This is a genomic window from Nocardioides sp. Root151, from assembly GCF_001427925.1.
In the GTDB taxonomy this organism is placed as follows: Bacteria; Actinomycetota; Actinomycetes; order Propionibacteriales; family Nocardioidaceae; genus Nocardioides.
This window is the reverse complement of record NZ_LMGG01000007.1, coordinates 338,599-394,766: the sequence shown is the minus strand read 5'-3', so window position 1 is coordinate 394,766 and position 56,168 is coordinate 338,599. Positions and strand designations below refer to the sequence as shown.

Here is a 56,168-nt window from a genome sequence, read left to right as displayed (position 1 = left end):
GGTCACGGAACCGATGCAAGCCCCGCCCCTGATCAATTTCGACACCTCGGCATAACCGCAGGTCAGAGCCGAAACGGCGCCGCGACACGGCTGTCTGGACCACTCGAGTCACAGGCGTCACAGCTGGTGGAGGCCGGTCCGTCACTGCAGGAAATCACGCGGATTCCGCCGAATTCCCTTCAGCGTTGCCCTGACCTCCACTCCGCAGCACCGCTCCGACCGCACATCTGGGCCCACACGAGCTGGGAACACCGGTCCAGCCCCGCGACCACAGGATCCGCGCCAGTGCCGCCGCCAGTCGACACGGGGTCAGCACCTGACGCCATCGCGCGCGGACGGTGACCCGCTGATCCGTGAGCGCGTCAATGTCGCGGTCGAGATCGTTCCACCCGTCGTCGCTCCACTCGTGCCCGAGACGTCCGTCGAGCTCGACGAGCACGCCGTACTCCGGGTAGTCGACGTCGCGGAACACGACTCCCGACGTACGTCGCTCCCGGCCTTGACGTTTCGCCGTCGGCAGTCGGTGGCGACGCTCCACGTCGACCAGGTAGCGGTGCTCGAGCACGGACCATGCCCCAGTCGCGATGTCGGCCAGCAGGCGCCTCAGGAACTTCCGGTGCCTCAGCCTGGGCCGCCCCTCGAGGGCGTCGATCAGACGCCCGGGCGTCGTACGGCGCGACTGGACCGAGTCCGAGAGGACAGCGACGGCGCCGGTCTCGTCGGGAGCGCGGGCGGCGACGTCAAGCACGGCGTGCTCCACCCTGACTCGCGGTGGGCTCTTTGCCATCAGCGCCGCATCCTCGAAGCCGACGATGCGGTGCAGCCTGATGCCGGGCTTCCGATCCGGGGAGCGGGTGGCGTCGACCGCGACCTCGATGGGCGGACCTTGTGGCCAGGGCTGGCCGCTCGAGCCGCCCGGGGCAGGCACGCCCGGCGCACCGGGCGGCACCCGCGCCAGGAACCGCGGCACCCTCAACCCGTGGGCGATCAACGCCGACTCCCCCGCCAACGCTGCCGGCCAGTGGTAGAGGACTGCGACCCATGCGCATTGCTCCCACGAGAGCGGACCGTTGTGGTTGACGTAGACACCGTCCAGCACACGGAACCAGTCCCGGCGCCGCACCATGCGAGTGAGGTCGTTGTCGGTGCCTCCGCGGGCGATCACCTGACGACGCGAGATCACCCCTGACTGCACCTGCACCAGGTGGCCCCACTCTGCAGCTTCCATCCGTCGAGCGTTCCCGGACCGACCGTGCCCGGCAACCGGCTGTCGGGCTGCCTGTGGACAGAGCTCGACGCCGCACGTCGATCACTGCAGGGAATCACGCGGATCCCGCCGATTTCCCTTCAGCGACCGACGTGGTCCCGAGCACATCTGTCGCGAACCGGTCACCTGCAGTTGGCACGCCTGTCAGAATGGCCCGCGTGGGTGCAGCAGGAAAGCGCGCGGGATCACGGCGGGGGCCAAAGAAACGGTCACTCCCGAACAAACGCGTGCTCCTGCTCAGCCTCGCGATCACGCTCTGCGTCGTCGCGTGGGGCTATCTGGTCTACGCCGCCATCGACTTCGGCTCCGAAGCGCGCGGTGGAGAGTCGCAGGCCTGGGCCTTCCTCGGACTGGCCTGCCTGGGCGCTGCGGCGTGCCTGTTCACCGGCATGATCCTGGTCGGGCGCCTGCTCCGTGCGGCCGGCATCGTCAGCGACCCGGCTCCGATCGCCGACGAACCGACCATCACGTCGTACGTCGACCTGCCGCCACGCATCTCTCCCGGCGGGCTGACCGACGAGGACACGGCGCAGCTGCCGACGATTCCGGCACCTCGCCACCAGGGCGGCAAGCGCGCCGCTCGCTGAGCAGGTGGTCGGCAGAGCAGCTGCCGGAGGACCAGCACCCGCCGCAGCGACAGAACTTAGTTAGGTTAACCTAACTTCATGGTCCCGCCGTCGTCCTCGCCTTCCCCGACAACGGCCTGGGGCCTCCTTCTGCGCGGGCTCCGCCGCAACAAGGGCCGCCTGGCCGCCGGGTTCGCCCTGCTCAGCCTGTGGCAGCTGTGCGAGACCCTGGTCCCGGTGATGATCGGCGTGATCATCGACCGCGCCGTGGCCACCTCGAGTGTCCGCGGCCTCGTCGTCACCGGCGCAGGCCTGGTCGTCCTGTTCGCCGTGCTCAGCTACGCCTATCGCTTCGGCGCCCGCATCGCCTTCGCCGTGGTGCAACGGGAGATGCACGAGATCCGGGTCGAGATCGCACGCCATGCCCTGAACCCGCGCGGAGCCCGCAGCAAGCTGCTGCCCGGCGAGACCCTGTCGCTGGCCACCGCCGACGCCGAGATGGTCGGCTTCATGCTGCGCTCGGTCGGGTTCACGATCGCGGCGACCCTGTCGGTCATCGTGGCCGCCGTGCTGCTGTTCAGCATCGACCTGGTGCTCGGGCTGGTGGTCGTGATCGGCGTTCCCCTGGTCCTGGCGCTGACCCAGGTCGTCACGCCGGCGATCTCACGACGCACCGAGCACCAGCAGGAGACGATCGCCGAGGCGACCGGCGTGGCCACCGACCTGATCCGCGGCCTGCGCGTGCTCAAGGGCATCGGAGCCGAGTCCGTCGCCGGCTCGCGCTATCGAACGCTCAGCCAGAAGGCGCGTACGGCGAGCATCGCCAGCACGTCGACGTACGGCCTGATGTCTGGCCTGACCGCCGGCCTGAGCGGACTCTTCCTCGCGGTGGTCGCCCTGGTCGCCGGGCACCGGGCGCTGTCGGGCGACATCACGATCGGTGAGCTCGTCGCCGTCGTCGGGCTGACGCAGTACCTCGCCGAACCGCTCGGCATGCTCGGCGACATCAGCGCCCACACAGCACGCGCCCACGCGTCGGCACGGCGCATCGTGACCTACCTGCAGACCCCACCGCTGGTCGCGGCCGGCGACGCGACCCCGTTGCCCGGCGGTGACCTGGTGCTGCGCGGGGTTCGTGGTGAGGGCCTGGACGGCCTCGACCTCGCGTCGCGCCCCGGCGAGATCCTCGGCCTGGCCGTGGAGGACCCGATCACAGCCGGCGAGCTCGTGCGCCTGTTGGCCGGTGACGTCACCGCGAAGGAGGGCGAGGTGTCGCTCGACGGTGTCGCGCTCTCCGAGCTGGCCATCACCTCCCGGCGATCGCGGATGCTGGTCAGCCCGCACCACGTCGACCTCTTCGAGGGAACCCTGCGCAGCAACGTGGATCCGCTCGACCGCCTCGACGACGACTCCTTGGCGGCCCTGCTCGCGGCCTCGTCGGCGTCCGACGTCGTGGCGCTCTCGCCGGAGGACGTCGACCAGCCGGTCAGCGTCGACGGCAGCACGTGGTCGGGCGGGCAACGCCAACGTGTCGCGCTGGCGCGGGCCCTCGCCGTCGACGTACCGCTGCTGGTGCTGCACGACCCGACCACGGCGGTCGACGCGGTCACCGAGCACCGCATCGCCGCAGGCATCCGCGAGGCGCGCGGCACCGACCGGCGTACGACGTGGCTGATCACCAGCAGCCCCGCACTCCTGGCCCAGGCCGACCGCGTGGTGCTCGTGCGCGAGGGCCGAGTCGTCGCCGAGGGAACCCACCACGACCTCGCCGGGAACCCGGCCTACGCGGAGCTGGTGCTGCGATGAGCCGCGACATCCTGCCCATTGCCGACCGTCGGGAGACCTCACGCCTCGCGTGGCAGCTCATGCGCCACCACCCGGTCGCCCTGGCCCTGGCCACGGCCTCGTTCGCGGTCGCCGGACTGGCCGCACTCGTCGCACCCTGGATGCTCGGCCAGATCGTCGACGCGGTCCGCGAGGACGCCCCGGGATCCGACATCAACCGCTACGCCGTGACCATTGCCGCCGCTGCCGTCCTGGGCGCGGTCGCCACGTGGGCATCGGTGTCGTTCCTGGCCCGCGCGGGCGAACCGGCGCTGGCCGAGCTGCGCGAAGAAGTGCTCGACAAGGCACTCGGCCTCGACTCTGCGCGGGTGGAGGCGGCCGGCACGGGCGACCTGCTCTCGCGCGTCGGTGACGACGCCCGGGCCGTGGCGAACTCGCTGACCGACATCATCCCGACCCTGGTCAACTCGCTGGTGCTGGTCGGCTTCACTGCGGTCGGACTGTTCGCCCTCGACTGGCGACTCGGGCTCGCCGGCCTGGCGACCATCCCGTTCTACGTGATGGGGCTGCGGTGGTACCTCCCGCGTTCCGGCCCGTTCTACGCCCGCGAACGCGTCGCGCAGGGCGAGCGCGCCCAGGCGCTGGTCAGTGGGCTCCAGGGGGCGCCGACCCTGCGCGCCTACGCCCTGGAAGACGCGCACGTCGACGAGATCACCAAGCGCTCCGACGACGCGCGCGAGATCACCGTGACCGTGTTCGCGCTCCTGACCCGCTTCTTCGCCCGGTCGAACCGCGCCGAGCTGATCGGCCTGTGCCTGGTGCTCGGCACCGGCTTCTGGCTGGTCCGGGCCGACGAGGTCACCGTCGGAGCGGTGACCGCTGCCGCGCTCTACTTCCACCGGCTGTTCAACCCGATCGGCGCGCTGCTGTTCATCTTCGACGAGGTGCAGTCCACGGGCGCCTCGCTGGCCCGACTGGCCGGCGTCTCGCTGATGCAGCCACCGCCCACGGGCTCGGCCGTGCCACCCGCGTCGCCCGGCCCGCTCGAGCTGCTCGCGGTCTGCCACGAGTACGTCGAGGGCCGGCCGGTCCTCTCCGAGGTGACGCTGACCATCGCGCCGGGTGAACGGGTCGCGCTCGTCGGCGCCACCGGAGCCGGCAAGACCACCCTCGGTGCGATTGCCGCCGGCGTACTTCCCGCCGGGGCGGGCGCCGTCTCCCTCGCCGGTGTTCCGTACGGCGACCTCGCGCCCGACGCCCTTCGTTCGAAGGTGTCGCTGATCAGCCAGGACGTCCACGTCTTCTCCGGCACCGTGCGCGAGGCGGTCACCCTGGTCGACGCGTCCGCGGGTGACGAGGCGGTGCGTTCGGCACTGGCCGCCGTCTCCGCACTGGGCTGGGTCGACGCCATGCCCGACGGACTCGACACGGTCGTCGGCGACGGCGGACACCCGCTCACCCCTGCGCAGGCCCAGCAGCTGGCGCTGGCCCGGATCGTGTTGGCCGACCCCTGGTTCGTCGTACTCGACGAGGCCACGGCTGAGGCCGGCTCCGCCGGCGCGCGAGACCTTGAGCGGGCCGCACTGGCGGTGACCGAGGGGCGCGGCGCGTTGGTCGTGGCGCACCGGCTCACCCAGTCGGAGTCCGCGGACCGGGTGCTGGTGCTGCACGAGGGCCGGGTCGTCGAATCCGGATCGCACCCAGAGCTGCTGGCTGCCGCGGGAAGGTACGCCGAGCTCTGGGCGGCCTGGTCCGGGGAGTGAGTTCGTGGAATCCGCTCACCCGATGGTGGCCGGTGACCTAGCCTTGTCCGGGCGCCGGGAGGGTGTCGTCGAACCGTGAGGGGTCCCCACATGTCTGTCCGCACGAGCATTGCCCGCACCTGTGTCCTGGCCGTGGTGATCTCCGGCGTCGTCGGTGTCGTGGGGTCCGCGTCGGCTGCCGTGGTGCAGACGCCGTCCTCGAACCTCGCCAGCGGCGACTTCGACGACCTGCCCACCGAGGCGACCTGCACGGTGACCCAGGCTGGTTCAACTGACTCGTCAGACACCGGAACACTGACCCTGACCCAGGAGCAAGGCACGTCACCGATCCTCGGATTGCCGGTACTCAAGGTCACCGCGCGGGTGAACATCTCTGTCGCCAAGCACAAAGACATCGCAGTAGTTCTGAAGAACTCGAGCAAAGCAATTACCCTCTCGAGTTCTGGATTCCTCGGTCTGGGCGGCGGCGACCCCAATTTTACAAATACCGTGTTCGACGATGCAGCAGCAACCAGTATCGACAACGCAGCCTCCCCCCGCACCGGCACTTACAGGCCGAGCGTTCCCCTGAGCGGATTCAACAACTCAGAGACGAACGGCACATGGACGCTCACCTCGAAGAAGGACTCCCTCGCTGGCACGGCGGGCACCATCAGCTCATGGTCACTGACAATCACCTACGACTGCGACTTCGATGACGACACCAGGGCGAACGAGGACGACAATTGTCCCGAGGTCGACAACTACGACCAACGCAACACCGACGGCGACAAGCTGGGTGACGTGTGCGACCCCGACATGGACGGCGACGGCGTGGCCAACGGCGACGACAACTGCCCCAGCAACGCCAACGCCACCCAGCGCGACATGAACCACAACGGCATGGGCGACCCGTGCGACCCCGACGCCGACTCCGACGGCTACGAGAAGGGCGACGCCTGCCCGCTGGCCGCCGCCTACAACGACACCGGCTGCCCGCCGTTGGCCCGCACCGGGACGATCGCCTACGGCGTCCGCGTGAAGCAGTTCAAGGGAGTGCTGCGCTCGCCGGTCAACGCCTGCGTCTCGCGCAAGGTGGTCGAGCTCCGGCGCGTGATGGGGCCGGGTCGTTCGGCGCGAGTGGGCCTGGCCCGCACGTCCACCCGAGGCGTCTGGACGCTGCCCCGCGCCAGGCGCAAGCCCGGCAAGTTCTACGCGCTGATCAAGCCGACATTCCTCACCCAGGGACTGTGCCGGCAGGCCCAGTCGAAGGTGATCCGGGTCCGCTGACGGGTTCCCTGACCCGCCCCGCGACACGTCGAACATTTGTTCGGCCGCTCTCTTGATTCGTTCGAACACATGCTCTACCGTCGTACATGTGTTCGATCGAACGTCTGATCGATCCTCCGCTCCGGAAGTCCGTTGTCGGTGGTCGTCTGTAGACATTCGTCTGACACAGACCACCCCCTTCCCCCGGAGGTCCCGATGAGCACGATGACCCTGAGCCCCGCCATCCAGACGCCGATGCGCCCTGCGCAGCACGGCGCCCGCAACCAGGTCCGCCTCACGCAGCGCGGCCGGCTGGTCGTCTTCGTCGCGGCGATGCTTTTCGTGCTCGCCGCCGCGGTCTTCCTCGGCACCTCGTCGATGGCCACCAACCACGCCGGCGTCGACCAGCCAACCCGCGCAGTGACGGTCCAGCCCGGCGACACGCTCTGGGCGATCGCCGCCGACGTGGCCGACGACGGCGAGGTGCGCGACATGGTGCACACCATCAAGCAGCTCAACGCGCTCGACTCCTCGATGCTGGTCGCCGGCCAGCAGATCTACGTCCCGCTCGACTGAGCCAGGACGCCACTGAAATTTCCGCAGGTCGCCTCGACCCCGGCCTGCGGATGGGGAAGACAAAGGGCGGGACTCCACCACGGAGGCCCGCCCTTTGCGCTCCCCGAACTCCCGAGACCCGACCCGAGAAACTGCTCGAAAACCTTTGCGACACGTTCGAACAGGTGTTTGAAGCCGTCGGGTTTTGGGGCTACGTTGAAAACCCACCAGGAACAGCACTGCGGAAGGCACCCCGATGGCATCGAAGGACAACGTCGCCGAGTTCCCCGACGGCCCCCCGGACGCAACGGGCCTCACCCCCCGCCAGCAGCGCATCCTGAACACGATCCGTGATTCCCTCGAGCGACGCGGCTACCCGCCGAGCATGCGCGAGATCGGCGAGGTGGTCGGGTTGACCAGCTCGTCCTCGGTCTCCCACCAGCTCAAGGTGCTCGAGGCCAAGGGCTTCATCAAGCGCGACCCCAACCGTCCTCGTGCCCTCGAGGTGTTCCTGCCCGAGGTGCTCGCCGCGCGCCGTTCGATCAGCGCGGCAGACGAGTCGCACATCGACGAGACCGGCATCGGTGACGCCATGCCGGCCGCCACCTACGTGCCGATGGTGGGCCGCATCGCCGCTGGTGGCCCGATCCTGGCCGAGGAGCGGGTCGAGGAGATCTTCCCGCTGCCCAAGACCCTGGTGGGCGAGGGCACCCTGTTCATGCTCGAGGTCTCCGGCGACTCGATGATCGACGCCGCCATCTGCAGCGGCGACTACGTCGTGGTCCGCCAGGAGCAGACCGCACGCAACGGCGAGATCGTGGCCGCTCTCATCGACGGCGAGGCCACCGTCAAGACCCTGCAGCGCAAGGACGGCCAGGTCTGGCTGATGCCGCACAACGACGCCTACGACCCGATCGACGGCACCAACGCCTCGATCCTCGGCATCGTCACCGCGGTCCTGCGCCGCGTCTGAACCAGCCACCACAAAGGCGTCGTACGTCGACCGCGCGGTCGTCGTACGACGCCTTTCGTGATTTCGTCGCACACCGCACGTTTCGTGACATAAAGTGTCCGCGGTTCCGGTCTCGGGACATCCAGATCGGCGGAGCTCTCCGCCACGTTTGTGTTCGGGGGAACCATGCGCGCACCACGCCTCTTCGCCACCCTTCTCGCCGCCAGTGTCGTGGGCAGCGGTCTCGTCGGCCTGGCCGGCGCCCCCGCCCAGGCGGAAGACCTGAACGCCACCCTGATCACGCCCACCACGGGTGACCAGGTCAGCGGCGACCTCTCGATCGAGGTGGCCCTGACCGGCACTGACAACGCCATGGTCACCTTCCGCTCCGGGGCCCAGACCAGGAAGCAGATGATCGCCGACTACACGAACGGTGATCCGGTCGACGGCGTGGCTCGCTGGACCCTGCCGAGCTTCGGCCTCGACGCCGGAACGGTCATCACGGTCGCCCCCTGTGGCACGAGCACACCGTCCACCTGCCTGAGCACGCCGACCGACACTGCCACCCTCGACGTCTCCAACCCCGTCACCTGGGACGCCCCTACCGAACCGGTCTTCGTCGACCTCCGATCCGAGGCCCTGCCAAGCGTGACCGTCCACGACGACGGACCGGGAGAGCTCAGCCTCCTCTGGGCGAACCAGGCCCAAGGGCCGGCGCTGGTTCGCGACCAGCCACGGCAGCTGACCGCGTCTCCCTACGCCGACGTCGCCTCCGGAGAGCTCGTCGTCCGCCGATGCATCCGTGACACCAGCGCCACGTTCTACAGCATGTGTGCGAACGAGAACGCCAGCGCCGCGCTGACCGCACGCCGCAACCTGGCCGTATCGGTCTACGACATCAACCCCTACATTCTGAGCCCCAACGGGGACGGACGACTCGACAGGGCGACGGCCACCGTCGAGACCGAGGGGCTCCCCGGTCAGGTCGCCACCTGGCAGCTGGAGACCATCGCTGGTGCCGTGCTGACCGACTCACAGCCGGTCACCCTGGACGCGAGTGGCGACGCCGAGATAACCGTCGATCCCACCGCCTTGGGCGTCACCCCGTCGACCGGGGATCACCGAATCCGGGTGACGACGAGCGCCTCCGATCATGGCCACGACTTCACCGGAGTTGCCTTCGTGGGGTTGGACATCGACGTGACCGCACCCAGCGTGACCAGCGTGTCTCGCAGTCTCACCGGCTTCTTCCCGTACGTCGACGGCTATCGCGACACAGTCACACTGAGGCCGACCATCGACCAAGAGTCCGAGGTCAGCACGATCCGGGTCGCGGTCCTCAATTCCGGTGGCACCGTCGTGCGCAATCTCCCCGCCAGCCCCTCTTGGTTCCGTTGGAACGGTCGCACAACCAGCGGAGCGTACGCCGTTGCGGGCACCTACCGATTCCGGATCACCCTCACCGACGAGCTCGGGAACTCGTCAGTCTTCATCGGCGCCCCGGTGGTGGTCTCGTCCAAGCGACTCATCCGCAAGCACTGGACGCGGACGGTGTCGGCTCAGGCATCCCTGAAGGACAACTGGTCAGGCAGGTGCTCCTCGTTGCGCAGGCCTGGCCTGCGCCGGATGACCGGCTCGGTGGGCTACTACAGCAAGTCGCGCTGCGTCGGCCGCACCCTCAACGACAGGACCGCGATCGGGCTGCACGGCGCCCTGATCCCGGGCGCCTTCAAGTACGAGGGATTCTCCGTCCAGGCCTACGGGGCGGCCGTGAACCCCTCGGCGGGGCATCGGGCCTCCCTGTGGCTGATCAACAACACCACAGCTGAGCCCATCACCGGACGAGCACTGTCCTCACGCCTCGGATGGCACCACGGCGGCACGGCCAGTGCCACGCGGATGCGCTATGGCAACGGTTACGTCTACTGGGTGGTGGCCACGGGGTACGGCCAGCGCTATGACGTGAAGTCCTACAAACTCTCGCTCTACTACTACGTGCTGGGCTGACCACAGCGACCTCCTACAGGACCTTGGTCGGAGGCCGCTACGACGTCAAGAAGTTCCTCATCAAGGTGTTCTACAAGGTCTTGCAATGAGGCCCGACCGCCCGCAGCGTGCCGCAAATCAATCGTGGGAGAATCGCCCAATGCTCCGGACCACAACGCTGACCCTGACCGCCGTGTGCGCCCTCGCCCTGGGCGGCCTGGCCGCCGTACCAGCGACGGGCAGCACCGACGGAGACCACGAGTTCACCTCGGCCGACGGCCAGCGCGTCGATGACTCCGAGCTCTCGACCGCGGCGCGGCTGGCCGGGCAGGCGACCGAGGAGGTCAAGGGCCTGCTCACCGAGGACCCGGCCGCCCGACTGACCGCCGGCGACCGGCTCTACTACGCCGACACCTTCGAGGGCTCCGGCGAAGAGGCCGGCAACGAACCGGTGGCCCGCGCCTCGGCGCCGCTGTCCCAGACGTTCCGGCTGCACTCGCGTCCCGGGTCGCGTCGCACGATCTACCTCGACTTCAACGGCGAGCAGGTCTGCGACTCCGAGTGGAGCGACGGTCTGCGTCCGCGCTGCTACGACGCCGCGGGTTTCGACACCGACGGCCGTTCCGGGTTCAGCGCCGGCGAGCTCCGGGCGATCCAGAGCACGTGGCGCCGGACCGCGGAGGACTACGCGCCGTTCCAGGTCGACGTCACCACCGAGCTTCCGGACGCGGGTGCGCTGACCCGCTCGGGCTCGGCCGATGCGACGTACGGCGTGCACGCGGTGATCACCCGCTCGACCACGGTCCGCAACCAGGTCTGCGGTGGCCCGGGCTGTGCCGGTGTCGCGTTCGTCGGAGTCTTTCCCTACGCGGCGGCCAACAACGCCCGCGTCTTCTGGGTCTTCCCGCGTGAGGTCGACAACCGTCCCCAGCAGATGGGCCTCGTGGTCGCCCACGAGGCCGGGCACACCCTGGGGCTGAGCCACGACGGCAAGAACGGCGACGCCTACTACTCCGGCCACGGCATCTGGGCTCCGATCATGGGCTCCTCGATGCGCCCGCTCACCCAGTGGAGCCGTGGCGAGTACACCGGCGCCACCGAACGCGAGAACGACCTCTCCGTGATGCGTGCCTACGGGGCCCCGTACCGCGCGGACGACCACGCCTACCGGCTGAGCCGAGCCACCGTGCTGCGCGCCGGTGTCGCCCGACCCGGAGTGATCGGCAAGCGCAACGACACCGACGTGTTCCGCCTGCGTACGACGTGCCGCGCCCGGCTGAGCGTCCAGGTCGCCAACGCGCCGTACAGCCCGAACCTCGACGTGTCGCTGACCCTGCTCAACCGCAGTGGCCGGGTGCTGGCGCGACGCAACCCACTGTCGGCGGCCTCGGGCTCGCCGACCGGCCTCGACGCGACCTACCTCGCCACCCGGGCAGCCGGCACCTACTACGTGCGGGTCGACGGCGTCGGGGCACGCGATCCGCGCAGCACCGGCTACAGCGACTACGGCAGCCTGGGCAACTACCGCGTGAAGTTCCGCTCGCGTTGCGGCGTGCGCTGAGCTGAGTCTGGGCTCAGTCGGCCGCGAGGCGCTTGAGCGCGTTGCGGGCGATCTGCGGGTCGGTGGTCGCCCACATGGGTGGAAGGCTGGCCTTGAGGAAGTTGCCGTAGCGCGCGGTCACCAGCCGCGGGTCGAGTACGGCGACCACGCCCCGGTCGGTGTGGGTGCGGATCAACCGGCCCGAGCCCTGCGCCAGCAGCAGTGCCGCATGTGTCGCGGCGACCTGCATGAACCCGTTGCCTCCTGACCGGTCGGCGGCCTTCTGGCGCGCCGACATCAGCGGGTCGTCGGGACGCGGGAACGGGATGCGGTCGATCAGCACGAGCTGGCACGTGTCGCCGGGGACGTCGAGGCCCTGCCAGAGGCTCAACGTGCCGAACAGGCAGGTGTGCGGGTCGGCGACGAACTGCTTCTGCAGCTCGGCCAGCTGGGCCTCGCCCTGGGCAAGCGTGGTCAGGTGCGGCAGCCTCTTGCGGACCTCTTCGGCTGCGGCCTCGGCGGCCCGCTTGCTGGAGAACAAGCCGAGGGTGCGGCCGTCGGCGGCGTCGATCAGGTCGACGATCTCGTCGAGCTGGGCCTTGCCCAGGCCGTCGCGCCCGGGCGGCGGCAGGTGGCGGGCGACGTAGAGGATCGCCTGTTGGCCGTAGTTGAACGGCGAGCCGACGTCGATGCCGCGCCAGGGCAGCACCTCGTCGGTGCGTTCGACGACCTCGGTGGACGCGATGCGCTCGGTGGGCTTGAGACCCAGTGAGGAGGCGACGGTGGTGAAGTCGCCCCCCAACATCAGCGTGGCGGACGTGAAGACCACGGTCTTGTCGGTGAGCAGCTTGTCGCGCATCGGACCCCACACCTGGAGCGGTGCCACGCACAGCTGCGGCCCGCCGCGTTGCGGCTCGCGGTCGTTGCGCCACAGCACGTCGGACTCGAGGTCGGCGGCCATGCGTTCGGCGGTGGCGAAGATCTCCTGCACGCCGGCCTTGGCCTGGTTCTTGCCGGGGTCGGGGTCGTCGGACTCCTTGGGCATCGCGCCCAGGCACGCCCGCGCCCCGTCGCGCAACAGCACCAAGGCGTCGGCGAGCTGCTCGTCGACGCGGTCGATGCGCCCGGCCTCGGTGCGTTCGAGGGCGTCCTTCAACGCCCCGGCAGCGTCGTCGAGCTCGTTGGCCTCGTCGCCGTCGACGTACCGCTGGGCACGTCGCGCGGCCCGCTCGACGTCACTGACACTCAGCTCGTCGGTGGCTGCCTGCGTGACGCGGGCGGTCACCTCGTGGGCCTCGTCGACCACGACCACGTCGTAGTCGGGGATCATCGGGACGCCTTCGATGGCGTCGATGGCCAACAGGCTGTGGTTGGTCACGATCAGCTGGCTCTGCGCGGCCCGGTCGCGCGCAGCCTCGGCGAAGCACTCCTCCCCGAAGGGGCACTTCGCGCGACTGAGGCACTCGCGGGCGCTGACCGCGACCTGGCGCCAGACCTTCTCGGTGTGGCGGGGCGCGTTGTCCTTCTCGCCGGTGCCGCCGGACTTCGCCTCCTCCTCGGCCCACTCGCGCAGCTTGATGACCTCGGCGCCCATCGACCCGGTGGGCAACTCGACCAGGGCGCCCTGGTCGTCGGGCGCGCCCTCGCGCACCCGGTGGAGGCAGGCGTAGTTGGAGCGGCCCTTGAGGACGGCGTACGACGTGTCGATGCCGGGCTTGGCCTTCAGCGCATCGACCAGCCGCGGGATGTCGCGCTCGACGAGCTGGTGCTGCAGCGCGAGGGTCGCCGTGGCGACCACCACGCGCTTCTTGTGGAGCAGGCTCGGCACCAGGTAGGCCAGCGACTTTCCGGTGCCGGTGCCCGCCTGGACGAGCAGGTGCTCGTCGTCGGCCATCGCCCGGGCGACGGCCTCGGCCATCTGCACCTGGCCCGGGCGCTCCTGACCGCCGAGTGCCTCGACGGCTTCACCGAGGAGGGCGGCAACGGGGGTCAGGGAATCGGGGCTTTCAGGCACCCGGAAACCCTAACCGCCGGCACCGACAAGGGTCGGACGACGGCTCTGTCGGTCGCTTCACCACGAACCGCTCGTCCCTCGCTCCCGTGCCTCAGACGACGGCGCCGGAGTCCTGTGCATCGCGGACCTTGCGCTCCTTCTTCTCACGCGAGAACGGCGCGACCTTCTGCAGCAGGATCAGTGCCGGGGTCGCGGAGAAGACGGACGAGTAGGTACCGATGATCAGGCCGAGGAGCAGTGCGATCGCGAAGTCCTGCAGCGAATCGCCACCGAGCACCGCCAGGGCACCGAGGATGAACATGGCGCCGAGACCGGTGTTGATCGTGCGCGGCATGGTCTCGATGCAGGCCGTGTTGCTGACCTCGGCGAAGGTGCCTGTTCTGGTGCCCTGCCATCGTTCTCGAATGCGGTCGAAGACGACCACGGTGTCGTTGACCGACAGTCCGACGATGGTCAACGCGGAGGCCAGGAAGATGCCGTCGATCGGCTTGTCGAGCCAGGCGAAGATGCCGGTCACGATCAGCACGTCGTGGAACATCGCGCCCACCGCCGAGACGGCAAAGGTCCAGTGGAACCGGAACGCGAGGTAGATCATCTGCGCGATCAGCGCGATGAAGAAGGCCAGCAACGCCTTCTCCTTCAGCTCGTTGCCGAGGCTGGCGGCCACCGTGTCGTCACTGAACTGGGTGGTCTTGCCGGCCTCTGCGGTGAGGCCCTTCTCGATCTCGGCCTTCGTCGCGTCGTCGATGTCGCCGGCACGGATCGAGACCCGCTCGACGTCGTCGCTGCCCTTGACGATCTGTACGACGGCCTCGGGCACTCCCGCGTCGGCCACGATCTCACGAGCCGTGTCGGCCGAGATCGGCTTCGCCGTGGTGTATTCCATGGAACGACCGCCGGTGAACTCCAGGCCGTAGTTGAGCCCGTGCCCGAAGATGCCGACCAGGGCGAGGACCAGCGCGGCACCGGAGATGCCGAGCCAGATCTTGCCCTTGGCCATGATGTTCGGGTTCTTCTTGGTAAGCCAGGTGCGGGCCCGTCCGACGTTCGCCAGACCGGTGATCCGCGGGCGCCTGGCAACGGCCTTGGTCGAGACGCCGATCTCGGTGAGCACGCGGGCGATCACCAGCGCGGAGACCATCGAGGCGATGACACCGATCGACAGGGTGACACCGAAGCCCTTGACCGAGCCGGAGGCCAGCAGGAAGAGCAGCGCAGCGGCCAGCAAGGTCGTGACGTTGGAGTCGATGATCGCGGTCCACGCCTTGTTGAAGCCGATCTGGAGGGCACGTCTCATGCCCGCCTTCGGATTCTCGGCGTACTCCTCCCTCGCTCTCTCGAAGACCAGCACGTTGGCGTCGATCGCGAGGCCGATGGCCAGCACGAAGCCGGCGAGGCCGGGCAGCGTCAGCGTCGAGCCGAGCGCCAGCAGCATCGCGTAAGAGAGGACGGCGTACGACGTCAGCGCGATCGCCGCGAGCGCACCGACAAGGCGGTAGACGATGATGATGAAGAGGCCGGTGATGATCAGGCCGATGATGCCGGCCTCGGCGGAGGCGTCGATCGCCGCGTCACCGAGGGTCGGGCCGACGGTGCTCTGCGAGATGATCTTGACCGGAACGGGCAGGGCGCCGCCCTCGATCAGGATGGAGAGATCCTTGGCGGCCTTGTTGGAGAAGTTGCCGGTGATGTCGGTCTTGCCGCCCGTGATCCCCACGTTGCACTGGATGTCTTCGTTCACCTGAGGCGACGAGATGATCTTGCCGTCGAGCACGATGGCGATGCGACGCTTGGGGTCACCAGACGGGTTGCATGCCGCCTTGCCCGTGATTTCCCCGTATGCCTTGCCGCCACGGTCGTCGAAGTCGATGCTGACCGACCAGCCGACAGCGTTCTGGGCCTGGGTCGGAGTCGCGCCCTCGATGTCCGAGCCCTGAAGGGCGGCGGGGCCGAGTTCGAGGACCGATGAGTTGTCCTCATCGGGAAGGACTATGTCGCCCTTCTTGGTGGGCTTGGCATCAGGAGATGCTGCCGCTGCGACAACGGGATGCATGCTCAGCTGGGCGGTCTTGCCGATCGCCGCGACCGCACGCTTGGGGTCCTGCAGGTCGGGCAGCTCGACGAGAATGCGGTCGTCGCCGACCCGGGTCAGCGTCGGCTCCGAGACACCGAGAGCGTCGACACGACCACGCAGGATCTCGATCGCACGGTCGACGGACTCTGCGTCGGCCTTGACCTGGTCCGTGCTCTCGGCCTGCAGCATGATCTGCGTGCCGCCGCGAAGGTCGAGCCCGAGACGAGGCTCCTTGTTGAGGGCCAGTGCGACGCATCCGGCGAGAAGGCCGATGACGAGCAGGAGGCGAATGAGCGCACCACGTGACATGAGCGACATCTTCCCCCACACCTCCAAGCGGCCACGAATCGCCCTCTGAACGTGACCCGCTCGTGATCTCCGGGTTGATGCCTACGGGAGCCGGGCGACGACCAGGTCACCGAAGGCGCGATGCCCGTCACGAGTCAGGTGCAGGCCGCCATCGAGGTAGGCGAGATCGGCGTCGATCATCGACACGTAAGGCACGTGCGCACGAGCTGCCTCCGAGGCCAGGACGGAGTCCACGTGTGCCGCTCCGGGCATGCGGTCGGGCGCCGGAACCGGGCCGACGATCACCACGCGGACGCCCTTGAGCACGCCCAGGACCCGGCGTACGCCGGTGCGCAGGGCGGTCTCCGACGAGTGGACGTCGTTGAGCCCGCCCTCGAGGATGACGAGGTCGGCTCCCCCACGCACTGCGCGCGCGGCACGGTCGGCGTACGACACCCGCCCGCACGGGCTGGCGTGGGCGCTGAAACCGGACCCGGAGAAGCCGTGGACGTGCACCTCGCCGGGCAGCTCCCGGGGCCAGGCCCGCGCCGCGTCCTCCAGGCCGAGGCCGACGGAGTAGGAGTCACCGATCACGACCACACGCTGGCCGCGGCCGGTGACGATCTGCTGCCGGTTGAGCGACTCGGCCGCGAACCGCTCGCACTTCGGCACGTCCTCACCTGTCGCCCGCTCGACGAGCGCGTACGACAACGCCGACACGAGCAGCACAGCGAGCAGTACGCCGACCCGGGCCGGCCACCGCGACACCAACGAAATCCCCACGTGCTCATTCTCCGTCGGAGGTGCTCGTTCGACCAATCAGACGGCGTACGCCGCCAGCTCGCCCGCGAGGTCCTCGTGGGCGCGGCCCTTGACCAGGGTGCCCTCGGCGGTGTGCTCGAGGGTCTCGATCTCGCCGCGCTGGTGCAACCGGTTGATCAGGTCGCCGCGCTCGTAGGGCAGCAACGCCGTGAACTCCACGCCCGGACGGGGCAGCTCGGCCTCAACCAGGGCCAGTGCCTCGGCGATGCCCTCGCCGGTCTTCGCGCTGACCACGACCGAGTGCTTCTCGCGCTGGCGCAGCCGGGCCAGCACCATCGGATCGGCGGCGTCGGCCTTGTTGATCACGATCAGCTCGGGGACCTTGCTGGCGTCGATGTCGGCCAACACCTCGCGCACCGCGGCGATCTGGCCCTCCGGGTCGGGGTGCGACCCGTCGACCACGTGCAGGATCAGGTCGGAGTCGGCGACCTCCTCCAGCGTCGAGCGGAACGCCTCGACCAGCTGGTGCGGGAGGTGCCGGACGAAGCCGACGGTGTCGCTCATCGTGTAGATGCGGCCGTCCGCGGTCGTCGTACGGCGGGTGGTCGGGTCGAGGGTGGCGAACAGCGAGTCCTCGACCAGCACACCGGCGTCGGTCAGCTTGTTGAGCAGCGACGACTTGCCGGCGTTGGTGTAGCCCGCGATCGCCACCGAAGGGATCGCGTGGCGCTGGCGCTCGGCGCGCTTGGTGTCGCGGGTGCCCTTCATCGCCTTCAGCTCGCGGCGGAGCTTGGCGATCTTGGTGTTGATGCGGCGCCGGTCGGTCTCGATCTTGGTCTCACCGGGGCCACGGCCACCGATGCCGCCGCCGTCGGCGCCGACCCGCCCACCGGCCTGGCGGGAGAGGTTGCCACCCCAACCACGGAGGCGCTGCTTCATGTAGCTGAGCTGCGCCAGCTCGACCTGCGCCTGGCCCTCTCGAGACTTGGCGTGCTGGGCGAAGATGTCGAGGATCAGGGCGGTGCGGTCGATCGCCTTGACCTTGAGCTTGTCTTCGAGGTTGCGCAGCTGGCTGGGCGCCAGGTCACCGTCGAGGATGACCGTGTCGGCGCCGTTGGCGGCCACGATCTCGCGCAGGCCCTCGACCTTGCCGCGGCCGATGTAGGTCGCCGGGTCGGGCTTCTGACGACGCTGGTAGACGTTGTCGAGCACCTCGGAGCCGGCGGTCTCGGCGAGCAGGGCCAGCTCGGCCATGGAGTTCTCGGCGTCCTCGATGCTGCCCTCGGTCCAGACACCGACCAGGACGACGCGCTCGAGGCGCAGCTGGCGGTATTCGACCTCGGTGATGTCCTCGAGCTCGGTGCGCAGTCCGGCGACCCGGCGCAGCGCGTGACGCTCGGCCAAGTCCTGCTCGCCGGTAGTCAGCTCTTCGGGGTCGGGACCCTCCGTCGAGACGAGCTCGTCGGCCCCTTCATCGGCGTAGCCCGACTCGAAGTCGTCGTCGTCCCAGGTGTCGGTCTCGGCGAGCTCGGCGTCGAGGGAGAAGTCTTCAGATGCGTTCGTCATATGCCTTCAAGAGTAGGCCGCTCCCCCACGCCGTGCGAGCGAGTTTCAGTTCTGATGTCCGCTCAGCGGTCGCGGTTGATGCGCTCCGCGAGCTCCTCGGCCGAGTCCTTGGTGAAACCGCCGCTGATCTGGGTGCCGTCGTCGAGCTGCTTCCCGCACTCGACCTGGACGACCGGGGCGGAGACGATCTCGTCGTCGATCACGATCGCGATCTGGTTCGCAGGAGGTTCGGCGCAGGCCGCCGTAGCCGTGAGCTCACCGAACTTCTGGTCGCCCTGGTGGTTGAAGTCGAGCATGATCAGCCAGTCCACGGAGTTGTCCGGAATCTCCGCCCTGGCGCTTGAGATGTCGTTCGCGACCAGCTCGGGTGGGCCCAGCTCGAGGATCTGCTTGCGGTCCGGATCCTCGAGAACGACGCCGCCCTGGCGGCTCGGCTCGGCATTGACTCCGGACGCGATCGCGACCACCGGATGGATGCTGAGCTTTGCCGGCTTCGCGGCCGACGAGGTCGACACCTTCGCGCGGTCGTCGCTGTCGTCGTCGTTGCAGCCCGTGAGTACGACGAGCAGCAGCACGCCGAGGCAGGTCCCGAGACGGCGCGTCACTTGGGAGGCATCCTGATGCCGCCGTCGACGCGGATGACCTCGCCGTTCATGTAGGAGTTCGTCACGCACTCGACCACCATGCTGGCAAGCTCGTCGGGCACGCCGAGCCGCTTGGGGAACAGCACGCTCTCGCCGAGCTTGGCCTTGAACGCCTCGGACTCGGGGCCCTCGCCGTAGATCGGGGTGTCGATCAGGCCGGGCGCCACCGTGTTGACGCGGATGCCCGAGGACGACAGGTCGCGGGCGATCGGAAGGGTCATGCCGACGATGCCGCCCTTGGAGGCGCTGTACGACGCCTGCCCGATCTGGCCGTCGAACGCGGCGACCGAGGCCATGTTGACCACCACACCGCGCTGGCCGTCGGCGTCGGGGTCGTTGCGGCTCATCGCCGTGGCGGCCAGACGTAGCGCGTCGAAGCTGCCGATCAGGTTGATCGCGATCACCTTGCTGAAGGCACCCAGGTCGTGGGCGGAGTCGAACTCGCCGTCGCGACCGATGGTGCGCTGGGCCCACCCGATGCCGGCCGAGTTGACCAGCACCTTGAGGGGTCCGAGCTCACCGGCGGCCTCGACCGCCTGCTTGATCTGCTCGGTGTCGGTGACGTCGACCGTGACGAACGCGCCGCCCACCTCGTCGGCGAGGGCCTGGCCCTTGTCGGCCTGCAGGTCCGCGACCACCACCTTCGCGCCCCGCGCGGCCAGCTGCCGCACCACGGCCGCGCCGATGCCCGAGGCGCCGCCGGTGACGATTGCACTTGCTCCTGTGATGTCCATGGGTCCGATCGTAGAAGAACGGCCGTGGCGTTCTCCGGCCGTTCATTCGCCGGACCACCCCCGTTGGTTGTAGTTTCTCCTCACTGTTCCCTGTCGAAAGTCCCCGTCGAAAGTTGGCCCACGCATGACTTCTGCTCAGTTGCACGACTACTGGGACGGGTTCTACGACAGCGTGGCCTCCGGTGGCGTCCCCGGCGAGCCCTCGGCCTTCGCCCGGTGGGCGCACGAGCGGATCGCCCCCGGCGCCCCGGTCGTGGAGCTCGGCTTCGGTACGGCGCGCGACGCGTTCTTCTTCGCGAACAGCGCGCACCCGATCCGCGCCTACGACTTCGCGGAGGCCGCCGTACGCCATGCGCGCGAGCGTGCCGCTTCCGAGGCGCTCGACGCCGAGTTCGACGTACTCGACCTCTACGACGCCGACTCCGTCCTGTCTGCCGCAGCACAGCTGTCCGCGCTGACCGAGCCGGTGGTCTACGGGCGCTTCCTGATCCACTCGCTGGAGGACCACGGCCGCACCAACCTGCTCGACCTGGCCGCCAAGGCGCTGGCCGGCGGCGGCGAGCTGCTGCTCGAGTTCCGCACCGGGCTCGATGCCGGCGGCACCCACCTCTTCGGCGACGACCACTTCCGGATCTACCTCGACCCCGACCACGTGGCCGGGGAGATCGTGGCGCGCGGCGGCACGATCACGCACCACGAGGCGGGGCACGGGCTCGCGGTCTACAAGACCGAGGACCCCCACGTGGCGCGTCTGGCTGCCACCTTCAGCTGAGCCTCGCCAACGCGGCGGCCACCTTCGCGTCGTCGCGGTCCATGGCCGGGACGAGCAGCTCGGAGACGACGTCGACGACCTCCGCGAGGCGACGGTTGACCATGCGGCACTCCTGTACCTCGTCCTCGAGGGCGACCACGCGCCGGGTCAGCGCGGCGATCTGTGCACCGGCGGTCCCTTCGGGTTCGGTCTTGCTTTTCCTTCTCATTCGTTCCACCTCACGACCAGTCGACACACATCAGGATCTTCGTTGCGGAAGCGGGCCAGCCCGCGCCCTTCCACGCGTTCGACGACGCGCCCGCCGCGCGACTCGATCTCGCCGACGACGACGTCGGGGTCGAGGTGGCGGCGCCGGGGCCGACGGAAGACGGTCGGCTCTCCCCTGCTCCGGTGGGTCCGGAACTCCAGGAACGTCCGTCCGCCTCTTCGCTGTGCCATCGACGCCAGCAACCAGAGGTCGCGGCGGCTCTGCAGTGGCAGTCCGTCGATCAGGAACCGGGCGCAGAGGTGCGCGGGTGTGTCGGCGAAGGCCAGCCGTGAGCCGGCGATCAGCACCGACCGCGGGCTGTTCAGGTTGAGCGCGCCGAACGTGGCGGACGCCCCGTGCTGGTCAGCCAGGCTCCTGGCCCGTTCGATCGCGCCGGGTGCGAAGTCGAGGCCGGTGACCCGGAAGCCCCGGCCGGCGAACCACACCGAGTCCCTGCCGTTGCCCTGGCCCACGTCGACGACGGTGGCACCGGGCGGCAGCCGCTCGGCGACCCACTCCGCGAAGGCCGACTGCTCCTGCGGCACCCGGTCGGCGTTGGCCGAGCGGTAGAACTCATTCCAGACCCGGCGGCCCCGACGCGCGCCCTGCCAGTAGCCGGCCATGTGACGCGTGATGTCGACCGGGTGCTCGTAGCGGAACGACGGGTCCGGCACTCGCCACCCGGATCCGTAGATCACCTCGAGCAGCTCCTCGGGCCTGGCCGGCGCCACCACCTCGAGGCCCTCCAGCGTCACTGTCGAGGTGGGCAGCAGCGCCGAGCGGTCCAGGTCGCCGCGCACGTTGGGCAGCATGTGCAGCCGTCCGCCGAAGTGGTAGGCACCGAACACGTCGATGCCGACGCGTTGTCCGTCGGGCAGGTGCGCCCAGATCTTGAAGTCGTCGGCCGACATCCGGGCGATCTCGTAGCCGAGCGAGGCCAGCACCCGCTGTGCGGCCCGGGACTCCCGCGCGATGTCGAAGGGATGCGTGTGCCGGCTCAGGTAGGAGACGTCGGCGTCGGAGTCATGGCCGATCAGCCGCCCCTCACGCACTGCACCGAGCAGGCACCCGAAGCTGAGGAACGCCTCGAGGCCGGCCTTCTCGCGCAGCCCGGCCAGCACCTGTCGGACCACCTCCACGAGCTGGCGCCGTGACTCCGGGCTGGCCGAGGCGAAGCTGGCCTGGAGCCGGCCGCCCTTGTCGACGACCAACGGTTGACCGGCACCGTCGCGCACGGACACCCGGTCGCCGGACGCGCCGAAGGTGACCTCCTCGTCGTACGCCGCGACGGCGGAGCCGATCGGTCGCACCGTCACCCGCGCCACGCCGTCGAGGAAGGAAAGCAATGCGGCCGGCCAGGGCACCACCCAGCCGTCCGCCTCCTCCGCGCCGTCACGGGCGGGGTGGAACGACCACACCCGGACACCGTCGAAGAGGACGTCCATGGCCTGGAGCGTCGGGTCGAGGCGGATGCCGTCACGCGACACGTTCCATCCACGCTCCATGTGACCCTCCCGGTCGTCAGGGAGAAGCGTAGGGACCGCCGCTCACCGGCGGGCGCGAATCGCCGGAACCGCGGGCGCCCGGTTGAGGGTGCCGGGTTCAGAGGGAGGTGACGCCCTCGGCGACGAGCACGGCCGGGCCGGTCATCAGGACGCGGTCATCCCGGGTCCACGTGATGCTGAGGGACCCGCCCGGCACGTCCACGGTGTACGGCGTACCGCGCTCGGCGCCGTCGGCCTGCGCGGCGGCCACCATGACCGCGCAGGCACCGGTGCCGCACGACCGGGTCTCACCGGAGCCGCGCTCGTGCACGCGCATCGCGACGTGCTGCTCCCCGCGGCGTACGACGAACTCGACGTTGACGCCCTGCGGATAGACGGCGTGGTCGTAGTCCGGCTCGTCGAACAGGCGGCCGGCGTCATCGAGGGAGTCGACGAACGTGACCGCGTGGGGGTTGCCCATGTCGACGTTGACCGCGGCCCACGTGTGCTCCCCGACGGTGACCTTGGAGTCGGAGCCGAAGGTCGGCGTGCCCATGTCGACGGTGATCTGGTCGGCGCCGTCGAAGGTGATCGTCTTGATGCCGTCGCGGGTGGCCACCGGCAACGGGTCGCGCGGGTCGACCGATGCGTGGGTGGCGAGGTAGAGCGCGAAGACGCGGATGCCGTTGCCGCACATCTCCGAGAGCGAGCCGTCGGAGTTGCGGTAGTCCATGAACCAACGCGCCTGCCCGCGGGCGGCCACGGCAGCCGGGTCGTCGGTGGCATCGGTGCGGACCACCCGGATCACCCCGTCGCCGCCGATGCCGGCTCGGCGGTCGCACAGTCGGGCAACCTGCTCGGCGGTCAGCTCAAGGGTTCCGTTGGCGTCGGGCAGCAGCACGAAGTCGTTCTCGGTGCCGTGGCCCTTCACGAAGGCGTAGTCAGTCACCCGACCATCATCCCATCCCGGTCAGCGCACGACGCGGTAGCGCCCACACATGAACGCACGGTTCTGCGCGACCTCCAGCAGCTCGAGGTCGAGTGCCCGCGGCAGCAGTGGCGCGCCGGAGCCGAGCGTCACCGGGGCGTACTGCACCCAGACCTCGTCAAGCAGCCCCGCGTCGGCGAACTGGCCGACGAGGTCACCGCCGCCGACCAGCCAGATGTTCCTGCCGTCGGCCACCTCGGTGATCTCCGCGTGCACCGCGCGGACGTCGTCCTGGGTGAAGCGGACGTCACCGCCACCGTTCTTGGCCGGCAGCTCGCGGTGGGTGAAGACCCACGTCGGGCTGGTGTAGTCCCAGGTCTCGTGGTTCGTGACGATCCATTCGTACGTCGTCGCGCCCATCACCAGCGCGCCCTTCTCGGCACCGAAGGCCGGGTAGGCCATCGGGCCCTCCATGTCGATGTCCTGCTTGAGGAGCCAGGCGAGGGAGTTGTCGTCAGTCGCGATGAAGCCGTCGAGGCTGCTTGCCGTGTAGTACTGGGTCACCATGACGCCAGTCTGCCTGTGTCACGACCCGGATGTCTTGATCAATCTTGCTGCCCGATCGCGGCCAGCACCCTCTCCACGAGGTCCGGCGCATCCCACGGCACCCAGGTGACGCGCGGGTCCTTGCGGAACCACTGGTCCTGGCGCCGGGCGAACCTGCGGGTGGCCACCCGGGTCGACTCCTTGGCCTGCTGGAGGGTGAGCTCGCCGTCGAGGTGCCGGATCACTTCGGGGTAGCCGATCGCCCGCGACGCGGTGACCGCGTCACGCAGCCCGCGCTCGCACAGGGCGGCCACCTCGTCCACGAACCCGTCGTCGAACATCTGGTCCACGCGTTGCCCGATGCGCAGGTCGAGGGTCGACCGGTCGATGTCGACGCCGATCTGGTGGGCGCCGTCCATCACGTAGTGCAGCGTGGGCAGGCCCGCGCCGTACGGCTTGCCAGTGAGCGTGATGACCTCGAGCGCGCGCACGATGCGGCGACCGTTGCCGGGGAGAATCCCCTGTGCTGCTTGGGGATCGAGCTCCTGAAGTCGCTTGTGCAACGCTCCGGACCCCTTGGCCTCGAGCTCCTCCTCGAGTGCGCGTCGTACGACGGGGTCGGTGCCGGGGAATTCGAAGCTGTCGAGGATCGCCCGGGTGTAGAGCGCGGAACCGCCGACCAGGATCGGCGCGACCCCGCGCCCCCGCAGGTCAGTGATGGTGTCGCGGGCCAGTCGCTGGAAGTCAGCCACGGTGGCGATCTGGTCGATGTCGAGGAAGTCGAGGAGGTGGTGCGTGATGCCACGGCGCTCGTCGTACGGCAGCTTGGCGGTGCCGATGTCCATGCCCCGATAGACCTGCATCGCGTCGGTGTTGACCACTTCGCCCCCGAGCCGCTCAGCGAGATCCAGGGAGAGACCGGTCTTCCCGGCTGCAGTTGCGCCCACGATTGCGACAACTGGGGGTGAGTGGTCCGGCGACATGGGGCTAGTCTTTCAAACGAATCTCTCGGGTCGCGGCAAGTGCGGCCACAGCAACCGAACGGAGCAGGACATGGGTTTCCTGGACAAGCTCAAGGGCAAGGCATCCGACGCTGTCGACAAGCACGGCGACAAGGTCTCCGACGGCCTCGACAAGGCCAAGGACTTCATCGACGACAAGACCGGCGGCAAGCTGGGCGACAAGGGCGACGCCGCGGTCGACAAGGCCAAGGACGCCCTCGACGGCCTCGACGGAAAGAACGACGACATCAAGTGATGGTCGCCCCGGCCTTCGGCTGAGACTCTGCTGAACGTCTTCGCGGGCCCGGTGCCAAAACGGCACCGGGCCCGTTGACATTTCACGACCGATCGTGTGTGGATTGAGAGGACAAGTCGGGACAACCGACCCAACCTCACTCGGGAGATGGTTCAGGTGACGGAACAGCTAGGAAACCTCGGCGGCCAGGCCGGCGAAGCAGCCAACAAGTACGGGGATCAGATCGGAGACCTGGCCGAGAAGGCCGGCGACTTCATCGACGACAAGACCGGCGGCAAGTACACCGAGCAGATCGACGCGGGCGTCGACAAGGTGAGGGAAAGCCTCGGTGGACAAGGCGACGAGGGCGGGGCATCGCCCGCCGATGCGCCCTCCGACCAAGCCTCCTCCGAAGGCGGCGCCGAGTCCGAGGGCGGCGACTCCGGCGGCCTCGGCGACTCCGGCACCAGCGAATCCGAGTCCGGCACAGGAATCCCCTCCGAGAGCGGACAGCCCGAAGGCGGCGACTCCGGCGGCCTCGGCGACTCCGGCACCAGCGAAGGCGGTCAGCCCGAGGGCGGCGAGTCCGGCGGCTTCGGCGACTCCGGCACCAGCGAATCCGAGTCCGGCACAGAAATCCCCTCCGAAGGCGGACAGCCCGAAGGCGGCGACTCCGGCGGCCTCGGCGACTCCGGCACCAGCGAAGGCGGCGAGACCGGCGGCTTCGGTGACTCCAGCTCCTCCGAGTCCGAGTCCGGCGCAGGAGTCCCCTCCGAGAGCGGACAGCCCGAAGGCGGCGAGACCGGCGGCTTCGGCGACTCCGGCACCAGCGAGAGCGGACAGCCCGAAGGCGGCGGGACCGGCGGTTTCGGCGACTCCGGCACCAGCGAGAGCGGACAGCCCGAAGGCGGCGAGACCGGCGGCTTCGGCGACTCCGGCACCAGCGAAGGCGGTCAGCCCGAGGGCGGCGAGTCCCCGACGTACGGCTGAACCACTCACACCAGCACCGGCCCGTCACGAACCTTCCTCGTGGCGGGCCGGTGTTGCGTCCGACCCGAGCAAGGCAACCCCTAGGCTCACCGGCATGACTGATTGTTTCGTGGTGGTGCCCGCGTCGTACGTCTTCCTGCTCCGCGAGGGCGAGCACGGCACCGAGGTGCTGCTGCAGTGGCGGCAGAACACCGGCTACATGGACCAACGCTGGGCGGCGGCCGCCGCCGGCCACGTCGAGAAGGGCGAGACCGCGTTCCAGGCCGCCCAACGGGAGGCGACCGAGGAGATCGGCGTCACCGACATCGCCCTCGAGTTCCTCACGTCGATGCATCGCACCCAGGGCGGCGAACCGATCGACGAGCGCATCGACTTCTTCTTCACCGCCCGCACCTGGTCGGGCGAGCCGACGATCATCGAACCGCTCAAGTGCGGTGAGATCCGCTGGTTCCCGTTGGCGGACCTGCCCGACGAGGTGGTGCCCCACGAGTTGCAGGTGCTCCGCGGGCTCGGCTCCGGCGACGTGCCGCCGTACACCACCCACGGGTTCTCCGTCAGGTGATGCAGGCATCACCTGCGCATCGTTAGGGTCGAGGCACAGGCCGAACCAGCGAGAGGAACGCACATGTCAGAGTCCGAAGAGCAGGCCGCGCCCGAGACCGAGGAAACCGCCCAGGGCACGGAGGAGGGCACGGGGGACGGCACGAGCGACGTCGGCGCGATGCCCGAGGCAACCACCGAGGAGCCCGAGGTCTACCCCGGCGGTGCGGACTCCATCGAGGGGCCGGAGCACGGCGACACCCCCGGAGACCCGGTGCCCCGCGACCTCGATCCGGAGGACAACCCGGCGATCGGCGAGGACGAGGTCCCCGACGAGATCAAGCAGCTGGACGACAAGCAGCAGGAGCCCGACGAGGGCACCTCCGGCGAGGACGACACTCCCCCGGAGCCCTCCGCCTGAGCGGGCTGGCTGAACGGGCTGGCTGAACGGGCTGGCATCTGACAAGGATGCGATTTGCAGTCATCAGGTGACTTCAGATCGCATCCTTGTCGCTTCAGCACCGTGCTGCACGGCGATCTGCGCTCACGGGACTGGTTGTCCACAGGCCAGTCGAGCGGGACTGGCAAAGGCGTCCAGCACGATCGACGATCGAGCGCATGGAAAGACTCGCTGAACTGCTGCGTGATCAGGATGGTGTGGTCAGTCGACGCCAGGCCCTCGATCGCGGCGTCACCGACAACGACCTACGGCGGCTGGTGCGCAACCGCCTCCTCACGCCCGTGCATCCGGGCGTGTACGTCGACCACACGGGGCCCATGACCTGGCACCAGAAGGCCTGGGCCGCAGTCCTCTACTCGTGGCCGGCCGCGCTGTCCCACGACTCGGCCCTGCGCGCCGCTCAAGGACCCGGGCGTCGCACCGACTCCCACGGCCCCAGAGCCGATCAGCCTGCCCACAGCACCGACGCACCGATCCACGTGGTGATCGCGGCGCGGCGCAAGGTGTCGACCCAGCCCGGCATCGTGATCCACCGGATGACCGGCCTCTCCTCGCGCGTGCAGTGGAACCGGTCGCCACCCCGCCTGAGAATCGAAGAGGCCGCGATCGACCTCGCCGCCGAGGCATGCACCGAGTTCGACGCGGTCGCCGTGCTCGCGGGCATCGTCTCCTCGCGTCAGTCCACGCCACCTCGGCTGCTCGAGGCACTCGACGGCCGCACGCGCATCGCGCGACGTGAGTTCCTGCACGACGTGCTGCAGGACGTGGCTGCCGGAACGTGCTCGGTGCTCGAGCACGGCTACCTCACTCGAGTCGAACGACCGCACGGCCTCCCGATCGCCGTCCGCCAGGCCGTGGACCTCTCCCGCGGCACGCTCTATCGCGACGTGCTCTACAAGGACTACGGCCAGGTGGTCGAGCTCGACGGGCGCATCTTCCACTCCGGTGCCCGCAACAGGGACCACGACCTGGACCGTGATCTCGATGCCGCAGCCGACGGTCTGGGCGGTGTGCGACTCGGGTGGGGCCAGGTCTTCGACCGGGCCTGTCGCACCGCCGCGAAGTTGGGAGCGATCCTGCAGCGTCAGGGCTGGCCCGGCGACGTGCGCCGGTGCCCCGAATGCGGCGCGGCCAGCACGCGACTGCTGCCCCCGGGCGCGTGATCGGATCAACGTGGAAGATCCCAGTCACCCGATGACTGCGATGCTCCGCGTTGTCCGATCGGTCACGAGATCGAGCAGCCAGGTGCGTCAGTCAGCGGCGCGGGAGCCCCGATCGACGGCATGCCGAGGCCCACACCGGTCGGTGCAGCGGAGCGCCCCTCCCACGCGTCGCCGGCGCGGGTTCGACGCACGGACAGCACCGGGCCGTCCGCGATGAGGTGGTGCGGTGCCGCCTGGGTGAGGGTCACGGTCACCATGTCGCCGGGGCGGACACCCTCAGCGGCCTCGGGGTTGAAGTGGACGAGCCGGTTGTCAGGACCCCGACCGGAGAGCCGGTGCGTGGCGGCGTCCTTGCGGCCCTCGCCCTCGGAGACCATCAGCTCGACGGTGCGGCCGACCAGCGCCTTGTTCTCCTGCCAGGCGATGTCGTTGACCACCGCGACGAGGCGCTGGTAGCGATCCGCCACGACCTCCGGTGAGATCTGGTCGTCGAGCGTGGCGGCGGGAGTGCCCGGGCGCTTGGAGTACTGGAAGGTGAACGCGCCGGAGAACCGGGCCTCGCGCACGACGTGCATCGTCTCGAGGAAGTCCTCCTCGGTCTCGCCGGGGAAGCCGACGATGATGTCGGTGGTGATCGCCGCGTCGGGCATCGCCGCACGGACCCGCTCGATGATGCCGAGGAACTTCTTCTGCCGGTAGGAACGACGCATCTCCTTCAAGACACGATCGGAGCCGGACTGCAGCGGCATGTGCAGCTGGGGCATCACGTTGGGCGTCTCGGCCATCGCCTCGATGACGTCGTCGGTGAACTCGGCCGGGTGCGGCGAGGTGAAGCGCACCCGCTCGAGTCCCTCGATCTCGCCGCAGGCACGCAGCAGCTTGGAGAACGCCTGGCGGTCGCCGAACTCGACGCCGTACGCATTGACGTTCTGGCCGAGGAGGGTGATCTCGGTGACGCCGTCGGCGACCAGCGCCTCGACCTCGGCCAGGATCTCGCCGGGGCGGCGGTCCTTCTCCTTGCCGCGCAGCGCCGGCACGATGCAGAACGTGCAGGTGTTGTTGCAGCCGACCGAGATCGACACCCAGGCGGCGTACGCCGAGTCGCGCTTGGTCGGCAACGTGGAGGGGAACACCTCGAGGGACTCGAGGATCTCGACCTGCGCCTCCTGCTGCACCCGGGCCCGCTCGAGCAGCACCGGCAGCGAGCCGATGTTGTGGGTGCCGAACACGACGTCGACGTACGGCGCCTTCTCGGTGATCGTGGCGCGGTCCTTCTGGGCCAGGCAGCCACCGACCGCGATCTGCATGTCGGGATTCTTCGCCTTGATCGGCGCCAGGTGCGACAGGTTGCCGTAGAGCTTGTTGTCGGCGTTCTCGCGCACGGCACACGTGTTGAAGACGACGACGTCGGCCTGCTCACCCTCCGGAGCGGCGGCGTACCCCGCGGTCTCGAGCAGGCCGGTCAGTCGCTCGGAGTCGTGGACGTTCATCTGGCACCCGTAGGTGCGGACCTCATACGTGCGTGCGCTCATAACGGGTCAAGGGTACGGCGGCAAGCGTGGCGGCACCCAAAGCACAGTGGATCGCCCAGAGCGAGTCGGCCAGAGTGGATCGGTCAGAAGGGCGCGATCTTGGCCGCCGGCGTGAAGATCTCGTCCAGGGCGGCGAGGTCGTCGAGGCTCGGCACCCATCCACCCGCGCGAGCGTTCTGACGGACCTGTTCGGGCGTGGTCGCTCCGGCGATGACCGAGGCGACCGGGTCCTGGGCCAGCAGCCACGAGAACGCCACGGTCACCTCGTCGAGATCGCGCTCGGCGGCGTAGGCACCGAACGCCTTCAGCTGCGCGTAGTCGGCGTTCTCCAGCACGGCGGGGCGACTCGCCAGCCGGGACCCCTCCGGCACCGAGCCGTCGGAGTACTTCCCGGTGAGCAGGCCGTTGGCCAGCGGGAAGAACGGCAGGACGCCCAGGCCGTAGGCGCGTGACGCCGGCAGCACCTCGAGCTCGGCGCGACGATCGAGCAGGTTGTAGTGGTTCTGCGCCGAGACGAAGCGCTCGGCCCCGAGCTCCCTCGCCACGAACTCGGCCTCGGCGATCTGCCACCCGGCCCGGTTGGAGTGCCCGAGGTAGCGAACCTTGCCGGACTTCACCAAGGTGTCGAGCGCGGCCAGCGTCTCGTCGATCGGGGTCAACGGGTCGGGGGTGTGGAACTGGTAGAGGTCGATGTAGTCGGTGCCGAGCCGGCGCAGGGAGGCCTCGACCGCCTGGATCACGTAGCGCCGCGAGCCGCGCGCACCGAAGTCCGGGCCGTTGGCACCGCGGGCGTCCATGCCGAACTTGGTGGCCACGACCACCTCGTCGCGCCGGCCGCCCAGCGCCTTGCCGAGCCGGGTCTCGGACAGTCCACCCTCCGCGCCGTACGAGTCGGCGGTGTCGAAGAACGTCACCCCCGAGTCGAGGGCGGCACCGATCAACGCGTCGGTGCCTTCCTGGGTGTACGTCGCGGTGTTCTCGCGCCCGAGGTTGTTGCAGCCCAGGCCGATGGCGGAGACCACCAGACCCGAGTCGCCGAGACGGTGGTGGCTCATGTCGCTCATGCTCAGATGCTAGTCACACCTCTCGCGCGAGACACGATTCGGTCTCAGTCTCCACAGGCGCGCGAAGTTGTGGCCGCGACCGCCCGGAAACCGCTACGTTACTGGGATGACTGTGACGGAACACGGGGCCACCGAGGCAGCGACCGGTCAACCGCTCGTCGTGCTCGACGGCGTGAACAAGTGGTACGGCGACCTGCACGTGCTGCAGGACATCAACGTGACCATCAAACGCGGCGAGGTCGTCGTCGTGATCGGGCCTTCCGGGTCGGGCAAGTCGACGCTGTGCCGCGCGATCAACCGGCTCGAGACCATCCAGAAGGGGTCGATCACCCTCGACGGCAAGGCACTCCCCGAAGAGGGCAAGGCGCTGGCCGCCCTCCGGGCCGACGTCGGCATGGTCTTCCAGAGCTTCAACCTCTTCGCGCACAAGACGATCCTCCAGAACGTCACGCTCGGGCCGATCAAGGTCCGCAACAAGAAGAAGGCCGAGGCCGAGAAGCGCGCCAAGGAGCTCCTCGACCGGGTCGGCATCGGCCACCAGGCCGCGAAGTATCCCGCTCAGCTCTCCGGTGGCCAGCAGCAGCGCGTGGCGATCGCCCGGGCGCTCGCGATGGACCCCAAGGTGATGCTCTTCGACGAGCCGACCTCGGCGCTCGACCCCGAGATGATCGCGGAGGTCCTCGACGTCATGGTCGACCTGGCCAAGCAGGGCATGACGATGGTCGTGGTCACCCACGAGATGGGCTTCGCCCGTACGGCGGCTGACCGGGTCATCTTCATGGCCGACGGCGCGATCGTCGAGGAGAACACCCCCGAGGAGTTCTTCACCAACCCGCAGTCCGATCGCGCCAAGGACTTCCTCGGCAAGATCCTCAAGCACTGACTCAAGAACTGCACAGCTCAATCTGCACAGCATCGAAACCCGTGCCGGGGACCCGGCCACCACAATGGAGGAGCAGCAATGCGCGCGACCAAATGGAAAGCAGTCCTCGTGGCAGCCAGCCTTGCGCTGACCCTGTCGGCCTGCGGGGAGGACAAGGCCGACAAGGGTGTGGCCGACGTCGAGAAGAGCGACTTCGCCGAGGGCACCACCATGGCGAAGCTCCAGGACGCCGGGAAGATCACCATCGGCACGAAGTTCGACCAGCCGCTCTTCGGGCTCAAGGGCCCCTCGGGTGACCCCGAGGGCTTCGACGTCGAGATGGGCAAGATCATCGCCGCCAAGCTCGGCATCGAGGCCGACAAGATCGAGTGGGTGGCGACCCCCTCCGAGATCCGCGAGACCTCCATCGCCGACGGGCGGGTCGACATCGTGATCGCGACGTACACGATCAACGACGAGCGCAAGAAGCAGATCGACTTCGCGGGCCCCTACTTCAACGCCGGCCAGATGCTCATGGTGAAGGCCGACAACGACGACATCAACGGCCCGGACGACCTGAAGGGCAAGACCGTGTGCAGCGCCCGCGGGTCGACGCCGGCGCAGAACATGGCCGACAACTACCCGGACGTGAAGCTCGAGCTGCCCGCCGAGTACAGCGACTGCCTCGAGCCGCTGCGCAACGGCCAGGTGGACGCGCTCACCACCGACAACGTCATCCTCTCGGGCTACGTCGCGCAGAACGAGGGCGACTTCAAGCTCGCCGGCGAGCCGTTCACCGAGGAGCCCTACGGCATCGGCCTCAAGAAGGGCGACGACGAGTTCCGCGAGTTCATCAACACCGTGATCGAGGACTCCTACGAGAACGGCGAGTGGGAAGCCGCGTGGAAGAAGACGGCGGGCACCGTGCTCGAGCTGCCCACCGAGTTCCCCAAGGTCGACCGCTACTGATCTGGCCCTGAGCCGACGCTGGTCGTCCCGGGAGCCATCCCGGGACGACCCGTGTGAAGGAGCACGATGGACAAGCTGGTCGACAATCTCGACCCGATCCTCGAAGGATTCTGGACCACCATCCAGCTGACGATGGTGGCAGCCGTTGCCGCGATGATCCTGGGGACGATCCTGGGCACCATGCGGGTCTCGCCGATCCCTCCGCTGCGCTGGCTGGGTGCGGCGTACGTCGAGATCGTCAGGAACACGCCGTTGACCCTGGTGTTCTTCTTCATGGTCTTCGTGGCGCCGCAGGTCGACATCCTGGTGGAGTTCAAGACCAGCGCCTACGTCGCGCTCTCGGTCTACACCGCGGCGTTCGTGTGCGAAGCGGTCCGCTCCGGCATCAACAGCGTCTCGACCGGTCAGGCCGAGGCAGCGCGCGCGATCGGCATGACGTTCACCCAGAGCATCAGCACGGTGATCCTGCCCCAGGCGATGCGCACGATCATCCCGCCGCTGATCAACATCTTCGTCGCGCTGACCAAGAACTCGAGCGTGGCGGCCGGCTTCTTCGTCACCGAGCTGTTCGCCAGCGGGCGCGACCTCAACCTCCGCTACCCCTCCGACGGACTGTGGTTCCTCGGCGGCGTCGCGTTCTTCTACCTCCTCATCACCATCCCGGCCGGCATCGCCGCCGGTCAGCTCGAGCGGAAGGTGGCGATCGCGCGATGACCTCCGTCCTCTACGACGTACCCGGGCCGCGCGCCCGGCGGCGCATCCTGATCGGCAGCATCATCGGCGGACTGCTCGTCCTCGCGCTCCTCGGCCTCGGCTTCAAGCGACTCTCCGACAACGGCCTCATCGGCTCCCACGTGTGGGAGGTGCTGACCTACCCCGACGTGTGGGACGCCCTCGGACGCGGGTTGGTGGCCACCTTGAAGGCGGCGGCGCTCTCCGCAGTCCTCGCCGTGCTCCTCGGCGCAGTGCTCACCGCCCTGCGCCTCTCGCCCACCCGATTGCTGAGCTGGCCGGCCGCAGTGTTCACCGAGGTGTTCCGCGGGCTCCCGGTGCTGCTGCTGATGTACTTCCCGTTCGTCATCTGGACCGACGTCTCCCCGTTCACGGCCGTGGTCATCGGGCTCACCCTCTACAACGGAAGCATCATCGCCGAGATCCTGCGGTCGGGCGTGGCTGCGTTGCCGAGCGGTCAGCGTGAGGCCGGCCTGGCCATCGGCCTGACGCCGCTGGCGACGTTGCGGGCCATCGAGTTCCCCCAGGCCGTGCGCATCATGCTGCCCACCCTGGTCAGCCAGATCGTGGTGCTGCTCAAGGACACCTCACTCGGCTACATCGTCACCTACACGGAACTGCTCACGACAGTCAGGGAGTTGCGCAACTTCTACGGCGGGCAGGTCACCAACGACGGGGTCCTCTTCGGCAGCCAGGTGCTCTTCCCGATCTTCATCGCCGGAGCCGTCATCTACGTCGCGGTGAACATGACGATCTCGCAGTTCGCCAGCTGGTTGGCCCGCCGCGGCAACAAGAAGGCGGCAACCGCGCCCCGGCGCGACACGGGCATCGAAGCGAACACCGGGGGCGGCGCCTGAGGTTTCACGGCTTCTGACATCGGGCATCACCGGGATACCATGCGGGAGCTCTAGACATCTCAGGGGGACACGTGCACAGGAACGCTCGGGCATCCGTGGCCACATTGTGCGCGGTGCTGTGCCTGGCCACGGCGGGCTGCTCGGACGACTCCGGCGCCGATGACGACCGTCTCGACCTGTCGGATTCTCCCAGTTCGTCGCCGTCCGGCGGTGCCTCTGACGACGCGTCCTCGGACGCCGCCAATCCCGCGGAGATCCCGACGACGTACCGCAGCGTCGGGCTGGAGTTCACCAAGCTGCCCGAGGCGACCGGCGCCAAGCGCGAGGCCCTCGAGACGTACGTCGCCTACGAGCGCGGTCAGCGCCAGCTGAGCCGCACCGCGAAGCTGAACCCCCTGATCACCGACAACGCCGCACCGTCGGTGGTCGACGTCATGACCTCCACTGTCGCCCACCTCACGAGCACCGACACGCGTTACTCGGGCATCGCCCGGATCAGCGTCGACTTCGACGGCTTCAGCGCGCGCCAGGCGGTGCTCTCCCTGTGCACCGACGCCACCGACCTGTCCCTGGTCACGAAGGGGCAGAAGCGGCCCGTCGAAGGCCGCGAGAGGGTCCGCGGCCGCGCGACCCTGTCCAGCACCGGTGGTGCCTGGACTCTGACCGACTACACCACCTTGGACGAATCATGCTGACTTCGCTTCGCATCCCCGTGGCAGCCACCGTCGCCGCCTTCGGCCTGGTGGCCCTGGGCGCAACGATGGAGTCGGCGAGCGCGTGCGACGGGGCCAACGTCGGTTGCGTGGACAATCCCGGCAACGGCACCGTCACGGTCAGCGTCACCGGCTCCCTGGTCCGCGGCGGCAGCCCCGGGTCGGGCGGCGGCAGCACGACAGTCTCGGTGCCGGTTCCCTGCTACCGGACCCCACTGTGGACCGGCAAGGAGTACTTCGACGGCATCAAGGACGGCACCATCACCGGGGCTGGTTGGGACGAGTGGAACCCCGAGCCCTGGGCACCGTACGCCGGCTACAAGCAGCACAAGAACGACACCGAGGGCCGCTGGTACGTCCCGACGTGCACCATGCTGGACAGCTTCGAGAACTTCGAGGAGTTCGACAAGTTCTCGCTGAACTACTTCCTCAACAACACCGGGGTCTACGTCGAGGCCGGCGAGCAGCCGCCCGTCCCGCCGGTGCCCCCGGAGGTGCTGCTCAAGGCGGCCACCGACTCGATGACGATGCCCGAGCCGGCCTTCGACTACAACCCGGACATCACGGGGAACCTGGACACGTTGGTCAACCTCGACACGTGGTTCTGGTTGCGCGACCCGACCGGTTCCGGATACGTCGCAGCGACTGCGGGCAACAACTCCGTGCGGGTCGACGCGACCCTTGACCGCGTCGCGTTCTCGGCCGGCCGAGCAGGTTCCGTGGCGTGCGACGACACGGGAACGGCCTGGGCTCCGGGCGCCTCGAGCACCTGCACGCTGGCATTCCAGAGGCCCGGGGAGCACCAGGTCACCGCCGAGACGGAGTGGGGCCTCACCTGGTCGTTCAACGGCCAGCCCCGCGGCGCCATCGACCCCGTCGGCGCCGTGTGGAGCGACGTACTCGTGGTTGCCCAGTCCCAGTCGCTGGTGACCGAGGTCGACTGACCGTCAGCCCTTCGGCGGCTTCGGGGTCACCCAGAGCTTGATGACGCCGTTGAAGCACTCGACACCCGACGTCGTGACCGCCTTGACCCGCACGTGCAGGTCGGGGTCGTCGCCGGTCCACTGCTCGGGGTCGGTCTCCGCGATGATCGTGATGTCGGAGTCGGCCTTGGCGGTGTAGTTGATGTCCATCCCCTTGGGGATCCACCGCTTGTCCTTGGGAATCGTCACCTCGGCCAGTGCACCCATCGCCGCCTCGGCGCCGTTGCACAGCGCGATCGCGTGCACGGTGCCGATGTGGTTGTGCACGGCCCGGCGCTTGGGGAAGGTCAGCTCCACGTGGTTGGGCTTCACCACCTGGAAGGTCGGCCGGATCGTCGCGAAGTACGGCGCCTTCTGACTGAACGCGAGCGAGAACGCCTTCTTGCCCATCGGTACGGCAGAGGCCTTGTTCCACATGTCCTGGATCGTCACCATGCCCTCATGTTACCGGTAGGTAATGGATCCGCGAGTGTTGTCCGCGCCACAGCGGGCTGCCCAACCTACGGCTCCGTAGGTTACGGTTGAGTCGGTAGAGAATCACCGATCCTGGAGCCACCTTGACCGCAACACAGACCGGCCCGGCCCTCGACACCGCGGACCGCGCGACCCGCGGCGGAGACGAGCAGTCCCGCCTCGAGCAGATCACGCTGGCCCTGTTCATCCTGGTGCCGTTCGTCGCACTCTTCGCCGCCGTACCCATCGCCTGGGGCGGCTGGCTGAGCTGGCTCGACGTCGGCATCGCCGTGACGATGTACTGGATCGGCCTGCTCGGCGTGACCGTCGGCTTCCACCGACTCTTCACCCACAAGTCGTTCAAGCCCAACCGCGGAGTGAAGATCGGCCTCGCCATCGCGGGTTCGATGGCCGTGCAGGGTCCGCTGGTGCGCTGGGTGGCCGACCACCGCAAGCACCACAAGTTCTCCGACCGCGACGGCGACCCGCACTCGCCGTGGAAGTACGGCACGAACATGCGCGCGCTGACCAAGGGCATGGTGCACGCCCACATCGGCTGGCTCTTCGACGAGGAGCAGACCCCGCAGCGCAAGTACGCACCCGACCTGATGAAGGACAACGACCTGGTCCGCATCTCGAAGGACTTCTGGTTCTGGACGCTGCTCTCGCTGGCCATCCCGCCGATCATCGGCGGTCTGGTCACCATGTCGTGGGCCGGCGCCCTGACCGCGTTCTTCTGGGGCTCTCTGGTGCGGGTCGGCCTGCTGCACCACGTCACCTGGTCGATCAACTCGATCTGCCACACGGTCGGCAATCGCCCCTTCATCTCGCGCGACAAGAGCTCCAACGTGTGGTGGCTGGCCATCCCCTCGGGCGGCGAGTCGTGGCACAACCTGCACCACGCAGACCCGACCTGCGCCCGGCACGGCGTGCAGCGCGGCCAGCTCGACATCTCCGCCCGGGTCATCTGGGTCTTCGAAAAGCTCGGATGGGTCGACGACGTGCGCTGGCCGGTCAAGGAACGCATCGAGGCCAAGCTGGTCAAGAACCAGCAGGCCGCTGCCTGAGCAGGACCTGCTACCGCCCCTTCGCGACGCGGTTGCGCACCCACGTCTCGTTGACCCGACGGAACGCCGCCTGGTCGAACGTGACCTCTGCGTCGTCGTCCAGGTCTGACGCCGCGCTCATCGAGGCGCGGATCAACAACGGCGGCTTCAGCACGTAGGTGGTGGCCCACGGCCCGTACTCGGAGGGCTCCAGCGAAGTCACCGAGTCGGGCACGATCTTGAACTCCACGGACTCGTCGACGCCGAAGGTGGGCGCTGCCTGCGCGTCCGAGTAGCTGCGCGCGACCTTCTTCAGGGTGCTCCGCGCGGTCGACAGCGACACCCGCACCCGCTTCCCGGCGTACGTGCAGAGCAACTTCTGGTTGCGGTCGTGGCCGACGGCGTACTGCACCTGACCGACCGCGTCCGTGACCAACTTCGAGTCCGGCGACGGGCAGGTGCGCGGCACGTTGATCGGATGCTCGTGCATCCCCGGCGTCACCTGGTCGAGCAGCGTCTTCAGGAGCCGTTCGGCGGTCGTCCGGTCGCCCCGGAACCAGCCCGAGCCGACGAACACGGTGTAGTCACCCTTCCGCGCCCAGGCGTCGAAGCCGTACTTCGTGTCGCGCAGGTAGAGCGCTTCGTCCCCCACGCCGTTGATGGTGATCAGCTTCCCGCTGTAGTCGGCCCTGTCCCGCAGGTCGGCCGCGAACTTCCGGCCGGGCACCAAGCTGTAGCCGTAGTAGATGATCGCGACACTGTCGTTGCCGGTGACGACGCAGCGGACCAGGCGCGAGTCGCCGGGCTCCATCTCGGCGCCGATGCCGGTCACCTTCTCGGCACCGATCACGGAGAACCGGTCGGCGACCGAGAGCAGGCGACACGGGTCGACAGGGGCGTGCCGCGCCTTCTCGGCCGCGGCACTGCGGCTGGCCGCACCGTCCTGGGAGTGTCCCGCGGGATCGCCCGACCCGGCCTGTGCGCTGCAGCCGAGAACAGCCAGCAGCGCACCGGCGACCACCAGGGCGAGGGCACCACGCCGGGATCCAGACACGTTCATGGAACAGGATCTTCCCTCACCCGGGTCGGCCAAACCGAACGAACTGCGAAGATGGACCGGTGGCCACCTCGAACAGCTCCCGCAAGTCCGCACCCCGGAGCCGGATGACCGCGGCCGAACGCCGCGAGCAGTTGATCGAGATCTCCCGCGCCCTGTTTGCCGAGCGCGGCTTCGACGGCACGTCGATCGAGGAGGTCGCCAGCCGCGCCGAGGTCTCCAAGCCGGTGGTCTACGAACACTTCGGCGGCAAGGAGGGCTTGTACGCCGTGGTCGTCGACCGCGAGGTCACCCACCTTCTCGGCATGATGCGCGGCGCCCTGACCTCCGGCACCTCGCGCGCGCTCATGGAGCAGGCGGCGCTCACCCTGCTCGACTACATCGACCAGCAGCCCGACGGCTTCCGGATCATGGTGCGCGACTCCCCCATGGGCTCGCAGGGCGCCAGCTTCCAGTCGATCATCGGCGACACGGCGAGCCGGGTCGAAGGCATCCTGGTCGACCAGTTCAAGAAGCGCGGCCTCGACCACAAGACCGCGCCGATGTATGCCCAGATGCTCGTCGGCATGGTCGGCACGACGGGCCAGTGGTGGCTCTCCGCCGACCGCAAGCCCGACAAGCGCGTGGTCGCAGCACACCTGGTCAATCTGGCGTGGAACGGGCTCAGCGGGCTGGAGAAGAAGCCCAAGCTGTTCAGCGAGGACTGATCAGGGTTGGCGCCCGGCGAACGCGGCGAGGCGGTCCACGGCAGACGCGTCGTCGGCCACCTCGACCTGCGGCCGGAAGGCCTCGCCGCGCAGCTCGTCGGTCAGAGAGGCCGACATGAAGTCGAGCCCGCACTGCGCCACGTCCTCGTCGAGCTGACGCTCCCAGCCGATGGCCTTGGCGAGGTCCCAGGTGTGCACGGCGAGCTCCGCCACGGACATCGGCGCCGGCGGACCGTCGCCGTCCTCACCGACCTCGTGCCAGTGGTGGATCAGGTCGTCACCCGCCGCACGGAACGACGAGGCCCACTCGACCCCGAGAGGCGGGTCGTTCGACCAGTCGACCTCTTCACCACGGGCCGCCGCCAGGAACTTCGCGGGCGCTCCCGCAAGGTGCGCGGCGAGGCGAGAGACGTCCCAGTCGGAGCACGGCGTCGGGTCGGCGAACTGGTCCTCGTGGACGGCGGCGAGCACGTCACCGGCCTGGTCGATGGCTCGGGACAGGGTCTGGATGGAACCGGATGGTGATGTCATGGCGGTGCCTCCTCGCCACCCACACTAGTGGGCCGGCGTGAGGACCTCGACCCTGTTTCCGTGGGCATCACGGGTGTGGAAGCGCAGGTGGCCGGCGAACGTCCCGCGCTCGTTCCAGTCCACGTCGAACCCCAGAGCCTGCAAGCGGGCGCCGACGTCCTCGAGCTCGTCGACGGTGTCCAACAGAAGGGCGGGGTGTGCCTTCTTCGCAGCGACGAACGGGTCCTCGACCCCCACGTGGATCTCGGCGGCGGTCTCCCCGCGGTCGTCGTACGCCCGGAACCAACAGCCGCCGCGCTTCGCCAGCTCGGCGGGCTTCTCGACCTCGGTCATGCCGAGCCCCTCGCCGTAGAACCGGCGGGCTCCGGCCTCCCCGCCGGGTGGGCAGGCAACCTGGACGTGGTGCAGTCTCATGCCGACCTCCTCGCGACGACGAAGATGCGCCGGAACGGCAGGACGACGCCGTACGGCGTCTCGGGGTAGGCCGCGCGCAGCCGGGTGCGGAACTCCTCGGCGAACTCCTCGCGCAGGCCGTCGGGCAGCGCCTGGAGGGTGGGCCGGGCGCCGGTTCCGGTCACCCAGGTGAAGACCGGGTCCTCCCCGGTGAGCACGTGGAGGTACGTCGTCTCCCACGCATCGACCTCACAGTCGAGCGCCGCCAGCTTCTCGAGATAGACCGCCGGATCGTGCGAGGAGGGTACGGCGACGCCGGCGAGGTGTGCGGCGTACTTCTCCTGGTCGGCGATCTCGGTGCGGATCGTGTGGCTCGGCTCGCCGAAGTTGCCCGGCACCTGGAAGGCGAGCCAGCCGTCGGGGGCCACCGTGTCGACGAGGTCCGGCAGCAGGTCGAGGTGCCCGGGCACCCACTGCAGGGTGGCGTTGGAGACCAGCACGTCGACGGTCGGGCTGGAGGTGACCCACTCGCGCAGGTCCTGGACGGCGAAGTCGATGCCGGGCGCGTCCCTCCGTGCTCGCGCGATCATCTCCGGACTCGAGTCGACGCCGGTGACCTCGGCGGCCGGCCACCGCTGGGCGAGCAGCGCAGTCAGGTTGCCGGGTCCGCAGCCCAGATCGACCACCCTGCTTGGGGATTCGGCGCCGATGCGCTGGACCAGCTCCACGAAGGGGCGGCCGCGCTCGTCGGCGTAGGTGAGGTACTGCTCGGGACTCCACTGGTGGCTCATCGCGACTCCTCGTTTTATCTTGACATCAAGACACTTCATTCTGACTCCGGCTATGTCTCGATGTCAAGATTCTTGACGATCCGTTACGATGCTGCCATGCGCGACGAAGTGGACGACCTGGTCGATGCCTGGGCACGCGAACGCGCCGACCTGGACCTCGGCCCGGTCGAAGTGTTCAGCCGGATCAGTCGCCTGGCGCGCCACCTCGACCTCGCGCGGCGGACCGCCTTCACCGACCACGACATCGAGTCGTGGGAGTTCGACGTGCTGGCCGCCCTGCGGCGCGCGGGCGGCGACTACGAGCTCTCCCCCGGCAAGCTGATCAAGGAAACCCTGGTCACTTCCGGCACGATGACCAACCGCGTCGACCGGCTGACCGCGCGCGGCCTCGTCGAGCGCCTCCCCGACCCGAACGACCGGCGCGGCGTGCTCGTGCGACTGACCCCCGAAGGACGTACGACGGTCGACGGCGCGTTCGCCGCCCTCCTCGAGGCCGAGCGCGACCTGCTCGGTGACACCTCGGCCCGCGACCGCAAGCAGCTCGCCACCCTGCTCCGTCGCCTGATGGTCCCCTTCGCCGACCCGTCGTGAACTCCGATCGACCTGTCGCCAGTTCTCGGTGACCTGTCGCCAGTTCTGCCCGACCTGCCGCACGTCACCGGCCCCCGTCGACCTCGAGGATCTCCAGGTCCAGTGCGGAGGCTTCCCCGTCGATCGGCTCGAGTGAGACGACGACGCCGGTGCGCACGTCCAGGGCCACGTCGTACGCCGAGGGGTAGGACCGCTCCGGATCCGGCTCCCAGTCGCCGTCGTACTCGTCGCGGTCGGAGATCTCCGACCAGAGCAGCGCACAGCAACCGCACGTCGGGTCATAGCCCTCGACGGGCCTGATCCGCGCACGCCACACGGGACGGCCGTGGTGCGTGTCGACCCTCAGGTCGCTGATCGTCGTGGACTCGGAGAGCTCGCGCGGGTCGAGCATCGCCACCCAGAAGTAGTTGGTGTACATCGGGTCGCCGTAGTCGATCGAGACGGAGTCATCGCCTTCCTGGGCGAACGAGTCCGGCCTCGAGGCAACCAGCCCGTCGGAGCGCCGTACCGGCTCGACCTCGTGCGGCCAGCGGTGGATGATCTCTGGCGTCCTTTGGGGCCCGCCGTCGGCCGTGGACGACATCCAGACCACGCCTCGAGCCTGCCCCAGGTCCTCGCGCTCGATCGTCTGTCGGCCGTCGGCATCGACGACTCGCAGTTCACCGGGCCGGTTCACCCAGGCCTCGACCGGCTCCTCACCGTGACGAGTGAAGTGCAGGCTCTGCCAGAGCCACGGCGAGCTGCGCGCCAGGGCCCGGAAGGCGTCCTCGGTCAGGTCCATGCCCACCATTCTCACGAGGCGGGCAAGAGGTTATTCGAGGATCTCGGCGGCCTCGAGCCACTCGAGCTCGAGCTCTTCCTTCTCCGCATGCAGTACGTCGAGCTGCCCACTCAGCTCCGCGAGCTTGCCGTAGTCGGCGGCGTGCTCGGCGATCTGGGCGTTCAGCGAGGTCTCCTGCTCGGCGATCTTGGCCAGGCGTCGGTCGATGCGCTCGACCACCTTGCGAGCAGCGCGTTCCTCGGCGCTGCCGGACTTGGCCTTCTGCGCCGCCCCGGGGCTTGCGTCGGCGGTCGACTCACCGGGTCTCGACCCGCTCGCGCCGCCTCGTTCCTCGGCGGCGTCGCTCGCTCGACCTTCGCGAGCCCACGCTGCCCGCTCGTCCCTCGCGCGCAGCTGCTCGCTTCGCCGCTCGAGGTATTCGTCGACCCCACGCGGGAGCATCGAGATCTTGCCGTCGCCGAGCAACGCCCAGACCGAGTCGGTGACCCGCTCGAGGAAGTAGCGGTCGTGCGAGACCACGATCAGCGTGCCGGGCCAGCCGTCGAGGAAGTCCTCGAGCACGTTGAGGGTGTCGATGTCGAGGTCGTTGGTGGGCTCGTCGAGGAGCAGCACGTTGGGCTCGGTGAGCAGCAGGCGCAGCATCTGGAACCGGCGTCGCTCGCCACCGGAGAGATCACCGATGCGGGCCGTCAGCCGGTCACCGGTGAAGCCGAAGCGCTCGAGCATCGAGGTCGCCGTGATCTCGCCGTCGACGGTCTTGGTGATCCGGCGGATCGACTCGACGCTGGGCAGCACCCGCTGCTCGGGGTCGAGGTCGTCGAGCGCCTGGGTCAGGTGTTGCAGCGCGATCGTGCGCCCGTGCTTGACCTTGCCGGCACTGGGAGCGAGGTCTCCGGAGAGCAGCGCGAGCACCGAGCTCTTGCCGGCCCCGTTGACACCGACGATGCCGACCCGGTCCCCGGGACCGAGCCGCCAGGTCGCGTGGTCGAGCAGCTGCCGCTCGCCGCGGAAGAGGTCGACGTTCTCCACGTCGATGACGTCCTTGCCGAGCCGTTGGGTGGCGAACTTCTGGAGCTCCATGCGGTCGCGCGGCGGCGGGACGTCCTCGATCAGCGCGTTGGCGGCGTCGATGCGGAACTTCGGCTTCGACGTGCGGGCCGGGGCGCCGCGGCGCAGCCAGGCCAGCTCCTTGCGGGCCAGGTTCTGCCGCCGGGTCTCCGACGCGTTGGCCTGGCGGGTGCGCTCGGCCTTGGCCAGCACGTAGGCGGCGTACCCGCCCTCGTAGGAGTCGACGACGCCGTCGTGGACCTCCCAGGTGAACTGGCAGACCTCGTCGAGGAACCAGCGGTCGTGGGTGACCACGACCAGGGCCGACTGCAGCGTGGTCAGGTGGCGGGCCAGCCAGGCCACCGCCTCCACGTCGAGGTGGTTGGTCGGTTCGTCGAGGATCACCAGGTCGTGCTCGTCTAGCAGCAGCGCGGCCAGCGAGCAGCGGCGACGCTCACCACCGGAGAGGCCCAGGACAGCCCGGTCGAGGGAGACCCCGGCGAGCAGCACCTCGACGATCTCGCGGGTCACCGGGTCGGCCGCCCACTCGTGGTCGTCCTTGCCGCCGAGCACGGCCTCGCGCACCGAGTGCGTGTCGACCAGTTCGTCGCCCTGGTGCAGGTAGCCGATGTGCAGGCCCCGGGTCTTCGACACCCGCCCGGTGTCGGGCTCCTCGAGGCCGGCCATCACCTCGAGCAGGGTGGTCTTGCCGTCGCCGTTGCGGCCGACGATGCCGATCCGCTCCCCACGCGAGATGCCGAGGGACACCTCGCTGAGCAGCGGGCGGACGCCGTACGACTTGGAGACCTTCTCGAGGTTGATCAGGTTGGCCATCAGAGCACCGTCGCTCCGGGGACGGGGCCGGTGGCCAGCACCGCACGGCCGTACGCCGACAGCGCGGCTGCGACACGTGTGGCGTGGTCGGCGTCCTCACACAGGAACAGGCAGGTCGGCCCGGATCCGGAGACCAGCGCCGCGAGGGCCGACGCGTCGAGCCCGGCCTGCAGGGGTGCAGCGAGGGCCGGACGCAGCCGCAGCGAAGCGGGCTGGAGGTCGTTGCCGACCGCCTCGGCCAGTGCGCGCACGTCTCCGCTTGCCAGTGCCTTGACCAAGGCGTCGGGGATCTCGGGGTCGGCGATCGTGAGGCCGTCGTGGAGCGCGTCGTACTCCGCGTAGACCGCGGGCGTCGACATGCCCTCGTCGGAGGTGAGCACCACCCAGTCGTAGCGACCGGTGTCGGCCAGCGGAGTGACGACCTCGCCGCGTCCGTGGCCGGCGGCCGAGCCCCCGACGAGGCCGAACGGCACGTCGGAGCCGAGCCGGCCGGCGAGGTCGAGGAGCGTCGACAACGGGGTGTCGAGGCCCCAGAGCGCGTCACAGGCCAACAGCGCGGCGGCACCGTCGGCGGAGCCGCCGGCCAGTCCGCCCGCGACCGGGATGCCCTTGTCGATGTGGAGCGCGACGGGGTGCGCGAGGTCGGCATGGTCGGCCAGCAGCTTCGCGGCACGCAGTGCGAGGTTGGTGTCGTCGAGCGGTACTGCCGCGACGTCGATGCCCGCACCGGCCGTGCAGGTCACCGACCACTCCTCGGCCGGGATCGCGGTGACGGTCGAGAACAGCGAGATGGCCTGGTAGGCGGTGGCCAGTGGGTGGAAGCCGTCGGCGCGCACGGGGCCCACGCCCAGGTGCAGGTTGATCTTGGCCGGGGCGCGCACGGTCACCTCGGGTCGGGTGGAGTCAGGCATGCAGCCCCTCGGCGATCCGGGCGAAGTCGTTGACGTCGAGCACCTCTCCGCGCGCCATCGGGTCGACGCCGGCATGGGCCAGGGCCCGCTCGGCGGCCTCGGCGGAGCCGGCCAGGTTCTTCAGGGTGGAGCGCAGGGTCTTGCGGCGCTGCGCGAACGCGGCGTCGACGACCGCGAAGACCTCCTCGCGGGTGGCCTTCGTGGCCGGCGGCTCGCGGCGGGTCCAGGCGACCAGCCCGGAGTCGACGTTGGGGGCCGGCCAGAACACGTTGCGACCGACCGCACCGGAACGGCGTACGTCGGCGAACCAGGCGGCCTTGACCGACGGGACGCCGTACACCTTGGAGCCGGGAGGGGCCGCGAGCCGGTCGGCGACCTCGGACTGGACCATCACCATGCCGCGCTCGAGAGAGGGCAGCAGGGTGAGCATGTGCAGCAGCACCGGCACCGACACGTTGTAGGGCAGGTTCGCCACCAGCGCTGTCGGATCCGGCCCGGGCAGCTCGGTGACCCGCAGCGCGTCGGCGTGCACGACCTCGAAGCGGTCGACGTGGTCAGGGGCGTACGTCGCGATGGTGCGCGGCAGGGCCTCCGCGAGCTTGTCGTCGATCTCGACGGCCAGCACCCGCTCGGCCACGTCGAGGAGGGCCAGGGTCAGCGAGCCGAGGCCGGGGCCGATCTCGAGGACGACGTCGCTGCCGGTGATCGCGGAGTCCCGGACGATGCGGCGACACGTGTTGGCGTCGATGACGAAGTTCTGGCCCTTCTGCTTCGTCGGCCGGATGTCGAGCGCGGCAGCCAGGGAACGCACTTCCGCCGGGCCGAGAAGTCTCGGCCCGGCGGAAGAGTGTTCTACGTCCGGCATGGGGGTCAGCCTAGTGCCGACCGGCCCGGAAGCCCTTACTGCGGCAGGCCGAGGCTGGACGAGCACGCCGGCCAGGCGCCGTAGCCGCCGGAGGCGTCGCGCACCTTGGTCGCAATGGCGATCTGGGTCTCGCGGCTGTTCTCGCTCGGCAGGCCGGTGCCGCCGTACGACTGCCAGGTGCCGAGGTTGAACTGCAGGCCGCCGTAGTAGCCGTTGCCGGTGTTGATCGCCCAGTTGCCACCGGACTCGCACTGAGCCAGGGCGTCCCAGACGGTGTTGCCACCGGCGAAGTTCGACGTGGTCTCCGGGCGCTCCTTGGTGCCCACCTTCACGATCTCGTCGACCGGCTGCTTGGTGACGTCGGCGGAGATGACCTTGGTGGCGAAGAGCTTGCCGTTGCGGTACTCGAGGCGGTAGGTCACGTTGCGGGCACCATCGACGCCTTCGCGAACGGTCTCGGACTCGTCGTCGTACATCGAGTCGTCGGACTTCTCGATCGTGTCGAAGTCGATCGCCTCGCCGCCGACGGCCTTGCGGACCACGCGCACCTTGGTGACGGTGATCTTGGTGCCTTCCTTGACCTCGCTCTTGCGGGCAGGCTTGACGATGTCGTCCTTGTCGACCTTGACGTCGAGCTCCTTGAGCACGTCGGCAACGGTGAACCCGGCGATGTTCTTGGTGAGGCGCTTGCCGTTGCCGACCTTGATCGTCAGCTTCTTGGGGGTGACGATCTCGAGGCGCAGGCCGCCACGGGAGATGTCGGCGTTGCGGCTGGTGGAGAGGTCGGCGCCGCCGAAGCGCATGCCGAGCTCGTCGAGGGCCTCGTCGACGCTGTCCGAGTTGACCCAGTACGTCGCGGGCTTGCCGTCGACGGTCAGTTCGAGCTGGCGGCCGAAGCGCACCGAGATGCGGGTGCCCTCGTTGACCTTCTCGTCCGGGCCGGGCAGGACGATGTCGTGCTCACCGATCTTGATGTCTTCGTCCTCGAGGACGTCGGCGACGGTGTCGCCGGTCGAGTGGACCGTCTTGGTCTCACCGTCGAGGGAGAGGGTGACTTCCTTGTTCATCTTCGCGTAGCCGTAGCTGGTGCCGATGAGCGCCAGGGCCACTGCGGCGACGAGTACTGCGAGGAGGGTCTTGCTCTTGCCGAGGAGTGCGATTCGGTTGCGCACAGGTCTCCAGACTTAGAACGTCCCGGTTCTCGGAGACCAGCGCGACCGCACGGCGCCAGCCTGCGGAGGATCTTGCTGGGCAGCCGTTCGGGGCCACCGGTGCACTGGTCGGTCTCTCATCCGATTCCGGCCATCAGCCATCGACCATAAGCGCGACAATCGGGACACGCCAAGCCGACGAGGCCCGGATCACCCCCGCTGTGACCGGGCTCTCCCCACCCCTGAAATGCCTGTCTTCGCAGGTCAGGACGGCTTTTAGGGGGTCTTTCGAATGGCTATTGCCGCTCACCAATTTCCGTAGACTGCGGTGGTGTTCTGGTCGACCGCGGCACAGAGTTCGGCCAGGTCGACGCCGCGTACGTCGGCCATCAGCCGCATCGTCATCGGGATCAGATAGGACGCGTTCGGACGCCCGCGATAGGGATGCGGGGTGAGGAACGGGGCGTCCGTCTCGACCAGGATCCGGTCCTGCGGGGTGATGGCCAGCGCGTCCCGCAGCGGTTGCGCGTTCTTGAAGGTGACCGTGCCGGCGAAGCTGAGGTGAGCGCCCTTGTCGAGGCATCGCTTCGCGAAGTCTGCGTCGCCGGAGAAGCAGTGCATCACCCAGCGGTCGGGGGCGCCCTCCTCGTCGAGGATCGCGAGGACGTCGTCGTGCGCGTCGCGGTCGTGGATCATCAGCGTCTTGTCGAGACGCTTGGCGAGGGCGATGTGCCGGCGAAACGACTCGTGCTGGGCCTCGCGGCCGTCCTCGTCGGTGCGGAAGTAGTCGAGCCCGGTCTCGCCCACCGCACGCACGAGGTCGTCCTGGGCGAGCGCTTCGATCTCCTCGAGCGCAGCGTCGAGGGTCCCCGCCACGGCCAGGCGCGGTGCCTCGTTGGGGTGGAGGGCGACCGCGGCCACGAGTGCGTCGTACTCGTGCGCTGCCTTGACCGCCCACCGAGCACCCGGCAGGTCGCAGCCGACCTGGACGATGCGGGTGACGTTGGACTTCGTTGCGGCTTCGAGGGCCTGCTCGGTGCGGAACCAGTCGTCGCCGTCGACGATGTCGAGGTGGCAGTGGTTGTCGGCCACCGGGTGCGGCAGCGGCTCCGGCGCCGGCGGACGGGTCATGTCGCGCTTGCTGCCGCTCTTCTCCTCGGTCGTCGCGCGCTTGCGGGTCGGCTCCTCGATCACGCCTTCACCCTAGGTCGTGGTTGTCCACAGGCTCTCGGGTGACCCTTTTCGTGACCCGTCTGGCCGACTTAGAGTGAACGGCGTCGCCGCTCGGGGCGGCGTCTCGGAAAGGTCGACACCTTGCGCCTCCGCACCACCGCCGGCATCGGGCTGGCCGCGCTCCTGCTGGCATCGCTCGCGGCGTGCGCGGACGACGACTCCGGCGCGAGCCCGTCTGACCCCGACTCGAGTACGACGACTGCCAGCACGTCACCCACGACCGAGCCGAGCCCGACTGTCACGGACACCGGGCCGAGCATCCCGACTGACGCCCAGGGCACGGACGAGGCCAGCGCGAAGGCGTTCGTGCGGTTCTACTTCGCCACGCTCAGCGAGGCCATGCAGACCGGTGACACCGAAGCCCTGCGCCAGCTGGCCACCAAGAAGTGCAAGACCTGCAGGACGGTGCCAGCCCGCATTCGCAACGTCTACTCCAAGGGCGGCAGTCTCCAGACCGAGGGATGGAAGGTCGCGAATGTCGTCACCTACGCGGAGGAGTCGCGTTCCTTGGGGTTCTACCTGAAGGTGATCGAGACCGAGAGCCAGCTCTTCGACGAGGATGGCAAGCGGGTCACCACCACGCCGGAGTCGGAATCCTCATCCCGGATCGTCATCACCCGAGGTCCTGGTCGATGGCTGATCGACGAATGGGCGTTCATCGAATGATTCGCCACGCACTCCTGGTCGTCGGGGTCCTGCTCGCCAGCACCGCACCCCCAGCCTCCGCAGCGGCAACCGACCTTCGCGAAGAATTCCGAATCGCCATTTCTGATGACCAGACGGACGACTCGACGGATGTGCGTGCCGGCGACGCAGATTTGACGATCGGGTCATTGACGGAACGAGCCGATCGCAGCCCCGTTCATCTCCGGGGAACTCGGGAGACCATCCCAGCAGGGGATTCCGGCTCGTCATGCACAGAGCGAAATGCGCTTACTGGCTGCCGGCCGCTCGTTACCTGCGAGGCGTCGAATGACTCCGCGACTGGGGGAAGGATCCGTCTGAGCGGAGTCGGCCTCGACTGGTCCCTGGGCGAATGCACGCCAGCAACGGCCGCGGGTGGCCGACCAATGGTCACCAGCACCGTGGTGCTGCGGGCGTTCCGGCGGATCCCGGTGCCGGTCTCGAAGGTGCTCATCCAGCCGCCGGGCGGCAAGACACTGGTCAACTTCGACACCCTGTTCCGCACCGAGGCCGAACCCTTCAATCGCACCGTCACGCTGCTCGGCAGCAAGGTCGAGCTGGCCATCACGCCGAGCTCGTTCACCTGGGTCCACGGCGACGACACCACCCAGACGACGTACTGGCCGGGTCGCGCCTACGAGCAGCGCCTGCCGATGACGAGTTACATCTCCCACGTCTACGAGCACGCCAGCGATGCCTACAAGGTGCGGGTCGACACGACGTACTCCGCGAGATACCGGGTCAACGGTGGGCCCTGGCTCGATGTCGATGGCACGGTCACTCGCCCTGGGAGCTCCGCGAACCTGCGCGTGGTCGAGGGGCGTCCGACGCTGGTCAGCAACTGACTCAGCGGTGGACGGCGTCGTAGACCTCGCGCTTGGGGACTCCGGCTCGCTTGGCGACGGCCAGGATGGCGTCCTTGCGGGACGAGCCCTCGGCCTCGAGGGCGGCGACGGCCGTGCGCCACACGTCGGGGTCGTGGTCGAGCGCCGGTGCATCCGGGGCGCCCTGCACCACGAGGGTCACCTCGCCACGCAGTCCGTCAGCAGCCCAGACTGCGAGTTCCCGCAGCCCACCCCGGCGTACCTCTTCGTAGGTCTTGGTCAGCTCCCTGCACACGGCACCGGGCCGGTCGTCGCCGAACGCGTCGGCCATCGCCTCGAGCGCGACCGCCGTACGGTGTGGCGCCTCGAAGAAGACCATCGTGCGCTGCTCGGCGGCAAGAGCGGTGAGTCGGCGGGAGCGCTCACCCGCCTTGCGGGGCAGGAATCCCTCGAAGCAGAACCGGTCGACCGGCAGCCCGGAGACGGCCAACGCGGTGAGCACGGCACTGGGCCCCGGCACTGCCGTGACCCTCACGCCCTCGGCGACCGCCGCCGCGACGAGTCGGTAGCCCGGGTCGGAGACACTCGGCATGCCGGCATCGGTCACCAGCAGCACCCGGTCCCCGGCAAGGAGTGCTTCGAGCAGCACCGGCGTACGCGCGGACTCGTTGCCCTCGAAGTAGGACACGACACGTCCGTTGATGGTCACGCCTAGGTCGGAGGTGAGCCGTTTCAGCCGTCTGGTGTCCTCCGCGGCCACCACGTCGGCGCGCCCGAACTCGGCCACCAGTCGCGGCGGAGCGTCGTCGACCTGGCCGATCGGGGTCGCGGCCAGCACGAGTACGCCGGGTTCGGTGGAGGTCACGGGCCCATCATGCCTGCCTGCGTAGCATGGCTCCCCGTGACCACCCCGCCCGCCGACGTCGAGACCCTCTCGCGTGACGTCGACGGCGACCCGCTCCCCTCCGTCAAGGAGCGGTGGCGTCCGCTGGCCCGACTCGAGGACCCGTTGGTCGGCTGGATCGCTGCGCTCGCGGTGACCGCGCTCGCCCTGTTCCTGCGACTGTGGAAGCTCGGCACTCCCAAGGAGTTCGAGTTCGACGAGACGTACTACGCGAAGGACGCGTGGTCGATGCTCAACCACGGCTACGTGCGCAAGTACGTCGAGGACGCCGACAAGATGATCCTCAACGGCCAGACCGACAAGGCGTGGGACGGCTCGGACCCGTCGATGATCGTGCACCCCGAGGTCGGGAAGTGGATGATCGCGGCCGGCGAGAAGGCCTTCGGCATGGACCCGTTCGGCTGGCGCATCTCGGCCGCGATCGTCGGGTCGCTGATGATCCTGGTGCTGTGCCGGCTGGTACGCCGACTCACCGGCTCCACCCTGCTCGGCTGCGTGGCGGGCCTGCTGCTCTGCTTCGACGGGATGCACCTGGTGCTCTCGCGACTCGCACTGCTCGACATCTTCCTGGCGTTCTGGCTGCTGTGCGCGGTGACCGCCCTCGTCGTCGACCGGGACTGGACCCGCGAACGGATGGCCCGACTGCCCGGCGGCAGCTGGGGTCCGACGAAGGGGCTGTGGTTCCGTCCGTGGCGGCTGGTCGCCGGCATCTGCTTCGGCCTGGCGATCGGCACGAAGTGGAGCGCGCTCTACCCGTTGGCCGCGTTCGGCGTACTCATCTGGTTGTGGGACGCGTCGGGCCGGCGTGCACTCGGCGTACGACGGGCGACGCTGAAGTCGGCACTCATCGACGGGATCCCGGCCTTCGTGCACCTCGTCGTGGTCGCCTTCATGGTCTACGTCGCGTCGTGGACCGGATGGTTGATGCACGCCGACAAGTACGAGCAGGCGTTCTCGCAGACGCAGTACACGCAGTTCGTCTCGATGAACGACAAGTGCGAGGAGAAGCGCGACGAGTCGAAGCAGTGGCCGACGGCGAAACAGAAGGACGCCAGCGGTGTCGGCGAGGTCGTCCAGTCCTTGCGCTCCCTGGCGTCGTACCACCACGACGTCTACGTCTTCCACACGCACTTCCTGAACTGCAGCACGCACATCTACGAGTCCGACCCGCGCGGCTGGCTGATCCTGAACCGCCCCGTCGGGGTCAACGTGGAGAACGACATCCAGCCCGGGGCCCAGGGATGCCAGGCGGAGAAGGGCAGCACCTGCCTGCGCGAGGTCATCCTTCTCGGCACCCCGATCCTGTGGTGGGGCGGCGCCCTGGCCTTGGTCTGGGCGGTCGTCGCCTGGGTCGGCAGGCGCGACTGGCGCTACGGCTTCGCCGTGGTCGGGGCGCTGGCGATGTGGCTGCCGTGGGAGCTCAACGACGAGCGGCCGATCTTCTCGTTCTACGCGTCATCGATCCTGCCGTTCACGATCGTCGCGCTGACGCTGACCATGGGCGACCTGCTCGGGCGGGAACGCGGGCCGTCGAAGCGGCGCACGATCGGCACCATCATCGGTGGCTCCTTCTTCATCCTGGTGGTGGCGAACTTCGCGTGGTTCTGGCCGATCTGGACCAACGAGCTGCTCACCCGCTCCGAATGGCTGGACCGCATCTGGTTCGCCCGGTGGATCTGACGTGACGGCACAGCAGGACCGCGTCTGGACGCCGTGGCGCTCGGTCTTCGCGTTCGGCATCGTCAGCCTGGCCGCCGACATGGTCTACGAGGGCATGCGGGCGATGGCTGGGCCCCTGCTCGGTTCGCTGGGCGCCTCGGCGTTCACCGTCGGCATCGTCACCGGGGCCGGCGAGGCCATCGCGCTGGCCCTGCGGCTGGTCACCGGACGGATGGCCGACCGCACCGGCCGCTACTGGCGGCTGACGTTCGTCGGCTACGCCATGACCGCGATTTGCGTGCCTCTGTTGGCGATCACGCCCTTCCTCGGGGTTGCCGGACTCGGCGTGGCCACCACGCTGATCCTGCTGGAGCGCACCGGAAAAGCAGTCCGCAGCCCGTCGAAGTCGGCGCTGCTGGCCCAGGTCTCGAAGTCCGTCGGGCGTGGCCGCGGGTTCGCCGTACACAAGGCACTGGACCAGGTCGGAGCGTTCGCCGGCCCGCTCCTGGTCGCCGCGGTCGCTGCCGCCACCGGCCACCTGTGGCTGGCCTTCGCGGTGCTCGCCATCCCGGGCCTCCTGTCGCTGGTGCTGCTGGCGCAGGTGCAACGGCGTACGACGCTCTCCGACGAAGCAGCACCCGCGCCGGCCATCGGCGAGCAGAGGGAGCCGGCGAAGCTGCCGCTCGCGTTCTACGTCTTCGCGACCTCCTGTGCTGCGGGAACCCTCGGACTGATGACGTTCGGCGTGATCTCGTTCCACCTGGTCGACGCCGGGCTGGTCGGCGTGGCCGTCGTGCCGGTCATCTACGCGCTGGCCATGGCGGTCGAGGCCGTCGCCGCACTCGGCACGGGCTTCGCCTACGACCGTTGGCGTGCACGGGTGCTCTACTGCCTGCCGGTGCTCATCGCGATCGTCCCGCCGCTGGCGCTGGCCGACCACCTGACCGGAGTGCTCGTCGGAGTCGCGGTGTGGGGCCTGGCCACCGGCATCCAGGACTCCACGGTGAAGGCCCTGGTGGCCGACCTCGTTCCGTCGTCCGGCCTGGCCACGGCGTACGGCGTCTTCGCGGCGTTCCAGGGCGGTGCCGCCCTCATCGGTGGTGCGCTGTCCGGCGGCCTCTATCGCGACCACCTCACCCTGCTGGTGGCACTCGTCGCCGGGTTGCAGGTGCTCTCGCTGGCCCTGCTAGTGATCACCCGTCGCGCCGTGCTCCGCGCGGAGCCATAGGCCAAGATTCGGCACCCGTCGGACCGTGCGACAGGTAAGTCGTCGCCACCACCGTCCCCCTGGGCGTGCGTCCGCCCATGGAGAGAACTCCTTACCTGTCCGAGGGGCCGCCCGACTCCGCCACCGCGGCCACGTTCGTCGTCCTCCTGGGCGAGGCCTGAGGCAAGCTCGCGTCAGCGCACGATGATGCCGGCATAGGGCTTGGGGTCGAAGTACGTCGTCTTCGGTGGCATCACCTGGCCGAGATCGGCGACCTCCCTCAACTGCTCGAGGGTCGGCGGCGCCAACACGAACAAGGCTCCCCCGTCCCGGTCGCAGAGGCTGACGAGTTGACCCAGCGGAGACGTCACCGAAATGCTCTCCGTCCGCTCGACCATCGCGGCTCCGAGCAGCGGGGTCAGCACGTGTTGTTCAAGGATGGTGAGATCGAGGCCGTCCACGCCGGCGGGACGGTCAACGGCGGGCTCGACCCGCAGCCAGGTGCCGTCGACGTACACGCTGGTGCCGCCGGTGGGGGTCTCGCCGGACGCGCCCTCAGTGACGTCGCAGCACCCGGCGAGCAGGAGCCGGAGGTGGACGGGATCGACGGGACCACTGATCCGTCGGTGGAATGCCCGCAGCCGGAGCCCGTGCATGGGATAGAGGACGCAAAGCAGTGCGGACTCCGCCGGTCGTCCCGCCCGCTCCCAGAGCGCGAGGCTGGCGGCCACGCGGTGATGCCCGTCAGCGATGTAGTGAATGGACCGGTCCAGGGCGTCAGCGAGCTGCACACTGGCTGCGTCGGAGACTCGCCAGACTGTCTGACGCCAGCCGTCGGGACCGATGAAGTCGACCAGTGGTGGCCCGTCCAGCGTCGCCTCCACGGTCCGGTCCACGTCCGGTTCGACGGCGTGCAACAGGGCGACCAGCTCCGTGCGCCTGGGCACCGAGGCGAAGTGCTCGACGAGTCCCTCCACACGAGCAGGACAAACCGCCTCGTGGCCCCGGACCCGCCCGTCGGCGAAGGCCTGGACGCTGACGTCGGCAACCACACCGACGTGCTCGTCCTCACCGTGTTGGAGACGGTAGACACACATCCCGGTCGCCGGAGGCAGGTAGTCGCCCGCAGCCGGCGCGTGCCTCGTGTCGTCTCGGGTGCCGCTGGTGACAACAAGGGTGTCCGTCATCGGTGTGACGTTGTGGACCGCCCGCTCCGGTCGCACGATGCGTGCTTCGGCGGGCCGCACCATGCCGCTCATGACAGGCCTGCCAATGGCGTCGCCGAGACACCCAGGACCTCCGGGATCGCAGCCATCTCCTCGAGGATGGACAGGGGCACGGAGCCGTCGACGTCCATGGATGCCACCGCCGCCTCCCCACCACGGAAGACCCGGTTCTCCATGTTCTCGACGTTCAGTCCGGCTGTCCTCAGCAGTTCGAGCAGTCGGGCCAGAACACCCGGGCGATCGAGGTGGCGGACCGTGAGAGTCACCGCGCCCAACCGACTGGGCTCGAGGTTGACGCAGTTGCGAACGGCCCCTCGGACGAACGCATCCACGATCTCGACCACTCCGGCGGCGGTCGCGGTCTGGGCCTGGACGGTCGAGGCCCCGATGTGGTGGGTCCCGACGACGCCCGGGTGCCTGGCCAGTGGGGACTCCCAGGCGCTGCTTCCGCCGGCGGGCTCGTCGCGGTAGACGTCGAGGCCGGCCCGGACCGCGCCCACCTCGAGCGCCTCGAGCAGGGCGCCCTCGTCGACGAGATCACCACGTGAGGTGTTGAGGAGGATCGCGCCGGGGCGCATCCAGCCGAGGAACTCCCGGCTCACGAGGCTCTGGGTGCTCGTGGTGGAGGGGAGGTGCAGGGAGACGATGTCGGAGGACCTGACGAGTTGCTCGAGAGTGGGCACGAGGGTGATGCCCAACTCGGCGATCCGAGACGCGGCGGACGAACCGCGGGGCTTGTCCAGTGCCTGCACTGCGATCCCGAAGGCAGCCGCGCGCTGGGCGACGTCGAGGCCGATGGAACCGAGTCCGATGATCGCCATGGTGGAGCCGAGCAACCCGGAGGCCTTGCTGTAGGCCTTCTTCCGCCATGCCCCGGCGCGCAGGTCGGCGACGTTGTCGGCGATCCGACGGTCGACGGCAAGCAGCAACCCCATGGTGAGTTCGGCGACCGCGGCCGAGTTCCGTCCGGGCACGTTGGCCACCAGTACGCCGCGGGAGGCGGCAGCCGCGGTGTCGATCGTGTTGGTGCCGGCCCCCGCGCGGATGACCAAAGCGAGCCGGTCTGCGGCCGCGATGACGTGTTGGGTGACCTTGGTGCTGCGCACCACCAGGATGTCGAAGCCGGGAATGGCCCCGATCAGGTCGGACTTGCCCAGGGATGAGTCGACGACGCACTCGTGACCGCGTTGCTCGAGCTCGTCCAGGGCCTGCCGCGGCAGCGTGTCCGCAACGAGGATGCGAAGTCCCGTGGGCGGGTTCCGCGAGGGTGAAGGTTGCATCGCGACCTCCCGCGCGAGGCGGTCGGCCCACCGATCGGGCCGTGTCGACGTCACGCTAGCCCCTGCATCCCGGTTCTGCCACAGGAATGCGCGGGTTGGGCGATCTCGGTGCCGAGGGCGGCATCGTCGAACTTCGCGCCGCGGCACGCTGCACCGTAGTCCGCAATCTAG

The 56,168-nt window shown here is 69.0% G+C and carries 55 protein-coding genes; 27 read left to right on the top strand and 28 right to left on the bottom strand.

Features of this window, described 5'->3' with window-relative positions; genetic code table 11:
• Positions 1-154: 154 nt before the first annotated feature.
• On the bottom strand, positions 155-1,228 hold the full coding sequence (locus tag ASD66_RS19480; protein WP_056891931.1) for a hypothetical protein: 1,074 nt from the start codon (positions 1,226-1,228) through the stop codon (positions 155-157).
• 266 nt (positions 1,229-1,494) lie between these two features.
• On the opposite strand from ASD66_RS19480, the gene ASD66_RS19475 reads away from it, so the two are divergent.
• The 8 genes from ASD66_RS19475 (at position 1,495) to ASD66_RS19440 (ending at position 11,683) form a co-directional block, all read left to right on the top strand.
• Positions 1,495-1,854 carry a hypothetical protein gene (locus ASD66_RS19475; RefSeq protein WP_056891930.1) on the top strand — a complete coding sequence of 120 codons (360 nt, stop codon included), beginning with the start codon at positions 1,495-1,497 and terminating at the stop codon, positions 1,852-1,854.
• A gap of 78 nt (positions 1,855-1,932) precedes the next feature.
• Positions 1,933-3,639, top strand: coding sequence for an ABC transporter ATP-binding protein (locus ASD66_RS19470; RefSeq protein ID WP_056891929.1), 1,707 nt, complete (start codon positions 1,933-1,935; stop codon positions 3,637-3,639).
• Positions 3,636-5,381 (top strand): ABC transporter ATP-binding protein, encoded by a 1,746-nt coding sequence (locus ASD66_RS19465; RefSeq protein WP_056891928.1) that lies wholly within the window; start codon positions 3,636-3,638, stop codon positions 5,379-5,381. Before ASD66_RS19470 ends, ASD66_RS19465 begins: the two co-directional genes overlap by 4 nt.
• 90 nt (positions 5,382-5,471) lie before the next feature.
• A complete protein-coding gene (locus ASD66_RS19460; protein ID WP_056891927.1) occupies positions 5,472-6,650 on the top strand; it encodes a thrombospondin type 3 repeat-containing protein in 1,179 nt (392 codons plus the stop codon).
• 195 nt (positions 6,651-6,845) lie between these two features.
• Positions 6,846-7,205 (top strand): LysM peptidoglycan-binding domain-containing protein, encoded by a 360-nt coding sequence (locus ASD66_RS19455; RefSeq protein WP_056891926.1) that lies wholly within the window; start codon positions 6,846-6,848, stop codon positions 7,203-7,205.
• 235 nt (positions 7,206-7,440) lie between these two features.
• Complete coding sequence (lexA, locus tag ASD66_RS19450; protein WP_056682055.1) at positions 7,441-8,157, top strand: transcriptional repressor LexA; 717 nt, start codon at positions 7,441-7,443, stop codon at positions 8,155-8,157.
• Positions 8,158-8,322: 165 nt separating this feature from the next.
• On the top strand, positions 8,323-10,143 hold the full coding sequence (locus tag ASD66_RS19445; RefSeq protein ID WP_056891925.1) for a FlgD immunoglobulin-like domain containing protein: 1,821 nt from the start codon (positions 8,323-8,325) through the stop codon (positions 10,141-10,143).
• 139 nt (positions 10,144-10,282) lie between these two features.
• Complete coding sequence (locus tag ASD66_RS19440; RefSeq protein WP_056682060.1) at positions 10,283-11,683, top strand: zinc-dependent metalloprotease family protein; 1,401 nt, start codon at positions 10,283-10,285, stop codon at positions 11,681-11,683.
• A gap of 13 nt (positions 11,684-11,696) precedes the next feature.
• Here ASD66_RS19440 and ASD66_RS19435 read toward each other — a convergent pair whose 3' ends face one another.
• From ASD66_RS19435 to ASD66_RS19410, 6 genes are all read right to left on the bottom strand, one after another.
• On the bottom strand, positions 11,697-13,676 hold the full coding sequence (locus ASD66_RS19435) for an ATP-dependent DNA helicase (RefSeq protein WP_056682063.1): 1,980 nt from the start codon (positions 13,674-13,676) through the stop codon (positions 11,697-11,699).
• Positions 13,677-13,767: 91 nt separating this feature from the next.
• Positions 13,768-16,059, bottom strand: coding sequence for a protein translocase subunit SecD (gene secD / locus ASD66_RS19430; RefSeq protein ID WP_056892338.1), 2,292 nt, complete (start codon positions 16,057-16,059; stop codon positions 13,768-13,770).
• Positions 16,060-16,140: 81 nt separating this feature from the next.
• Positions 16,141-16,821: an SGNH/GDSL hydrolase family protein gene (locus tag ASD66_RS19425; RefSeq protein WP_156388797.1), complete on the bottom strand. Its 681-nt coding sequence runs from the start codon at positions 16,819-16,821 to the stop codon at positions 16,141-16,143.
• Positions 16,822-16,857: 36 nt separating this feature from the next.
• Positions 16,858-18,366 carry a GTPase HflX gene (gene hflX, locus ASD66_RS19420; protein ID WP_056682069.1) on the bottom strand — a complete coding sequence of 503 codons (1,509 nt, stop codon included), beginning with the start codon at positions 18,364-18,366 and terminating at the stop codon, positions 16,858-16,860.
• A 62-nt stretch (positions 18,367-18,428) separates the two neighbouring features.
• Positions 18,429-18,971 carry a SecDF P1 head subdomain-containing protein gene (locus ASD66_RS19415; protein ID WP_056891923.1) on the bottom strand — a complete coding sequence of 181 codons (543 nt, stop codon included), beginning with the start codon at positions 18,969-18,971 and terminating at the stop codon, positions 18,429-18,431.
• Entirely contained in the window at positions 18,968-19,744 is a 777-nt protein-coding gene (locus ASD66_RS19410) for an SDR family NAD(P)-dependent oxidoreductase (RefSeq protein WP_056891922.1), read from the bottom strand. Before ASD66_RS19410 ends, ASD66_RS19415 begins: the two co-directional genes overlap by 4 nt.
• A 124-nt stretch (positions 19,745-19,868) precedes the next feature.
• On the opposite strand from ASD66_RS19410, the gene ASD66_RS19405 reads away from it, so the two are divergent.
• Positions 19,869-20,516 (top strand): class I SAM-dependent methyltransferase, encoded by a 648-nt coding sequence (locus ASD66_RS19405; RefSeq protein ID WP_156388796.1) that lies wholly within the window; start codon positions 19,869-19,871, stop codon positions 20,514-20,516.
• On the opposite strand, the gene ASD66_RS19400 is transcribed toward ASD66_RS19405, so the two are convergent.
• The 5 genes from ASD66_RS19400 to miaA all read right to left on the bottom strand — a co-directional run bounded on the left by ASD66_RS19400 (position 20,509) and on the right by miaA (position 24,704).
• Positions 20,509-20,724, bottom strand: coding sequence for a DUF6752 domain-containing protein (locus ASD66_RS19400; protein WP_056891920.1), 216 nt, complete (start codon positions 20,722-20,724; stop codon positions 20,509-20,511). The genes ASD66_RS19405 and ASD66_RS19400 overlap by 8 nt on opposite strands.
• Positions 20,721-22,268: a class I SAM-dependent methyltransferase gene (locus ASD66_RS19395; protein ID WP_056891919.1), complete on the bottom strand. Its 1,548-nt coding sequence runs from the start codon at positions 22,266-22,268 to the stop codon at positions 20,721-20,723. The genes ASD66_RS19400 and ASD66_RS19395 overlap by 4 nt, the downstream gene beginning before the upstream one ends.
• A 97-nt stretch (positions 22,269-22,365) precedes the next feature.
• A complete protein-coding gene (gene dapF / locus ASD66_RS19390) occupies positions 22,366-23,196 on the bottom strand; it encodes a diaminopimelate epimerase (protein WP_056891918.1) in 831 nt (276 codons plus the stop codon).
• A 21-nt stretch (positions 23,197-23,217) separates the two neighbouring features.
• Entirely contained in the window at positions 23,218-23,742 is a 525-nt protein-coding gene (locus ASD66_RS19385) for a dihydrofolate reductase family protein (RefSeq protein WP_056891917.1), read from the bottom strand.
• 38 nt (positions 23,743-23,780) lie between these two features.
• On the bottom strand, positions 23,781-24,704 hold the full coding sequence (gene miaA / locus ASD66_RS19380; RefSeq protein WP_056891916.1) for a tRNA (adenosine(37)-N6)-dimethylallyltransferase MiaA: 924 nt from the start codon (positions 24,702-24,704) through the stop codon (positions 23,781-23,783).
• Positions 24,705-24,774: 70 nt separating this feature from the next.
• Here miaA and ASD66_RS19375 point away from each other — a divergent pair, with 70 nt between their 5' ends.
• The 5 genes from ASD66_RS19375 to ASD66_RS19355 all read left to right on the top strand — a co-directional run bounded on the left by ASD66_RS19375 (position 24,775) and on the right by ASD66_RS19355 (position 28,110).
• Complete coding sequence (locus ASD66_RS19375) at positions 24,775-24,978, top strand: antitoxin (RefSeq protein ID WP_056682099.1); 204 nt, start codon at positions 24,775-24,777, stop codon at positions 24,976-24,978.
• 147 nt (positions 24,979-25,125) lie between these two features.
• Positions 25,126-25,947: an antitoxin gene (locus ASD66_RS19370; RefSeq protein WP_056891915.1), complete on the top strand. Its 822-nt coding sequence runs from the start codon at positions 25,126-25,128 to the stop codon at positions 25,945-25,947.
• Positions 25,948-26,041: 94 nt separating this feature from the next.
• The gene (locus ASD66_RS19365; RefSeq protein ID WP_056891914.1) at positions 26,042-26,509 is read left to right on the top strand and encodes an NUDIX hydrolase; all 468 of its coding nucleotides are present in this window, start codon (positions 26,042-26,044) and stop codon (positions 26,507-26,509) included.
• Positions 26,510-26,572: 63 nt separating this feature from the next.
• On the top strand, positions 26,573-26,908 hold the full coding sequence (locus tag ASD66_RS19360) for a hypothetical protein (RefSeq protein WP_056891913.1): 336 nt from the start codon (positions 26,573-26,575) through the stop codon (positions 26,906-26,908).
• A 197-nt stretch (positions 26,909-27,105) separates the two neighbouring features.
• The gene (locus tag ASD66_RS19355) at positions 27,106-28,110 is read left to right on the top strand and encodes a type IV toxin-antitoxin system AbiEi family antitoxin domain-containing protein (RefSeq protein WP_056891912.1); all 1,005 of its coding nucleotides are present in this window, start codon (positions 27,106-27,108) and stop codon (positions 28,108-28,110) included.
• A gap of 62 nt (positions 28,111-28,172) precedes the next feature.
• Here ASD66_RS19355 and miaB read toward each other — a convergent pair whose 3' ends face one another.
• The gene (miaB, locus tag ASD66_RS19350) at positions 28,173-29,642 is read right to left on the bottom strand and encodes a tRNA (N6-isopentenyl adenosine(37)-C2)-methylthiotransferase MiaB (protein ID WP_056891911.1); all 1,470 of its coding nucleotides are present in this window, start codon (positions 29,640-29,642) and stop codon (positions 28,173-28,175) included.
• 83 nt (positions 29,643-29,725) lie between these two features.
• A complete protein-coding gene (locus ASD66_RS19345) occupies positions 29,726-30,706 on the bottom strand; it encodes an aldo/keto reductase (RefSeq protein ID WP_200950130.1) in 981 nt (326 codons plus the stop codon).
• A 106-nt stretch (positions 30,707-30,812) separates the two neighbouring features.
• Here ASD66_RS19345 and ASD66_RS19340 point away from each other — a divergent pair, with 106 nt between their 5' ends.
• The 6 genes from ASD66_RS19340 (at position 30,813) to ASD66_RS19315 (ending at position 35,783) form a co-directional block, all read left to right on the top strand.
• Positions 30,813-31,589, top strand: a complete 777-nt coding sequence (locus ASD66_RS19340; protein ID WP_056682118.1) for an amino acid ABC transporter ATP-binding protein — start codon at positions 30,813-30,815, stop codon at positions 31,587-31,589.
• Positions 31,590-31,697: 108 nt separating this feature from the next.
• The gene (locus ASD66_RS19335; protein ID WP_235530167.1) at positions 31,698-32,537 is read left to right on the top strand and encodes a glutamate ABC transporter substrate-binding protein; all 840 of its coding nucleotides are present in this window, start codon (positions 31,698-31,700) and stop codon (positions 32,535-32,537) included.
• A gap of 66 nt (positions 32,538-32,603) precedes the next feature.
• A complete protein-coding gene (locus ASD66_RS19330) occupies positions 32,604-33,251 on the top strand; it encodes an amino acid ABC transporter permease (protein WP_056682125.1) in 648 nt (215 codons plus the stop codon).
• Positions 33,248-34,126 carry an amino acid ABC transporter permease gene (locus tag ASD66_RS19325; RefSeq protein ID WP_056891909.1) on the top strand — a complete coding sequence of 293 codons (879 nt, stop codon included), beginning with the start codon at positions 33,248-33,250 and terminating at the stop codon, positions 34,124-34,126. The genes ASD66_RS19330 and ASD66_RS19325 overlap by 4 nt, the downstream gene beginning before the upstream one ends.
• A 95-nt stretch (positions 34,127-34,221) precedes the next feature.
• Positions 34,222-34,821: a hypothetical protein gene (locus ASD66_RS19320; protein ID WP_156388795.1), complete on the top strand. Its 600-nt coding sequence runs from the start codon at positions 34,222-34,224 to the stop codon at positions 34,819-34,821.
• Positions 34,815-35,783 (top strand): hypothetical protein, encoded by a 969-nt coding sequence (locus tag ASD66_RS19315; protein ID WP_056891907.1) that lies wholly within the window; start codon positions 34,815-34,817, stop codon positions 35,781-35,783. The genes ASD66_RS19320 and ASD66_RS19315 overlap by 7 nt, the downstream gene beginning before the upstream one ends.
• 3 nt (positions 35,784-35,786) lie before the next feature.
• Here the strand turns inward: ASD66_RS19315 and ASD66_RS19310 are convergent, their stop codons facing one another.
• Positions 35,787-36,257, bottom strand: a complete 471-nt coding sequence (locus tag ASD66_RS19310; RefSeq protein ID WP_056682136.1) for a hotdog fold domain-containing protein — start codon at positions 36,255-36,257, stop codon at positions 35,787-35,789.
• Between the two features lie 122 nt (positions 36,258-36,379).
• On the opposite strand from ASD66_RS19310, the gene ASD66_RS19305 reads away from it, so the two are divergent.
• A complete protein-coding gene (locus tag ASD66_RS19305) occupies positions 36,380-37,342 on the top strand; it encodes an acyl-CoA desaturase (RefSeq protein WP_056891906.1) in 963 nt (320 codons plus the stop codon).
• A gap of 10 nt (positions 37,343-37,352) precedes the next feature.
• Here the strand turns inward: ASD66_RS19305 and ASD66_RS19300 are convergent, their stop codons facing one another.
• Positions 37,353-38,381: a hypothetical protein gene (locus ASD66_RS19300; protein WP_156388794.1), complete on the bottom strand. Its 1,029-nt coding sequence runs from the start codon at positions 38,379-38,381 to the stop codon at positions 37,353-37,355.
• Positions 38,382-38,440: 59 nt separating this feature from the next.
• On the opposite strand from ASD66_RS19300, the gene ASD66_RS19295 reads away from it, so the two are divergent.
• Positions 38,441-39,085 (top strand): TetR/AcrR family transcriptional regulator, encoded by a 645-nt coding sequence (locus tag ASD66_RS19295; protein ID WP_235530166.1) that lies wholly within the window; start codon positions 38,441-38,443, stop codon positions 39,083-39,085.
• Here ASD66_RS19295 and ASD66_RS19290 read toward each other — a convergent pair whose 3' ends face one another.
• The 3 genes from ASD66_RS19290 to ASD66_RS19280 are packed head-to-tail and all read right to left on the bottom strand — an operon-like array spanning position 39,086 to position 40,800.
• On the bottom strand, positions 39,086-39,616 hold the full coding sequence (locus tag ASD66_RS19290; RefSeq protein ID WP_056891904.1) for a TIGR03086 family metal-binding protein: 531 nt from the start codon (positions 39,614-39,616) through the stop codon (positions 39,086-39,088).
• A gap of 24 nt (positions 39,617-39,640) precedes the next feature.
• Positions 39,641-40,030 (bottom strand): VOC family protein, encoded by a 390-nt coding sequence (locus ASD66_RS19285; protein WP_056891903.1) that lies wholly within the window; start codon positions 40,028-40,030, stop codon positions 39,641-39,643.
• The gene (locus ASD66_RS19280; protein WP_056891902.1) at positions 40,027-40,800 is read right to left on the bottom strand and encodes a trans-aconitate 2-methyltransferase; all 774 of its coding nucleotides are present in this window, start codon (positions 40,798-40,800) and stop codon (positions 40,027-40,029) included. The genes ASD66_RS19285 and ASD66_RS19280 overlap by 4 nt, the downstream gene beginning before the upstream one ends.
• Positions 40,801-40,896: 96 nt before the next feature.
• Between ASD66_RS19280 and ASD66_RS19275 the strand changes: the two genes are divergently transcribed.
• The gene (locus ASD66_RS19275; protein WP_056682156.1) at positions 40,897-41,391 is read left to right on the top strand and encodes a MarR family winged helix-turn-helix transcriptional regulator; all 495 of its coding nucleotides are present in this window, start codon (positions 40,897-40,899) and stop codon (positions 41,389-41,391) included.
• Positions 41,392-41,455: 64 nt separating this feature from the next.
• Here the strand turns inward: ASD66_RS19275 and ASD66_RS19270 are convergent, their stop codons facing one another.
• The 6 genes from ASD66_RS19270 to ASD66_RS19245 form a co-directional block, all read right to left on the bottom strand.
• Positions 41,456-42,172, bottom strand: coding sequence for a hypothetical protein (locus tag ASD66_RS19270; RefSeq protein ID WP_056891901.1), 717 nt, complete (start codon positions 42,170-42,172; stop codon positions 41,456-41,458).
• A 30-nt stretch (positions 42,173-42,202) separates the two neighbouring features.
• Entirely contained in the window at positions 42,203-44,053 is a 1,851-nt protein-coding gene (locus tag ASD66_RS19265; protein ID WP_056682162.1) for an ABC-F family ATP-binding cassette domain-containing protein, read from the bottom strand.
• Complete coding sequence (locus tag ASD66_RS19260; RefSeq protein WP_056891900.1) at positions 44,053-44,964, bottom strand: 4-(cytidine 5'-diphospho)-2-C-methyl-D-erythritol kinase; 912 nt, start codon at positions 44,962-44,964, stop codon at positions 44,053-44,055. Before ASD66_RS19260 ends, ASD66_RS19265 begins: the two co-directional genes overlap by 1 nt.
• Entirely contained in the window at positions 44,957-45,829 is an 873-nt protein-coding gene (rsmA, locus tag ASD66_RS19255) for a 16S rRNA (adenine(1518)-N(6)/adenine(1519)-N(6))-dimethyltransferase RsmA (RefSeq protein ID WP_056891899.1), read from the bottom strand. Before rsmA ends, ASD66_RS19260 begins: the two co-directional genes overlap by 8 nt.
• A 35-nt stretch (positions 45,830-45,864) precedes the next feature.
• Positions 45,865-47,001 (bottom strand): resuscitation-promoting factor, encoded by a 1,137-nt coding sequence (locus ASD66_RS19250; protein ID WP_056891898.1) that lies wholly within the window; start codon positions 46,999-47,001, stop codon positions 45,865-45,867.
• A gap of 285 nt (positions 47,002-47,286) precedes the next feature.
• Positions 47,287-48,111, bottom strand: coding sequence for a TatD family hydrolase (locus ASD66_RS19245; RefSeq protein ID WP_056892337.1), 825 nt, complete (start codon positions 48,109-48,111; stop codon positions 47,287-47,289).
• 183 nt (positions 48,112-48,294) lie between these two features.
• On the opposite strand from ASD66_RS19245, the gene ASD66_RS19240 reads away from it, so the two are divergent.
• Together ASD66_RS19240 and ASD66_RS19235 are read left to right on the top strand one after the other, a co-directional pair.
• Positions 48,295-48,879: a DUF6318 family protein gene (locus ASD66_RS19240; RefSeq protein ID WP_056891897.1), complete on the top strand. Its 585-nt coding sequence runs from the start codon at positions 48,295-48,297 to the stop codon at positions 48,877-48,879.
• A gap of 404 nt (positions 48,880-49,283) precedes the next feature.
• Positions 49,284-49,742 (top strand): hypothetical protein, encoded by a 459-nt coding sequence (locus ASD66_RS19235; RefSeq protein ID WP_056891896.1) that lies wholly within the window; start codon positions 49,284-49,286, stop codon positions 49,740-49,742.
• Position 49,743: 1 nt separating this feature from the next.
• On the opposite strand, the gene rsmI is transcribed toward ASD66_RS19235, so the two are convergent.
• The gene (rsmI, locus tag ASD66_RS19230) at positions 49,744-50,586 is read right to left on the bottom strand and encodes a 16S rRNA (cytidine(1402)-2'-O)-methyltransferase (RefSeq protein WP_056682178.1); all 843 of its coding nucleotides are present in this window, start codon (positions 50,584-50,586) and stop codon (positions 49,744-49,746) included.
• A 36-nt stretch (positions 50,587-50,622) separates the two neighbouring features.
• Here rsmI and ASD66_RS19225 point away from each other — a divergent pair, with 36 nt between their 5' ends.
• Together ASD66_RS19225 and ASD66_RS19220 are read left to right on the top strand one after the other, a co-directional pair.
• Positions 50,623-52,305: a dolichyl-phosphate-mannose--protein mannosyltransferase gene (locus tag ASD66_RS19225; protein WP_056891895.1), complete on the top strand. Its 1,683-nt coding sequence runs from the start codon at positions 50,623-50,625 to the stop codon at positions 52,303-52,305.
• 1 nt (position 52,306) lies between these two features.
• Positions 52,307-53,512 carry an MFS transporter gene (locus ASD66_RS19220; RefSeq protein ID WP_056682183.1) on the top strand — a complete coding sequence of 402 codons (1,206 nt, stop codon included), beginning with the start codon at positions 52,307-52,309 and terminating at the stop codon, positions 53,510-53,512.
• Positions 53,513-53,685: 173 nt separating this feature from the next.
• Here the strand turns inward: ASD66_RS19220 and ASD66_RS19215 are convergent, their stop codons facing one another.
• Both ASD66_RS19215 and ASD66_RS19210 read right to left on the bottom strand, forming a co-directional pair.
• Entirely contained in the window at positions 53,686-54,678 is a 993-nt protein-coding gene (locus ASD66_RS19215; RefSeq protein WP_056891894.1) for a DUF1015 family protein, read from the bottom strand.
• Between the two features lie 68 nt (positions 54,679-54,746).
• Positions 54,747-55,997 carry a phosphoglycerate dehydrogenase gene (locus ASD66_RS19210; RefSeq protein ID WP_082599682.1) on the bottom strand — a complete coding sequence of 417 codons (1,251 nt, stop codon included), beginning with the start codon at positions 55,995-55,997 and terminating at the stop codon, positions 54,747-54,749.
• Positions 55,998-56,168 lie beyond the last annotated feature (171 nt).

Bases quoted from the DNA above. Each gene is read 5' to 3' on its own strand.
- ASD66_RS19370 (WP_056891915.1), top strand. From the start codon at position 25,126: ATGGTTCAGGTGACGGAACAGCTAGGAAACCTCGGCGGCCAGGCCGGC.
- ASD66_RS19385 (WP_056891917.1), bottom strand. From the start codon at position 23,742: ATGGTGACCCAGTACTACACGGCAAGCAGCCTCGACGGCTTCATCGCG.
- ASD66_RS19445 (WP_056891925.1), top strand. From the start codon at position 8,323: ATGCGCGCACCACGCCTCTTCGCCACCCTTCTCGCCGCCAGTGTCGTG.
- ASD66_RS19470 (WP_056891929.1), top strand. From the start codon at position 1,933: ATGGTCCCGCCGTCGTCCTCGCCTTCCCCGACAACGGCCTGGGGCCTC.
- ASD66_RS19340 (WP_056682118.1), top strand. From the start codon at position 30,813: ATGACTGTGACGGAACACGGGGCCACCGAGGCAGCGACCGGTCAACCG.
- ASD66_RS19355 (WP_056891912.1), top strand. From the start codon at position 27,106: ATGGAAAGACTCGCTGAACTGCTGCGTGATCAGGATGGTGTGGTCAGT.
- lexA (WP_056682055.1), top strand. From the start codon at position 7,441: ATGGCATCGAAGGACAACGTCGCCGAGTTCCCCGACGGCCCCCCGGAC.
- ASD66_RS19325 (WP_056891909.1), top strand. From the start codon at position 33,248: ATGACCTCCGTCCTCTACGACGTACCCGGGCCGCGCGCCCGGCGGCGC.
- ASD66_RS19455 (WP_056891926.1), top strand. From the start codon at position 6,846: ATGAGCACGATGACCCTGAGCCCCGCCATCCAGACGCCGATGCGCCCT.
- ASD66_RS19315 (WP_056891907.1), top strand. From the start codon at position 34,815: ATGCTGACTTCGCTTCGCATCCCCGTGGCAGCCACCGTCGCCGCCTTC.
- ASD66_RS19245 (WP_056892337.1), bottom strand. From the start codon at position 48,111: ATGACCCGTCCGCCGGCGCCGGAGCCGCTGCCGCACCCGGTGGCCGAC.
- ASD66_RS19235 (WP_056891896.1), top strand. From the start codon at position 49,284: ATGGTCACCAGCACCGTGGTGCTGCGGGCGTTCCGGCGGATCCCGGTG.
- ASD66_RS19345 (WP_200950130.1), bottom strand. From the start codon at position 30,706: ATGAGCGACATGAGCCACCACCGTCTCGGCGACTCGGGTCTGGTGGTC.
- ASD66_RS19300 (WP_156388794.1), bottom strand. From the start codon at position 38,381: ATGAACGTGTCTGGATCCCGGCGTGGTGCCCTCGCCCTGGTGGTCGCC.
- miaA (WP_056891916.1), bottom strand. From the start codon at position 24,704: ATGTCGCCGGACCACTCACCCCCAGTTGTCGCAATCGTGGGCGCAACT.
- ASD66_RS19375 (WP_056682099.1), top strand. From the start codon at position 24,775: ATGGGTTTCCTGGACAAGCTCAAGGGCAAGGCATCCGACGCTGTCGAC.
- ASD66_RS19465 (WP_056891928.1), top strand. From the start codon at position 3,636: ATGAGCCGCGACATCCTGCCCATTGCCGACCGTCGGGAGACCTCACGC.
- ASD66_RS19265 (WP_056682162.1), bottom strand. From the start codon at position 44,053: ATGGCCAACCTGATCAACCTCGAGAAGGTCTCCAAGTCGTACGGCGTC.
- ASD66_RS19460 (WP_056891927.1), top strand. From the start codon at position 5,472: ATGTCTGTCCGCACGAGCATTGCCCGCACCTGTGTCCTGGCCGTGGTG.
- ASD66_RS19480 (WP_056891931.1), bottom strand. From the start codon at position 1,228: ATGGAAGCTGCAGAGTGGGGCCACCTGGTGCAGGTGCAGTCAGGGGTG.
- ASD66_RS19400 (WP_056891920.1), bottom strand. From the start codon at position 20,724: ATGAGAAGGAAAAGCAAGACCGAACCCGAAGGGACCGCCGGTGCACAG.
- secD (WP_056892338.1), bottom strand. From the start codon at position 16,059: ATGTCACGTGGTGCGCTCATTCGCCTCCTGCTCGTCATCGGCCTTCTC.
- ASD66_RS19330 (WP_056682125.1), top strand. From the start codon at position 32,604: ATGGACAAGCTGGTCGACAATCTCGACCCGATCCTCGAAGGATTCTGG.
- ASD66_RS19290 (WP_056891904.1), bottom strand. From the start codon at position 39,616: ATGACATCACCATCCGGTTCCATCCAGACCCTGTCCCGAGCCATCGAC.
- ASD66_RS19210 (WP_082599682.1), bottom strand. From the start codon at position 55,997: ATGCAACCTTCACCCTCGCGGAACCCGCCCACGGGACTTCGCATCCTC.
- ASD66_RS19395 (WP_056891919.1), bottom strand. From the start codon at position 22,268: ATGGAGCGTGGATGGAACGTGTCGCGTGACGGCATCCGCCTCGACCCG.
- ASD66_RS19405 (WP_156388796.1), top strand. From the start codon at position 19,869: ATGACTTCTGCTCAGTTGCACGACTACTGGGACGGGTTCTACGACAGC.
- ASD66_RS19310 (WP_056682136.1), bottom strand. From the start codon at position 36,257: ATGGTGACGATCCAGGACATGTGGAACAAGGCCTCTGCCGTACCGATG.
- miaB (WP_056891911.1), bottom strand. From the start codon at position 29,642: ATGAGCGCACGCACGTATGAGGTCCGCACCTACGGGTGCCAGATGAAC.
- ASD66_RS19440 (WP_056682060.1), top strand. From the start codon at position 10,283: ATGCTCCGGACCACAACGCTGACCCTGACCGCCGTGTGCGCCCTCGCC.
- ASD66_RS19215 (WP_056891894.1), bottom strand. From the start codon at position 54,678: ATGACGGACACCCTTGTTGTCACCAGCGGCACCCGAGACGACACGAGG.
- ASD66_RS19275 (WP_056682156.1), top strand. From the start codon at position 40,897: ATGCGCGACGAAGTGGACGACCTGGTCGATGCCTGGGCACGCGAACGC.
- ASD66_RS19410 (WP_056891922.1), bottom strand. From the start codon at position 19,744: ATGGACATCACAGGAGCAAGTGCAATCGTCACCGGCGGCGCCTCGGGC.
- hflX (WP_056682069.1), bottom strand. From the start codon at position 18,366: ATGACGAACGCATCTGAAGACTTCTCCCTCGACGCCGAGCTCGCCGAG.
- ASD66_RS19360 (WP_056891913.1), top strand. From the start codon at position 26,573: ATGTCAGAGTCCGAAGAGCAGGCCGCGCCCGAGACCGAGGAAACCGCC.
- ASD66_RS19280 (WP_056891902.1), bottom strand. From the start codon at position 40,800: ATGAGCCACCAGTGGAGTCCCGAGCAGTACCTCACCTACGCCGACGAG.
- ASD66_RS19285 (WP_056891903.1), bottom strand. From the start codon at position 40,030: ATGAGACTGCACCACGTCCAGGTTGCCTGCCCACCCGGCGGGGAGGCC.
- ASD66_RS19260 (WP_056891900.1), bottom strand. From the start codon at position 44,964: ATGCCTGACTCCACCCGACCCGAGGTGACCGTGCGCGCCCCGGCCAAG.
- ASD66_RS19365 (WP_056891914.1), top strand. From the start codon at position 26,042: ATGACTGATTGTTTCGTGGTGGTGCCCGCGTCGTACGTCTTCCTGCTC.
- rsmA (WP_056891899.1), bottom strand. From the start codon at position 45,829: ATGCCGGACGTAGAACACTCTTCCGCCGGGCCGAGACTTCTCGGCCCG.
- ASD66_RS19270 (WP_056891901.1), bottom strand. From the start codon at position 42,172: ATGGACCTGACCGAGGACGCCTTCCGGGCCCTGGCGCGCAGCTCGCCG.